Source organism: Paenarthrobacter sp. CAP02, assembly GCF_040137855.1.
Classification (GTDB): Bacteria; Actinomycetota; Actinomycetes; order Actinomycetales; family Micrococcaceae; genus Arthrobacter.
Map to the genome: position 1 here is coordinate 288,016 of NZ_JBEEII010000005.1, position 55,011 is coordinate 343,026.

The window sequence follows — 55,011 nt, forward strand, 5'->3', positions numbered from 1 at the left end:
AACTCCCCCACGTCCTGGGCACCACCGATGTGCTGATCTCCATTCTTCCCGCCACCCCCGACACCACCGATGCCCTGAACGACGACATCCTCAGGCACCTTCCCGCCCGCGCCGTTTTCGTCAATGTGGGCCGCGGCGCCACCGTTGACGAAGACGCACTGCTGGCCGCCCTGCAGGAGGGACGGCTCCGCGTGGCAGCCTTGGACGTCACCAAGCAGGAGCCGCTCCCGGCGTGGTCGGAGCTGTGGGCCGCGCCGAACCTGATCATCACCCCGCACGTGGCCGGCAACCGGCCCAAGGGCTCATCCCAATTGGTCGTTGGCAATGTCGCTGCACTCAAGGATGGCAACCCTTTGACCAACCAGGTCGCCGGCCAGGGGCACGAAGCGGCCACGTAAAAACGGGCCTGACCTCCGCTGAGGTCAGGCCCGCTTTTGCGGTAACGGTCAGGCGTGCTCGTAGGTCAAGCAGTCAGCCGCTTCACGGCCGGGCCCTACTCTTACGTCGTGTGCTTCGCACATGAGGTTGTTGTTGTGGACGCATTCGGACCGCTGGCACGCACCCACGTGGGCAAGGACCTTGGGAAGGCCGCCCATCGCATTGGTGTCGATGAACGTTGCGCAGGAGGCGTGATCCTGGGTGCCACCAATGGTGATTCCAAATGCGGTACAGCCGTCGTGGTTGAAGCCGCAGCTGCCCACGCTACAGGCGGATACTTCGGCAATGTGTTCGGTCATTGTTCCTCCTGGCTGGATCCTGAATGGTACGGGGGCGAACCCCGCGTGTACCTCCAAGCTACGCCGGAATTACATGGTTGAACCCGAATCATTAGCGCATTTGTGCGTGCGCTATTAGCCGGCTAATTGCGGGGTGTTCGCAATGCTTCGCTGATCTTTGCCCGCGTTTCCTGGTCCAGGGGTGGGGTGAGGTGCCGCTCCCGCGCAGCCCTGTCGGACAGGATCTTTTGGATGACCATCCGGCCAAGCCCGGCAAAAACGGCCGCAGCCACAACGCCCAGCACCATCGATTTCGGTTTCTCAGCCATGCGGCAATCCTAGTGACGCAGGCCACCTGCGGCCAGCGCCGCCGTCGAACCCTGGCAGCGGCGGCCGCTGGGCTTGGCAGCGGCGACCGTCGGGGCTTGGCGAGTGCCGCCGTCGGGCCCTCAAACAGGGCATTTTCCGCCGTGACGGCGGGGGGTCCTCGCGGAAACGGGCTGAATAGGGTATGTGCGCCGCTCCCGGTAGAATAGGTGTGCAAGCTCGCGGAGCGCCCCCCATGCCGTTCAAACATTGCAGTTCACAACCGTGTTTAACCCTGTGTTCTAGACGCTGTTTGGATGCGGCTGAACGGCGTGAGACGGCACCTCCGCGGCAGCCTTATTTAAGGTTCACCCAACTCACCGCACAGGAGTTACCGGATGCCCCGGATCGTCGTTGACGTCATGCCCAAGCCCGAGATTCTGGACCCCCAGGGGAAGGCCATTGTGGGTGCCCTGCCCCGCCTCGGCTTCAACAGCTTCAGCGCAGTCCGCCAAGGCAAGCGCTTCGAACTGACGGTCGATGGCGAGGTGACCGACGCTATCCTGGCCCAGGCCCGCGAAGCTGCCGAGACCCTCCTGTCCAACCCGGTGATCGAGGATGTCGTCAACGTCGAGGTCGTCGAGGCCTGATATGACGTCGATCCCCCTGATTGGCGAGGCTGTAGCCGTCGCCGCCGAGCCCAGGCTCGCAGGCGCCAAGGTTGGCGTCGTCACCTTCCCCGGCACCCTGGACGACCGCGACGCCGCTCGCGCAGTGCGGCTCGCCGGCGCCACGGCGGTTCCGCTCTGGCACGCCGACTCCGAACTGGGCGACGTTGACGCTGTCATCATCCCCGGCGGATTCTCCTACGGCGACTACCTCCGTGCAGGCGCCATCTCGCGTTTCGCGCCGCTGATGACCAAGATCATCGATGCTGCCAACTCCGAGGCGAAGCTTCCGGTTTTGGGTATCTGCAATGGTTTCCAGATCCTCACCGAGTCGCACCTGCTGCCCGGTTCGATGATCAAGAACGACCACCTGAAGTTCATCTGCCGCGACCAGACGCTGCGCGTGGAAAACGCCAACACTGCCTGGACCGTGGATTACACCGATGGCCAGGAAATCATCGTGCCGTTGAAGAACCAGGACGGCCAGTACATCGCGGACGAGAAGACCCTGGACGCCCTTGAGGCCGAGGGCCGCGTGGTGTTCCGCTACGTGGGCTTCAACCCGAACGGCTCCCGCCGGGACATCGCCGGCATCTCCAACGCTGCCGGCAACGTGGTGGGCCTCATGCCGCACCCCGAGCACGCTGTTGAGACCGGCTTCGGACCGGAGGCTGGTTTGTCCGGCTCCGCCGGCGAGCCCCGCGACACCGATGGCCTCGGTTTCTTCACCTCCGTACTGACCAAGATTGTGGGAGGCGACAAGTGACCACGGAAACCACCAAGAAGTTCAACATCGACACCGTTGAGCACGCTGCCAAGACCCCGGACACGGAACTTCCGTGGTCCGAACTGGGCTTGAAGAAGAACGAATTCGACGAGATCGTCAAGGTCCTTGGCCGTCGCCCCACCGGCGCCGAGCTGGCCATGTACTCCGTCATGTGGAGCGAGCACTGCTCCTACAAGTCCTCCAAGAACCACCTCCGCCAGTTCGGCGAGAAGGTCACCGAGGAAATGAAGAAGGACATGCTGGTGGGCATCGGCGAAAACGCCGGCGTCACCAACCTGGGGGACGGCTGGGCCGTGACCTTCAAGATCGAGTCCCACAACTCGCCGTCGTTCGTTGAGCCATACCAGGGTGCCGCAACCGGCATCGGCGGTATTGTCCGCGACATCATCTCCATGGGTGCCCGCCCGGTCGCCGTGATGGACCCGCTGCGTTTCGGCGCGATCGACCACCCGGACACCGCCCGCGTCATGCACGGTGCCGTTGCCGGCATCGGCGGCTACGGCAACTGCCTGGGCCTGCCGAACATCGGCGGCGAAATGGTGTTCGACTCCGTCTACCAGGGCAACCCGCTGGTGAACGCACTGGCCGTGGGCGTCATGCGCCACGAGGACATCCGCCTTGCCAACGCTTCCGGCAAGGGCAACAAGGTTGTCCTGTTCGGTGCCCGTACCGGTGGCGACGGCATCGGCGGCGCGTCGGTGCTGGCTTCGGAGTCCTTCGACGACACCAAGCCCTCCAAGCGTCCGGCCGTCCAGGTGGGCGACCCCTTCGCTGAGAAGGTCCTCATCGAATGCTGCCTCGAACTCTTCAAGGGCTCATTGGTTGAAGGCATCCAGGACCTGGGAGCCGCAGGCATTTCCTGCGCCACATCCGAGCTCGCCTCCAACGGCGACGGCGGCATGGAAGTTGAACTGACCTCCGTCCTGCTGCGCGACCCCACGCTGACTCCGGGCGAGATCCTGATGTCCGAGTCGCAGGAACGCATGATGGCCGTGGTCACCCCGGAAAACATCGAAGCGTTCGAAGCAGTCATGGACAAGTGGGCTGTGGAGTACTCCTGGTTGGGTGAAGTCACCGACACCGGTCGCCTCATCATCACCTGGGAAGGCGAAGTAATCGTCGACGTCGATCCCCGCACCGTTGCGCACGACGGCCCGGTCTACGACCGTCCGTTCGCCCGCCCGGAGTGGCAGGACTCGGTCCAGGCCAACACCTTCACCGGCTCCGTCGAGGACGCCGGCCGCCCGTCAGCTCCGTCCGAGCTGGCAGCAGCCGTCACCGAGCTCATCGCATCGCCGAACATGTGCAGCAAGTCCTGGATCACCAAGCAGTACGACCGCTACGTCGGCGGCAACACTGCCATGGCATTCCCGGACGACGCCGGCGTGGTCCGCGTTGACGAGGAAACCGGCTTGGGCGTTGCCCTGGCCACCGACGCCAACGGCCGCTACACCTACCTTGAGCCGTACCAGGGTGCACAGCTGGCATTGGCCGAGGCCTACCGCAACGTTGCTACCTCCGGCGCCGTTCCGATGGCCGTCAGCGACTGCCTGAACTTCGGCTCCCCCGAGGACCCGGACGTCATGTGGCAGCTCGCAGAAGCCATCCGTGGCCTCTCCGACGCCTGCATGGAGCTCGGCATCCCCGTCACCGGTGGCAACGTCTCGCTCTACAACCAGACGGGCACCACGCCCATCCACCCCTCCCCCGTGGTGGCAGTCCTGGGCAAGCTCGACGACGTCGCCCGCCGCACGCCGTCGGGCTGGCGCGAGGACGGCCAGGCCATCTACCTGCTGGGCACCACCGCAGCAGAGCTGGATGGTTCGGAATGGTCCAACCTGCGCGGACACCTCGGTGGCCTGCCGCCGAAGGTCGATCTTGCTGCCGAGCGTGAATTGGGCCAGATCCTGATCAACGCGTCCCGCGACGGCATGGTTGACGCTGCCCACGACCTCTCCGAGGGAGGCCTCGCGGCTGCCCTGGTTGAGGCCTCGCTGCGCTACGGTGTTGGCGCCCGCATTGCCCTTGAGGAACTGATGGAGCGTGACGGCGTGGACCTGTTCACGGCCCTCTTCTCCGAATCCCAGGCCCGCGCCATCGTTTCGGTGCCGCGTTCGGAGGAAGTCCGCTTCAAGGACATGTGCACGGCCCGCGGCTTCGCCCACATCCGGATCGGCGTCGTTGACGCTGCCGGTGGAAAGCTGGAGATCAACGGGGTAGACGAGCTCTCCCTGGACGCCCTCAGCGAAGCACACGAAGGTACGCTGCCGAAGTACTTCGGCTAAGACCTCCCCGCTTAAAGCAACGCGGGGTCACTTACGGCCCATAAATCCCCTCGGGATGGGCCGTAAGTGACCCCGCGTTGCTTCTTTAAGCCGGCCAGGCATCCTGTCGGGCCAGCTGGGCCGTGAACTCGGCCTCCGGCAACGGCTTGCCGAAGTAGTAGCCCTGGCCGCTGGTGCAGCCAATGCTTAGAAGGGCTTCAGCCTGCTCGGCCGTCTCAATGCCCTCCCAGATACCGTCGAGGCCGCAGGAGCGGATCACCTGCTGGATGGCAGCAAGGAAGCCGAGCTGAGTGGAGTCCTTGCCCAGTTCCTTCACGAACTGACGGTCCACTTTCACGCGGTCCACGGGAAGTTTCCGGAGGTAGCCCATGGACGAATAGCCCGCGCCGAAATCGTCGATTTCCAGTCCCACTCCCAGCCTCTGCAAGCTGGCCAAGGTGTAACGGTCCAGTTCGTTGTTGTGGATGATGGCGCTCTCCGTTAGCTCAAGCACCAAAGACTCCGGGGCCAGGGACTCCTCCGCCAGGGCCTCGCTGACGTCGTCCACGAACTCAAGGCTTTGCAGGTCTGCGGCGGAGACGTTGATCCGCATGGAAAAGTCATGGCCCGCGGTGGCCGGATCCTGCCGCCACTCGCGCAGTTGCCGCACGGCCGTCCTGAGGACCCAGCGGCCCAGCTCAGCAATGAGGCCCGTGGCTTCGGCTACCGGAATGAACTGGTCCGGCATGATGAGGCCATGCTCGGGGTGGTTCCAGCGGACCAATGCCTCGGTTCCCTCGATCCGTCCCGTGGCAAGCTCCACGATCGGCTGGTAATACAGGACCAGTTGCTCCGAACGGATGGCGTCGCGGAGTTCGCCCACGATCTGGCGTTGAAGCTGCCGGGCGTGCAGCGTTCCCGGGTCGAACGCCTTGAGCTTGTTCCGGCCCTCGTTTTTCGATTCCTCCATGGCCAGGTCGGCTTCCTGGAGGAGGTCCTCGGCGCTGTGGTGTGCTTCGGCGATCCGCAGGCCCATGCTCGCCCCGCAGCGGACGGAGTTGTTTCCCAGGTCGATGTTTGGTTCCAGGGCGGCAAGGATGCGGTTCCCGACGGCGGTGGCCCGGCTTTGCGGGGTGGCCGGCAACAGCACGGCGAACTCGTCGCCGCCCAGGCGGGTGACGACGTCGTTATCGCGGACGGCCGACTTGATGCGCATGGCCACCGTCACCAGGATCTGGTCCGCGGCGGCATGGCCGGCGGAGTTCTTCAGTGCCTTGAACCCGTCCAAGTTCAGCAGGAGCAGCGCTGGCGGTGCGGCACCTTGGGCCGTGGCAGCCTGCGCGTCGTTGTAGGCGTTGATCAACGCCAGGCGATTGCCCACCCCGGTCAGGGCGTCGGTCAGGGTGTCCCGACGCTGATCATAGCGAGCCTGGTGCAGTTCCTCCATCAGGGCCTGGATGTGCCGTTCCAGCCGGCCGATCCTGGGGTCCAGGCCTGCTGGAGAGCCGGACGAAATGCTGGTCACGACTCTTCCAGGCGGCGCAACGTGGTGTCGGCAACTGCCTGTGGTTTGGAAACGGGGTTCCTGCGCTCGTCCAGGAAAAGGCGGTAGGAGGCGATGTCCAGCCGGCCGTCCGGTTCTGCCTTGTACCCTGCCCGGTAAACGTGGGTGATCCAGGACCCACCCAGGATGGCTTCGATCCAGGCGTCGCATTCGGCCAGCGGCAGATGAACCCGGCTGCCTGTGTTGCGGCGGTGCCCTGCGATGGACACTGTGATGCAACTGCCCTTGAGGCCTTTGTCGGCCGTGAACCGGGCGAGTCCTTCGACGTCGGCCACTATGGTCAGGTTGGCGTTTCCGTCCTCGACCGACTGGACGGGACTCATCCGCACTGACCGGCGGCCGGCGTTCAGTGACGGGATTGCCGCCCCCTGGTACGGTGCGCTGGTGATGTCCTGCCTGAAAGCGGACAACTCGTGGTTGTGCTGGATCTGGATCCTGGTGGTGAGTTCATTCATGATCGTGCCTCATCCGCGATAATGGCCGCCTGCAGGCGGTCTGCTCCGACAATCCGGTTTCTTCCTTGTGCTTTGGCGCTGTACAGGGCCGCGTCCGCTACCTCGATCATGAAAGTGAGGTCCTCGGCAGCGTTGGGGCTGGACGTGACGCCATAACTGATCGTGGGGAACGTGACGCCTTCGGGAACGGCCGTGGCAGCCATGCGGCGACTGATCTCGCCGGCAATGTTCTCGGCCCGTTCCTGCGTGGCCCCCGGAAGGAAGAGGATGAATTCCTCGCCACCGTAACGGGCTATGAGGTCGGTGGACCTGGCAGAGGCAGTGCAGGCCGCTGCGAAGGCTTTAAGGGCGACGTCCCCGGTGCCGTGTCCATGCTCATCATTGACGGCTTTGAAGTGGTCCAGGTCCGCCAGGATAATCGCGACGTTGGAGTCAGTGGCACGCAAGCGTTTGAGTTCGCCAGTGGCCAGGTCCAGGAAGGTTCCACGGTTCAGCAGGCCCGTCAGGTGGTCCCGGGCGGCCCGTTCCTTAAGCCCCTTGATGAGCTGGTCGCTGGTCAGTGCCGTCATGCTGAAGGACACGGTGACCAGCAGGACCATGGACACCAGCCCGGATGGTGCGGGCCCAAAGTATGTGCGGAAAGTAGCGCTGGTAGGACCTTCCATGGCGTAGACGGCCCAGCGGCCCAGATAGTAGAGGGCCAGCAGGCCAGCGGCCAGCGAAAGTGCCTTATGCGCCTGGGAGTGGGAAGACTTGATGAGCCAGAGGTCGGTGGCCGCCAGTGCGATGCCCGCTGTCATCATGGCCAGGTATACAAAGCCCCCGGACCACACGTTGGTTCCAGGTTCCTCCAGCAGGGAGGCAACGGCCGTGATCCCCGGGCCCGCTGCCAGCTGCCACGGCGCTGTTTTTAGGTCCCGCAACGACCTCGCTCCGGCCCAGACGCTGAATGCGCCGGCAACCACCAGGACGTTGCCCGCCGGGTTGGCCCACTGCTGATGAGTGGTGCCGTTGAGGAGGAACGCCGCGTTGCCCACCATGAATTCCAGCAGGGCAACGCTCCACCAGCCTGCGTAGGGTGAGCGGGTGCGGTAGAAAGATGCGCAGAAAAGCGCGAAGAGCGTCAGCGTGACCACGCCCAAGGCAACCCGTACAGAGAATGCATCGAGAACCATGGCCCAACCCCCTCAGCTGGTAATGCTTCGGCCTTTGAGCCCAGTGTGATGTGGCTCGCTCAACCCCACTGCGGCATTACCTCAAGATTTGCTCAAGATCCCTGGCTTCAGGGCGGATTCTCACCCGGCCCAGTGGCCGTCGTCGTGGTACTCGGCTTCCAACCCGTGCGGTGTCTTCTCCCATTTGTGGGGACTCGTCAGCATCTGCCACGCGGCCCGCCAGGCCGCCACCGAGTGCAGCACCCAGTAGAAGGGGTTGAGCAACGCGAAGATGGCGATCCGCCAGCCATGGCGCCGCAGCGTGGCTACACCGGAGACGACGATCATCATGGCGTTGCCGAACAGCATGGACACCACGCCACCCACCAGTAGCCATTGGGGCAGTACCAATCCAACGATGTCGTAGCCGATGTACGTGACCACGGTGAACCCGACCACCAGCGGGTAGGCGAGGAATGCCAGCGGTGTTCCCAGGATCAGGCCGAGAAAGCCTATGGTGCCGGCGATCCCGGTGCTCCTGATGTAGCGCAGCGAGTTCCTTGTGTTGACGGCGGAAGTCACCATGTAGCCCTTGATCCACCGGGTGCGTTGCTTGATCCAGGCGGGGACCTGCGAGCAGGCTTCCTCCCACGTGGTGGAGTCAATGACGCCCACCCGGTACCCCTCCACAGCGGCACGGAGTCCCAGGTCGGCATCCTCCGTGACGTTCCAGGGGTCCCACGCACCGACTTCCTTGAGCAAGGAGGTGACGAAGTGGTTGGAGGTCCCTCCCAACGGCAGGGGAATCCCGGAGTTGTCCAGCCCGGGAAGCATGGAGTCGAACCAGTGGGTGTATTCGATGGTGAACATGCGGGTGAGGACGTTTTGGTCTGCGTTGAAATAGTTCAAGGCTGCCTGGACACAGATGAGGGGTTTGCGGTCCGGGTTGAGGTGTTGCCGCTCGAACTCGTCCTTCTTGAACGCTGCGATGGATGCCCGCAACTGGCCCGGATCCGGACGGTCCTCGGCGTCGTAGATCACCACGTACTCCCCGCGGGCAAAAGTCAGCCCGTAGTTGCAGGCACGGGGCTTGGTTTGCGGCTCGCCCTTGGGCACGATCAGGATGCGCACGTACTCCGGCGGCCTGGAAGCTTTCGCGGCGGCGATGGTCTCGGCGTCGTCCTCTTCCAGGAGCACAAGGACGTCAAGCTTGGAGCGAGGGTAGTCCAGTTGCCCAAGGTTGACCAGAAGTTTGTCAATGATGTTGGCCTCGCGGAACACCGGAACCAAGATGGTGTAGATGGGCAGGTCTGCGTCAGGAACCCGGTCTTCCGCCAGGGGTGGGAGTCCACGGCTGGCCCGTTCCCGGTTTCTGGCCTTGGCCACTGCGGCCTCATGCAGGCTGTCGAAGGGCCGGCGGAGGCTCGCCAGGGACTTGAAGGCGATGCTGACCAGGAACACGACGTTGGCCGCTGCCAGCAGCACGACGACGGCGGTCAGCGGGGACACCACGAACGCCGCCACGATGCCTGCCACCAGGACCACCGGCAGGAGTCGCTGCCACCGCGTCAGGGCCGTGCGCGCAGATTCCCCCGGACGCTCTTCGGCGAGGCGTTCGGCCGATTCATAGAGAAGGTGCCGACGGAACGATCGCTGGATGGATTGGTTGATGTCCCAGTCGGTGGTGGTGCGGAACTCGACGGCGGCGGCCCCGAACGTCAAGGCTGCTTCGTGCGCAATGGCGTCCGTGGGTGCCACCGCGGTGGCTATGGTGAGGACATCGCCTTCCATCCGCCAGGGCAACCAGAACGGTTCCCCGAGCTCGCTGTAACCGAGCATCTCCATAAGTGCGTCATCCGCCGGTTCAGCCACCAGGTCAACCAAGGGGGCCTGCCACTGCTGGGCCAGCACTTCATAAATCCGACGGCGGTCCAGCCCCGCTTCCAGGATCAGGTGCCGGCCGAGCAGCCCGCCTTCAGCTGCGGCCCGGTCAAGTGCCCGCTGGAGTTGCTCGGGGGTCACGAGCCCTGCTTCGAGCAGTGTCTGGCCGATCGACTTCCGGTTCAGCCGCTGCTCCGCAACGTGGGATGGAGGTGTCATCAGTGTGAGGACCTTTCATAGATCCGGTGTGTTGGCGTGGAGAAAGCGACTGAGTAACGCACGGTGAATCCGGGGTCCTTCACAATGGCCTGGTACACCAAGTCGGTGGGGCCGGAATCGCGGGCACCTGAGCCTGCCTCCACATTAACGAAGACCCACTTGGCGTACTTCGCCGGATCCTCCAGGGCGGGGGCAAAGTAGTCGCCGGACGCGCGGTTGTAGATTTCCTTGAGGGGAATTCCCATGACGGGAAGGATCGCATTGCCGCGGGCGCTTTCATCCATGAGGATTCCTCCGGACTCATAATGGGCGTTGAGCCAGCGCGCTGCAGCGGTTGAATTGGTGGTGGATTCCGCGGACATCCGGCCTTCTGCCAGAACGGCCAGGCGAGCAGTCGGGTCCTCATTCCACCACAGGTTCTGCCCCACCAGTCCTGCCAGCAAAGCACCGACCACCCAGGGCCTGAACCGCCGGGCCCGCGTGATGTCCTGGACGAACACAGCCACCAGGATCGCCACCAGCGGCAAGGCCGTCAGTGCGAATCTGTTGTTCCACCACGTGGACGGCAACGAATGGTCGTTGTTGATCGCGGTTTGGCCCAGGAACAGGCTCAACAACGCAAAGGCGTAAGCACTGCCGGTCACCGCCACCAGCAAGGTACTGTTCGCGAATCCCCGCCTGAAGACAAGCACGACGGCGCCGCACGCTGCCATCGCGAGGACCAGGACGCCGGCTGTCTCCAGCAGCGACCAATGGAAAGTAGTCAGCGTCAGTCCCAGGTTGCCCTTGGTAGGCAACAGGCCGCCGTCGGTGATGTTCTTCTGCTGGGCGTAGGCGGAGTACTGCCCGAACATGAACTCCAGCGGGTTGCCGTAGATGGCCCAGTTGTAGGACACCCACCACAGCACGGCGGCTGCGGGAATCATCACGTAACCACCGGCCATGATGAGTGCCTCGCGCCAGGCGCCAGTGCGGCGTTTGGCGACTATGAGCACGAACACGGTCCCCGTCATGACCAGCGCCCAGCCTTCGTACCTCGAGAGCACGGCGGCCGCGGACGGGATGCCGGCGAAGACAGCGAGTTCACCGGCGCTCATGCGGCGACGGCTGGTTGCCCAATGCGCCAGGCCTGCCATGCCGCCCACGATGCACATGATCAGCACGGGCTCGGTGAGGGCCGTGGTGTAGACGTACAGGACCGCGGGGTTGGCCAGGACAACCAGAGTGGTGGCCAGTCGGCCGGCCCGCCCCAACCCCAGCCGGGCTGCAATGAGGTACAGGCCCGTGGTGGTGGCTGACAAGGCCAGGATTCCCAGAAGCCCGGCCGCCCAGCCCGTGCTGAACAACCACATGTTCACCACGAATGGCGCAAGCAGCAGGTGGGGCATGGGCAACCAGACCGTTCCCAACTGCTCGAAGCCCGGAGCCTTGCTGTCGAAAATCCGGCGTGCGATGGTCAGATGGCTCTGGGCGTCCGAATAGTCCAGGTTGGTGCCGTGCCCGATCGTGTACAGGCAGGCGAGGTACCCGACCACGGCCGACAGGAGTGCGACGATCCTGGTCCCCGGAACCTTGCGGCCGGCAACCGGGGCGTCGAGCCGTTCCCATGCCCAGGCGAGCAAAGCCAGGGCCGCAGGCACTGCCTCCTTCCGGTGGCCGGCACGACGCGTGGCCAGGCTAGTTGCCATGGCCCGGTTCGGAAGATTTCAGCTCCGCATCCACGTAGGCCTGCGCTTCCTTGGCACGCCTCCTGGCCATCAGGGTGCGCAGCGCAAACGCGAGCCCAAGGACCAGTACGGCTCCGCCGATCCACCAGGCGTACGGACGGTAATCATCGGTGACAGCCTTTTGCGGAACAACGACGTTGCTCTCCAACAACACCGGTGTACCGGACGGTTGCGTCACCAGGAGGTTGCGGGACAGCGAACCCCAACCGCCTTCAACCCCGCCCACGTGCGTGGCAAGCGTTCCTTGGAGCGTGGCAGCTGCCGCGGCGTCGCCTTCGGGGGCCCATGCACCCAGCAACAGCAGGTTGCGCCCGCCCTGTTCAAAAGCTTCCAGCACGCCATAGGGGGCGGAGACGCCCACGCCATATTCGACGTCGTCAGGTGAGATCGTGCGGAACTCCGCCAAACGCAGGGGTGCTGAGAGCTTGTTGGCCACCTCTGCCGTGGCACCCACCACCAGCCCGGATTCACTCGATCCGGCCAGTGAATCGATGCCCACCACCCGGGTGTCCAGCAGCGAGGCACTGTCCCGCTGGAGGGCAGCGATCAGGGTGGCGGCGTTGAGGGTGTTCGCCTGGGCGTTCCCGTCGCCGAAAGCTACCGGAACGCTCTGGCCCAAAACCTGCGGGAAACGCGCGAAACCGGCCTTGGTGGAGTCACCGCGGACAGCCGTCACGGTGCTGCCCGCCGTATCCAGCGTGACTTCCATGGGCATGACGCCTGCCGGTCCGGAACAATCGCCGCCGGCGGGGAGGGCAGCCAGCCGGATCCGCAAGCCGTTCTTCGCCTGGAGCTGGCCGGCTGGAACCTCAGCGTCCACACTGAAGGTGTCGCCGCCGTCGAGGTTCCTGGAACTGAGCAGGTAGTCGTTCCAGAAAACTGAAAGCTGCGCCTGGGCGTTATTTGGCACGGCCGTGTGGGTTCCCTTGAGCTGGACCTTCACCGAGGAAACAGGTCCGCCGAACTGTGATTGCGAGATACCAACATAGGATTCCGGGGTGCCATAGCCCGAGAGCTTGAGCGAGGTGCTCCCGAGGTCCTTGATGGTCTGGGTCAGGCCCTGCGCGGCGGGCAGCGCCGAGGTCAGGCCGGTGACCGACGGTGTCACCGCGAGCGCGGTCTTGTCGCTGGCCAGGGCCCTGGCAGCGGTGCGGAGCTGTTCCTCGTGGCCGCTAAGGACCAGCTGCGGCAGTCCCGCGGTGGTGGTGAGCTTGGTTCCAACCTCGCCCTGGTCGGGGACGACGCTGAGGATTCGGCTGCCCGCGGGCAGGTTCGCCACGTGCGCCGCCAGCTCGCCTTCCGGAACCACAGTGACTACGGCATCCGGGTAACGGTGCGACATCGCTGCCGAGGCAGTCATGATGGCCGCCGACACATCGGAGCCCGGATCGGCCGGGACGGGAAGAACGACGGCGGGCACGGACGCCGGGAAGAACTCACCCACTGTGGTGGGTGCTTTGGCGGTCCCGCTGAAGTCCACCACCGTGTTGTTCAGGGTTGCCGTGGCGTTGGAGAGCACGCACATGGTCTGGGTTGCGGGAACGATTTGAAGGCCCACGGTCAACTGCTGGTCCAGCACGTCGGAATTGCTGACAGCGGCATCGAGGGCAATATTGGCAGCAGCGGCAGTCTCCAGCACAACACGGCCGTTAACCGTTGCCCGGACTGTGCCCTCCAGCTTCCCGGACACGACGATTGTTCCCTTGACCCGTGTGGGCTCCAGGCCCGAAGCCACCGGAACCACCAGGACCTGCTCCGACTGCCCTGCGAGGGCAGAAACGCTGGACGATGCCTTCAGGGTTGATCCCTGGGAGGGTGCAGCGACTGCCGCCGGAATGGTGGCCGCAGACAGGGCCAAAGCGGCAGCGAAGGCGAGCGTCACCGCCGCGGCACGGTAACGGGTATGGGGTCTGGTTCGGGCAGGGGCTAAGGGCACGATGTCAGTCCTGGTAACTAGCAGCGAATGAGTCCGTCAGCCTCTTGGGCCAACCTCATAGACACTGCCAAGCCCAACTCAAGGTGCGTGGCTGCATTTCCTCAAGATTCCATCAAGTCCTTGCGGTTCCATCCCACTGACCTGCGGTGATAATGAACCATGTGGATCGGTTGGATCGAGTTCGACGTCCTCTTGGGCGATGTCCATAGCTTGAAGGAAAAGCGCTCGCTGCTGCGGCCCCTGGTGGCGGAATTGAAACGGCGTTTCGAGGTTTCGGCCGCAGAGACCGGGTTCCAGGACCAGCATCGTCGCGCCCTGATCGGCGCGGCACTGGTGGCCCCGGACAACGTGCATCTTCAGCAAGTGCTCGACGCCGTTGAACGGTTCGTGGCTGCCCGGCCCGAGTTTGAGCTGCTGAGCGCCCGCCAGCGGGAGCTGCACAGCGAGGACTAGTAGCCGGGCACTAGTAGTCGGGGATTAGTACCCGATGACGGCCAGCCGCGTGGACTCCAGGTGGGAATCGATGGCCTGGTGCGCTGCGTCAAGGCTCCGGCTGCGCAGGGCGTCAACTATGAGCTGGTGCTCGCGGAGTACATCGCCGGCGCGGTCCGTCCCTCGGGAGACGGCCTTAACGCCGATCCTGAGCTGCTTTTGCCGCAGTGAGGCGTAGAACTCGGCGAGGACCGGATTGCCGCCTGCCCGGACCATGAACGTGTGAAACTCGGTATCCAACTCGATGAACCTTGAGGGATCCGTCTTCGCTTCGCGCTGCTGGTCGATGATGCTTTGGAGGGCGTCGATCTGGGCTTCGACCATGGTTTCAAGCGAGAGGACAGCCCACTTCTCCACCACGGACCTTGCCTGCAATATCGCGCGGACGTCCGGGTCGGAGATCGGCGGGACATAGGCGCCCTTGTGCGGGATGCGCTTGACGAAACCTTCGGCTTCGAGACGGAGCAGGGCTTCGCGAACCGGGGTGCGTGAGGTGCCCGTGGTCTTGGCCAGAATGCCCTCGTTGAGGAATGTTTCCTCGTCGCGGGGCAGGGCCGCGATATAGCTTTTCATCCACTGGTACGCCACCTCTGGCTGCGATTGTGCAGCCGGGGTCATCTGGATCATGCAGAGCCTTTCTCGCGAAGCCCAGTATACGAGTTGCGTTCAGGGCCGTCCCTGATACCTCCAAGAAACTTCTTCGTTAAATATAGACAGGTTGTATACAACCCGTCTACAGTGAAGTGCAGTGACGGCGTCCAGTGACTCCGCTCACGTACGGAACCCCTCAATTTCCTGGGACCGCCAGGGCTCCTTTCCCCAGAGCCCACCCGTCCCAACCGCAAAAGGATCCCCACTATGACCGATTTGAAGAAAGCAGAACTGAGGCAGCAAAAGCACTCCAGCCTGCCCGTCGTGGCTGCTTCGAGCCTGGCCGGTACCGCCGTCGAGTGGTACGACTTCTTCCTCTACGGAACTGCCGCTGCGCTGGTATTCAACAAGCTCTTTTTCCCCACGGATGATCCCTTGGTGGGCACCATGCTGGCCCTCGGCACATTTGCGGCGGGCTTCCTGGCCCGGCCTCTCGGCGCAATCGTCCTGGGACACCTCGGCGACAAGCATGGGCGCCGCGCCACCCTGGTGGCCAGCCTCATGCTCATGGGAGTCGCCACCACCCTCATCGCCTTCATCCCCTCCTACGCCGCCATCGGAGTGGCAGCGCCGCTGCTCCTGCTGCTCCTCCGCCTGATTCAAGGATTTGCCCTCGGTGGCGAGTGGGGCGGCGCGGTCCTCCTCGTCTCCGAACACAGCAACGAAAGTGCGCGTCGCGCCTTCTGGGCCTCCTGGCCCAACATGGGACCGCCCCTCGGCAACCTCATGGCAGCCGGTGTCCTGGCAATACTGGCCGCCACCATGCCGGAGAGCGAATTCCTGGCCTGGGGCTGGCGCATCGCCTTCGGGTTGTCTGCCTTGCTGGTGGTCATTGGCCTCATCCTGCGGCTCTACGTCCAGGAGACTCCGCTGTTCAAGGAAGCACAGCGCAGGCGCGAAGCCGAAGGCAACCAGGAACGCAAGATGCCGCTGGCCATCCTGTTCCGCCGTAACTGGCGGGAAATCCTCATCGCCACGGGCAGCCGCATGGGCGAGAATGCAGGCTTCTACATCTACTCGCTGTTCATCATCACCTACGTCACCCAGATCATGGGGTTGCAGAGGCAGACAGGGCTCACCGCCGTCATGATCGGCCAAGCCGTTGCCGTCGTCGCCATTCCCATCCTGGCTCTCTATGCGGACAAGGTGGGCCGCAAACCAATCCTGATCGGAGCCTCCATTGCCACCGTGGTCTGGGCCTTCGCTTTCTTCTTCCTGCTGAACACCGGGCAGCTGTGGGGCATCATCGCCGCCGCAGTGGGTGGACTCCTGATCTTCGCCGCGTACAGCTCGGTCATCGGAGCCTTCTTCTCCGAGCTCTTCCCCACGGACGTGCGTTACAGCGGTACCTCCGTGTCCTACAACCTTGCCTCGCTGATCGCCGGCTCGTTGTCCCCCATCATCGCCCTGGCCCTGTACAGCGCTTTCGGCACCGGTTACGCGATCGGAATCTACCTCGCCGCCATGGGCGTGATCTCCATGGTCTCGGTGATGTTCGCCAAGGAAACCAAAGGCCTGCGGCTCAGCGACCTGGATAAGGACAACGCATGAAAATCGCACTCGTCCAAGTAGCCAGCCCCGACTCCGAAACCCGCGAAGACCGGATCGACCGCGTCGAGACCATCCTGCGAAGCATCAAGGGCGCCGATCTGATAGTCCTTCCTGAACTCTGGAGCGCCGGCTACTTCCATTTCGATGACTACGAGGCCCTGGCCGAAACGCTCACAGGGCCCACCGTGACCATGTGCGCACGGGTGGCCGCGGACCTGGGCGTCCACCTCCACCTCGGCAGCATCATCGAAGCCCACGAGGACGGCCGGCTCAGCAACACCTCCATCCTGCTGGGACCGGACGGCAGCGTGGTGCACACGTACCGGAAGGTCCACGTGTTCGGCTACAAGTCCAAGGAGGCGAGCCTGCTCACGGCGGGGTCATCACTGCCCGTTGTGCAGCTGCCATTCGGTGCCGTTGCAGGCATCACCTGCTACGACCTCCGCTTCCCCGGATTGTGGATGGAACTGAGCACCCGAGGCGCGGAGATCGTCATCGTCCCCGCAGCATGGCCAGCAGCTCGGCGGGAACACTGGCGCCTGCTCACCACTGCACGGGCAGTGGAACACCAGATCTTCGTGATTGCCTGCAACGCCGCCGGCAGCCAGGAGGGTGCCGAGCTGGGCGGCCACAGCAGGGTTGTGGACCCGGCAGGCAAGGTCATTGCCGAAGCGGACTCCGGAGAAGCCGTGCTCATGGTGGACATCGACCCCCAGCAAGTGAACGCAGTCCGCACCGAATTCCCGGTCATCGGCGACCGCCTCGCCGCATACGACACTTTGACGCTCTAGAGGAAACACCAATGCAAACACAGCAAACAACACGTCAAGTCCCACTCACTTTCAGGGTGGTGGGAACGGAGAAGACCATTACCCTCACGGATTTCCACGGAGTGGTGGCCGGCTACACAGGACGGGATCCTGAAGCAGTCCAGCACCACATCGACGAGCTGGCGGCCATTGGAGTAGCGCCGCCGCCGGAGGTACCCATGTTCTACCGCATGGACTCGGACCTGTTCGAGACCTCGGGCGAGCACGACGCATCGGAAAACCTCACGTCCGGCGAGATCGAACCCCTCTACATCCGCCACGAGGGGAAGTTCTACCTGGGCATCGGATCCGACCACACTGACCGCGACATCGAAGCCACCGACATCGGCGATTCCAAGCGGGCGTGCCCCAAGCCGGTCGCCGGTGAGGTGATCGCCGTCGAATCCTTGGAGAACCTCGACCTTGACCAGTGCACTGCACGCTCCTGGGTGGATGGCGAGTTGTACCAGGAAGGCCCGTTGAGCGGCCTCCGCAAGCCGGCCGACGTCGTCGAACGCCTTTTGGCCCGCACCGACATTGGCGACGCCGACTTCATGTGCCTGGGCGGCACCCTGCCCCTGCTGGACGGGAAGTTCGTTGATGGAACTTCCTGGAAGTTGGAGCTCTCATTCCCGAATGGGACCACCATTGAACATAACTACAAAATCAAGAAAGGCTCACTCTGATGAGGACCGGAAAAGAGTACCTGAAGTCCCTGAATGACGGCCGGACGGTGATCCTCGACGGCGAGGTGGTCGGCAACGTCCTGGAGCACCCGGCGTTCGCGAAGGTTGCCCAGACCATGTCCGAACTGTTCGACATTGCGGCCGATCCCGCGAACGGCATGCAGTTCCACTCCGAGGAAATCGACGGACCCGCAAACCGCACCTTTGCCGCGCCCCGCAGCCAGGAAGAGCTGGTCCTGCGCCGCCAGGCCATCGAGAAGTGGGCCAAGCACACCCATGGGTGGGTGGGCCGCAGCCCCGACCACGTTGGCACCTTCTTTGCCGCCTTCGGATCGCACGCGCAGGTCTTCGCGGACGAAAACAGGGACTTCGCCGGCAACGTGGAGCGGTACTACAAGAAGGTCCTCGCCGAAAACCTGTACCTTTCCTACGCGATCATCCCGCCGCAGGTTTCCAGGGCCACCACTGCGTCAGGCTGGGAAGGCGAATACCTGCAGGTCGGCGTCGTGCGCGAAACCGAAGAGGGCATCATTGTCCGGGGCTCGCAGATGCTGGCCACCGGCGCCGCGATCGCCGACGAAGTGTTTGTCACCTGCATCAAGCCGCTGGGACCGGACGACGTCGATTTCGCCGTCAGCTTTGCCATCCCAGTGGCCACCGATGGCCTGAAGCTTTACTGCCGCCGCCCGTTCGCACCGGCCGCCACCAGCGACTTCGACTACCCCCTGACCAGCCACTACGACGAGCCCGACGCACTGGTGGTGTTCGATGACGTGCTGATCCCGTGGGACCGCGTCTTCATCAACCGGAACATCGATACCCTGCGCCGCCAGTTCTTCCACACCGGCGCCCACGCCTTGGGCAACTGGCAGGCCCAAATCCGGTTCTCCACCAAGCTGAAGTTCATTGCCTCCGTGGCCCGCAAGGTCACCCAGGTGAACGGTACGGACAAGATCCCCGGTGTCCAGGAGAAGCTCGGCGAACTCGCGGCCATTGTGCAGTCGGTTGAGTCGGCGGTCCTCGCCGCCGAATACACCGCAACAACGGACGACGCCGGCATGCGGGTGCCCGGAAAGGCGGCACTTTACGGGGCCATGGGCCTGCAGTCCGAAACGTACCCGCGGGTCATCTCGATCCTGCGCGATCTGGTGGGCGGCGGCGTGCTGCAGTTGCCTTCCAGCATCGCGGACATGACCAGCAACGTGACCCGCCCGGACATGGAACGCTACGTGCAGTCCCCGGGCGTCGCCAGCGAGGAACGGGTGAAGCTGTTCAAGCTTGCCTGGGACATCATCGGTTCCGAGTTTGCCGGCCGCCACCAGCAGTACGAAATGTTCTACGCAGGTGCTCCGTTCGTGGTCCGCGGCGCCTACACCTACCGGAACTACGGCTACGACGCACTGGTCGCTGAGCTGGACACGTTCCTGGGTTCCTACAGCATCGACAGCACTGTCAACGGCACGGACGGAGAGTAACCATGGCAAAGCCCGAGTTCGAGTTCACCCCCGTCTCATCGGTGGACTTCGCACCCTGCAACCCGCACATCGAGGGCCTGTCCGAGGCCATCCTGGCGCGGGATTCGGACAACGACAGTGTCACCCGCATTTTGAAGTTCGAGCCCGGAACGGACACCTCTCCCAACGGCGTCCTCACGCATGATTTCTGGGAAGAGGTCTTCATCTTCGAGGGCTCGTTCGTGGACCAGCGCCTCGGCAAGACGTTCAAGGCCGGCGACTGGGCAACCCGTCCCCCGGGAATGGAGCACGGGCCGTGGGTATCCGAGAACGGCGCCAAGATGTTTGAGGTCCGGTACTACACCGATCCGGCACACACCGAGCGGAGCAACTGACATGAGCCTGGCACCAGCCTTCACCATCCCCGATGCCATGGGGATGCGCCGCGCCATGGGCCGCTTCCTCACCGGCGTCGCCGTGGTCACCACCGAGCACGAGGGCGAGCAATACGGGATGACCATCAGTTCGCTGACCTCGATCAGCCTGGAACCACCCATCCTGATGATCTCCTTGAACTTCGGCACCCGGACCGGCGAGGCACTGATGAGCAGCGGCAAGTTCGCCGTTTCCATCCTCGGCGCAAAGCAGGAGTCGGTGGCCCGTCGTTTCGCCGTCCGGGGCGGCGACCGCTTCGGCGACGGCGACTTCGACATCACCGACAACGGCCTTCCGGTCATCAAGGGCGCCCTCGCCCAAGCGGACTGCAGCGTGGTACAGCAGTACGACGTCGGGGATCACCAGGTCTTCTTCGGACAGGTCACCACGTGCCGGGACCGGGACGGCGAGGTGCTCGCGTTCAAGGCCGGCCGCTTCGGCTCATTCTCGGACTTCGGCCACGCAGAAATCCCCTGGATGTTCTAGACCCTGTTAACAAAGAGGTGCCCGGCTCGATGAGCCGGGCACCTCTTTGTACGCCTAGTCGATGGTCAGCTCGCCCATTCGGTCCCAACCGCTGCCTTCGAACTGCCGGCTGATGATGTGGGGAGTCTCCACCAAGGCCTGGGGCATGTCCGCCATGGCCTTCTTGAAGTGCCCGCTGTTGACGTGTGCCTCAGCAGCGTCATCCTGGAATGCTTCCACCAGCACGAACTCATTCGGGTTCTCCACACTGCGGGACCAGTCGAACCACAGGTTGCCGGGCTCGGCGCGGGTCGCTTCGGTGAAGTCGGCCACCAGGTCCAGCCAACGCTCGGACCACTCAGGCTTGACGTTGAACTTAACCACAATGAAGATCACGGGCTGCTGCCTTTCGTTGGACTACTGATCCGTTCCAGTCTTTCAGAGTTAACGCCCGACGGCGGCCCCCACCCGTGGGGACCGCCGTCGAACGCTGTTTTTGGCTTGGTTGTACTACTTGGAGGTGCCCTGCGATACGGAACCCTGCAGCTGGCGCTGGAAGATCACGTAGACAATGAGCACCGGAATGACTGTGACGCTTACGGCCGCGAACAGCGCACCGTAGTCCACCGCGTAGCCCATCTGGCCGGCGAAGGCCGCGAGTTCCTGGGAGAGGACACGCGGACCGGCAGCGTTGATGGACACCGGGATGAGGAACTGGTTCCACAGGCCCAGGAAGTTGAAGATGGCAACCGAGGCGAGGCCCGGCTTGGCCATCGGCAACATGACCTGGAAGAACGTCCGCCACTCCCCTGCTCCATCAAGGGCTGCGGCCTCGGTGATTTCGTGGGGCAGCGACTTGAAGAAGGAGAACAGGAAGAACACGGTGAACGGAAGCGCGAAGCCCACGTAGACCAGGATCAGCCCGGGCAGGGTGTTCAGCAAGCCCATGTTCTTCAGGACGAAGAACAACGGGACCATGGCCAGGAAGATCGGGAAGGTCAGGCCGGCAAGCATCAGGTAGTAGATGGCCCTGCTGCCCGGGAAGGTGTAGCGGGCGAGGACGTAGGCACACATGGCGCCCAGAACCATCACGATCACCAAAGCCACGGCCACAACGATCACCGAGTTCAGGAACGCACTGCCGATCCCGGCTTCACTCCAGGCTTTGACGTAGTTGTCCAGCTTCCATTCGGCCGGCAAGGAGAACGGTGATGCGAAGATCTCGCTGGATGTCTTGAAGGAGGACATGAAGGTCCACAGGAGGGGCAGGATGACGATGAGCGTCCAAATGGTCAACGCCGTGTGCGAAACGGCTCCCACCACTTTGTCGCCCGTCGAGGTGGCCGGTGTCCGCGGCTGGAAGTGCAGCGACTTCATCTCCGGTGTCGAAACTTTGGTACTCATTACAGGCTCACATCCTTATCGCCGCCGGTGAGCTTGTTGACCGCGAAGACCAGGCCGGAGAAGATCAGGGTCGCGATGGCAAGCACAACGCCCATGGCGCTTGCGAGTCCGAACTGCCCCTTGCTGAATGCGGTGAAGAACAGTTGCTGTGCCATGACCAGCGTTGAGTTGTCCGGACCACCGCCGGAATTCAGCGCGGCCATGTAGACGAAGGCATCCAATGCAAGGATGCCCATGTAGATGTAGGCCGTCTGGATGTTGTCGCGGATCAGCGGGATGGTGATGGACACAGCGGTGCGGAAGCGACCGGCGCCATCGATCCTCGCGGCTTCGAAAAGCTCGGCGGGGATGCCCTTGATGCCGGCCACGAACAGCACCATGTAGAAGCCCACGAAGCCCCAGACGATCACGAACATGGTGGCAATCATCGCGGTGTTCTTGTCGCCCAGCCAGGCGAAGTCCTTGAACTGGTCCAGGCCCACTCCGGTGAGGATGCCGTTAAGGAGCCCTCCCGAGGGATCGTAGATCTGCCCCCACATGATGCCGATCGCGATGGCGGGGATGGTGTACGGGAAGAACGAGACCACACGGTAGAAGCTGGAGTTGCGCAGGCCCTTGATCTGGCCCTTGCTGCTGCCGCCAACCGTCACCAGGGACGCAAGTACCAGGCTCAGGATGATGGTGATGATCGGGAGGAAGATGACCAGGAGGATGTTGTTCCCCATGGCCTTCATGAAGATGTCGTCAGTGAAGATCTTGGCGTAGTTCTCAAGGCCGATGAAGTTCTGGTTGGGCGAGAAGCCCGACCAGTCAGTCAATGAATAGCCAAAAGCCTGGATAAAGGGCCAAATCACGAACAACAGGTAGATCGCCAGCGGCAGTCCGAGGAATACCGCAAAGAAACTGACCTTGTCCCACGTCAACGGCTTCCGCCGCCGCTTGATCACCTGCGGTGGGGCGGTCGCCGGAACGACGGCGGCCAGGCCGTCGCCGTTCCGGCTCTGCTGAGTTTTCACTGAAGTCACTTCACTTCGATCTTCTTGACCGAGCTGTCGTTACGGACCTTGTCGGTGATGTTCTGGAGTGCGGAAGTCAGCGTCGCGACGTCGGACTTGCCATCCAGGAAGGTGTTCCAGACAACCAGCTGGTCCTTGTTGGTGCCGTACAGGTCAATGAAGTTCCAGGTGTAGATGTGTTCACCGGCATCACTGAGCATCTTCGTTTGCGAAACCAGGGCGGTGGAACCGAAGCCATCGGCCGGAACAGTGTCCTTGACGATGGTCGGGGCCAACTTGGTCTTGGCGAAGTTGGTGGCTGCCTCCTTGGAGAGCATGATGCGGAGCAGTTCCTTGCCGCCGGCAGCGTTCTTGCCCTGCGAGGGGACAATGAACGGTTCGCCTGCAGCGCTGTGAAGTGCAGTCTGCGGCATCTTGGGGCTGGCAGTCACGGACGGAGCGGGAGTGCCCATCATGTTGAAGCCGGCCTTGGTCTGGTCCTTCATTTCGTTTTCGATCCACGAACCCGAGGGGTAGAACACGGCTTCCTGCGCGTTGCTCCATTGTGCCTGGGCGGCAGTGAACTGGGTGCCCGAACCGCCCGGTTTGAAGAAGCCGGCCTTGACGATCTTGTCCAGCGCAGTGAAGACGGACTGGATGGCCGGGTGCGACCAGCAATCGGCCTTGAGGTTCTCCAAGGCGAGGCGCACCTCGTCGCCGCCTTCCTTGATGGCGGACGCGATGGCCAGTTCCTGGTAGTACGTGGCGGCTTCCTTGCCCCAGACAAACAGGTACTTGCCCTTGGCCTTGGCTTGCTCGCCGAGGGCGTACATCTCATCCCAGGTCTTGGGAACGGTCCAACCGTTTTCCTTGAGGAGGGAATCCGAATACCACACTGCGTAGACGGTGAGCACGTAGTTCAAGGCGGCAAGCTTGCCGTCGAAGGTGCCTGGAGCCAGTACGCCGGTGTACAGGGTGTCCTTGATGACCTTGCCTTCGAGGTTCTTGGCCTCAACAAGGGGGGTGAGGTCCTCGAGCTGGCCGAGGATGGTGCTGAAGCCGATGGCCTTGGCGCCGGAGTTGTCGATCAGGTCCGGCGGGTTGCCACCAACGAAGCGCGGCTGCAGCTCCTGGGCGATGTCAGTGGACGGGGCAATCTTGGCCGTGGAACCCGAGTGGTTCTTTTCGAAGAGCTTGCCCGCGAACTCGACGTAGTCGATGCCGTAGCCGCCCTTGAAGATCACGGCGTCCAGGGTGGCCTTGTCAGCCATGCCGAACGGGTTGGTGTCGGAGACAGTTCCTGTGGGACCTGCGGTTGTTCCACCGCCGCCCGCAGCACATGAAGCAATGGTTCCCCCCATAGGAACGAGGACAGCTGCGGCGAGTGCTCCGCGCAGGAATCCACGGCGACCAACGGACTGGTGCTGAACGTTCATTTCTAAACCCTCCAGTGACTCGTAGTGTCGACTGTTGCGGCAGGAACCGTTCAGTCAGACAGTCTGGGTTGGCGCTCTGGCAGCACCAACCTTCTGTGACATAATTCACCACGAATGATCGAAAATCAATATTTCGCGGCAGTTTCGATCAACATTTGTCAAAGCGTGATCTTTCTACGGACCCTCCGCGAGCGCCTTTCCGCACTCCGTGATCGCCTCCCGGGCGAGCGCCCCCTGCCGCTCAGTTCCCAGTCTTTCCGCCCATTGTTCGGCCAATTGGAACTCCACCATGGCCTCCGTGAGACGGTTTTTACCGCGCAGAAACGACCCCAAGCCCGCGTGCAAAGCAATCATCCAGCGCTTGGTTCGCTCATCGCGGGCGGAGGACGCATATTCCAAGCCGCTCCGCATCCAGACCTCGGCGTTGCCGGAGTCGGCGATGGAGAGCATGTGGAGCGCGTCAGCTTCCTCGAAACGACCCTGCAACCCGATGGCCCGCCCAAGCTGGGTGGCAAGCTCAGCCCGCTCATCGGCGTCGTACATTTCCCCAACCATGGCGGCACGGAACCTGGCTTCGGAAGCCGCCGGATCGCCAAAGTTCCACAAGTGGTCAAGCGTCTTCTGATCCAGCATCAAACTGCTCCTGACCAGCCCATGGCTGTGGTCTCAAGGTATGCAGTATCAATCTATCCCCATGTCAGCAGCATGGGGAGGGCTGTTATGAGGGTGTTACTTCCCGCGCGGAGCGGCCAGCCTGGCCCACCCCAGCTGTTCCTGTTGCTTGCGGCTGAGGGTGGCTACCACCAGGTCGTAGGAGTCCTCCACCATGTCCCGGACCATGTCGTCCGGGAGGGCGCCGTCCAGCCGAACACCATTCCAATGGGTCTTGTTCATGTGCCAGGCACCAGTGATTTCCGGATGGGCCGCCCTGAGCTGTTCGGCCAGCGCCGGTTCACATTTGAGGCTGACCGACCAGTTGTCCGGGTCCATGTAGGACAGGGCAAACATCTTGGCCTCGTGCCGCGCCCCGCCGGCAACAGCTGACCTGACCTTGAAGACGGACGCCTCGGGGCCAAACGGAAAGTCTTCGAAAGCGCCAGGGAAGCCCAGGCAAATCTCGCGCAAACGGGAAACATCCATGGAGTGAGCCTACTGGCGGGACGGCTCCGGAGCGAGCCCTCTTGCGACGCTTATGCGACGCCCTACGGGCGCCCTACGCGACGCCCAGGAAATCCTCCAACAACACCACTTCCAGCCCTGCCGCCAGCTGGGCGGCCCGGAATGCCGCGAGGTCCGCTGCAAACTCGGCCCGGAAATGCATCAGGACAATGTCGCCGGGACGCAGCGAGTCCCCCACCTGGTAGTCCATCTTTCCGGCGTTTGCCTTTGCCTCCCACGTGACCACCGCTTTCAGGCCCGCAGCCGCCACGGCCTGCCGCAACGCGTTTGAATAGGCTCCACCGGGTGGCCGGAACAGCGTGGGCTTGCGGCCATACTGTTGGACCGCGTACTCCTGCATCCCCACGATATCGTCCAGCTGCTGCTGATAGCCCCACTGCCGCACCATGTTGATGTTGTGTGTCACCGTGTGGTTCTCCACCAGGCTGCCCTGGGCCTTGAAGGCATTGAAGAACGCCGGGTTGTCGGCAATGGTGTTTTTGGTGAGGAACAGTGAGGCCGGGTAGTCGTACTCCGCCATGAGCGTCACGGATTCCGGGGTCTTGATGTTCCCGTCATCGATGGTCAGGAACACGATCGGATGCTTGGTGGGGATCTTGGTGATCACCGGCGCGAGCCCGCCGACAATCGGGGGCAATTGGTAGTCCGGGATGAAACTCCGCCGGATTCGCTTCGTCGCGGTCGGTGTTGCTGTTGGTGCGCCTGGAGCAGCCGGAACCTCGGGCGACCCGACGGCGGCATCCGGCGTCAGCGCCGTCGTCGTGCTTTCCGCGCCCTCACCGGGAGTGCACGCGGTGAGGCCGGCCGCGACCGAAGCGCCCACGAGACCGAGGAGAACCCTCCTGCTGGGCATGGAAAAGGGCATTGCAGAGTGGTCGCCAGTCATGGCTGTCCCCCGGGGCTAAAGAGATGAGTCAGCAGCAATCTAGCAGAGGAACCCGTCCCGGGATCACAGACCGTAATGCCAACCTTCACGCGCCGGGCAGGAGTTCACCACGACGTCCAGTCCTGCGTCCCTGGCACGCTGCGTTGCTTGGTCGTCAAAGACGCCAAGTTGCAGCCAGACAGCCTTTGCACCGATCGCAATCGCCTGGTCAATCACGGCCCCCACGCGTTGGGAGTTGACGAAGCAATCCACGACGTCGATGGGGTGTTTGGCGGGCGGAATGTCAGCCAAGGTTTTGTACCCCTTTTCCCCGTGCACGTCCTCGCCCTTGAGGTTGATGGGGATGATCTCCATGCCCATCGTGTCCCGGACGTACAGCGAAACATCGTAGGCGGAGCGCCACTCATTGCTACTCAAGCCCACAATGGCCCACGTGCCTTTTGTTCGCATCAACCGCTCCACGACGGCGGGATCGTTGACGTGCATCATGACCTAAGCCTACTCCTGCGCACAATCGGGCAGCTGGCCGAATAATCTGCATTTTCTGTCCATCCCGGGTTGCCTCAGTCGAATATTACGCACCAATACCCCCGGGTTTTGAGCCAAATGGACCATCGGCTTAAGTGAAGAGTGACCATCCCCGCGGATGAGGGCGACCATCCTTTCTTCGCACCCTTAGCACTGCGCCTGCAATTCCGGGCAAGGAGCATCCATGACTTTTGACGTACCCACACACACCACTTCAGGCGCGACGGCCCCTGAAGCAGGGCTGCTTGACGCGCCCGGCTCACTTCACGGCTCTTCGGGATGGTCCTCGAGCGAGCCAACGGGCGGCGCAGTGCACGGCGCCGATACCGGCGAGCGGGCGCGTCACAGCAGTTTTGACGGCAGTTTTGACGGGAACGGGTCAGCCGTCGGATTCTGGGAAGAGCAGGCGCGCCGCCTGCACTGGGCAGCCCCGTGGCACACGGCCCACACCTGGACTCCGGTTGACGTTGAAGCCAGCCGCGGGCCGGAGATCAGATGGTTCGACGGCGGCAAGCTGAACGTTGCGTACAACTGCGTGGACCGGCACGTGCTCGCCGGAAAAGGTGACAGGGTTGCCCTTTACTTCGAGGGCGAACCCGGTGACCGCCGCGCCATCACCTACGCAGAGTTGCAACGCGAGGTGTCCAAGGCCGCGAACGCACTGATTTCGCTGGGAATCACCAAAGGCGATCGTGTAGTCATCTACCTCCCGGTGATCCCCGAAACCGTGATCATCACCCTGGCCGTGGCGCGCATCGGGGCAGTCCATTCACTGGTGTTTGGCGGGTTCTCTGCCGAGGCATTGCGGTTCCGGGTAGAGGACACCCAGGCGAAACTCCTGGTCACCACCGATGGCCAGTTCCGCCGCGGGGTTGCAGTGCCGGTCAAGGACAACGCCGACGCCGCAGTCTCCGGTGATAACGCCATTGAGCACGTGCTCGTCATCAACCGGACCACACCTGCTGAGGATCTGGGCACCGTAACCATGAAGGAGGGCCGGGACGTCTGGTGGCACGACGTCGTTGATACTGCCTCCGAGGTCCACGAGCCCAAGGCCTTCGACGCCGAGACTCCGCTCTTCATCATGTACACCTCCGGAACCACCGGAAAGCCGAAGGGACTGGTCCACACGTCCGGGGGCTACCTGACGCAGGCATCGTGGAGTTTCGAGTACCTGTTCAGCAACCCCGATCCTGCGCTGCGGGACCAGGACGTCCACTGGTGCACGGCGGACCTTGCCTGGGTCACCGCCCACACCTACGAGATCTACGGTCCGCTGTCCAACGGAGCCACCCAGGTGATCTTCGAGGGCACGCCCAACACCCCGCACCCCGGCCGGCACTTCGAGATCATCGAACGCTACAAGGTCACCCAGTACTACACGGCACCCACGCTGGTCCGCTCCCTCATGGGCTGGTTCCCGGACGGCGTGCCGGACAGCTACGATTTCTCCTCGATCCGGGTGCTGGGAACCGTGGGCGAGGCCGTCAATCCCGAGGCCTGGCGCTGGCTTCGCCACAACATCGGCGGTGGCACTGCGCCCATGGTGGATACCTGGTGGCAGTCCGAGACCGGCGCCACCATCATGTCCCCTTCGCCCACGGACACGTCCTTCAAACCGGGCTGCGCGGCCCGCGCCCTTCCCGGTGTGAGCACACGCGTGGTGGATGAGGCCGGTCGACGCACGGGGCCCGGCGAGCAAGGCTTTATCGTCGTGGACCGTCCCGGCCCCGCCATCGCCAGGACCGTGTGGGGAAACCCTCGGCGGTACTTCGACTCCTATTGGAGCCAGTACGCGGAACAGGGTTGGTTCCTTGCCGGGGACGGCGCCAAATACGATTCCGACGGCGACATCTGGATCCTTGGGCGCGTGGACGACACCCTCAACGTCTCCGGACACCTGCTGTCCACCATCGAGATCGAGTCCGCGTTGGTGTCGCATCCTGATGTGGTGGAAGCCGGGGTCTGTCCGGTGCCCGATCCCACCACCGGGCACGCGGTGGTCGCGTTCGTCGTACTTCGCAGCGGCTCCGGTGAGCGTGAAGCGGAAGTCGCCCACAACCTGCGCAACCACGTTGCCAAGGAGATCGGCCCGATCGCCAAGCCGCGCGACGTCGTCGTGGTGGCGGACGTACCCAAGACCCGCAGCGGCAAGATCATGCGCCGGCTGTTGACCCAACTCTTTGAGGGGACCGCCTTGGGCGATACCACCTCACTCCAAAACGAGCCGGCAATCGCCGGAATCCAGGACGTCCTGCGCGAGCGGGCACTAGTGAAGGAAAATTCATGACCGAGATCAGCAACGTCGCACGACTCTCCGAGCCGCTCAAGTTCGCCTACTGGGTGCCCAACGTTTCCGGCGGCCTGGTGGTCTCCACCATCGAGCAGCGCACCGGCTGGGACTTTGACTACAACAAGAAGCTCGCCCGGATCGCGGAGAACTCCGGCTTCGAATATGCGCTGACCCAGACCCGTTACGCCGCGTCTTACGGGGCCGACAAGCAGCACGAGGCAACATCCTTCAGCCTGGCCCTCCTTGCAGCCACCGAACGACTCAAGGTCATCGCCGCCGTCCACCCGGGGATGTGGCACCCCGGCGTCCTGGCGAAGTACATCATCACCGCCGACCACATCTCCAACGGACGTGCCGCCGTCAATATCGTCTCCGGCTGGCTCAAGAGCGAGTTCACCAACTTCGGCCTCGAATGGCTGGAGCACGACGAACGCTACGTTCGCACCGAGGAATTCATCAACGTCCTCCGCGGCCTGTGGACTGAGCAGGGCTATAGCCAAGACGGCAAGTACTACAACATCACCGACTTCACCCTGAACCCCGCCCCGGTTGCGGTTCCCGGCCGGGCGCACCCGGAAATCTTCTTCGGCGGAAATTCGACGGCGGCCCAGGCCACCGCCGGCCGGGTGGCCGATTGGTACTTCTCCAATGGCAAGGACCTTGAGGGCTTCAAGGAAAACATCGCCGGCGTCGTTGCGGCGGCAGGCGAAACGAAGCGCGGCACCGAAGGCGCCCTTGCTGCGCCGCGGTTCGGCCTCAACGGCTTCGTGATCGCCCGGGATTCAGAGAAGGAAGCCCGCGACACCCTCCGCGAAATCGTAGAGAAAGCACACAAGCCCGCAGTTCAGGGTTTCCGCGACGCCGTGCAGGAAGCGGGCGCCTCCACGAAGGACGGCAAGGGCATGTGGGCCGATTCCACCTTCGAGGACCTGGTCCAGTACAACGATGGCTTCAAAACGCAGCTGATCGGCACTCCGGAGCAGATCGCTGAGCGGATCGTGGAGTACAAGAAGATCGGCGTGAACCTGTTCCTCACCGGCTACCTGCACTTCCAGGAAGAAATCGCGGCCTTCGGCCAGGACATCCTGCCGATCGTCCGCGAACTCGAGGCCGACCTTGCCCGCAGGAACGGCACTGAGCTGGACCTTTCCTCCACACCCGTCGCCGAGTCGGTGGCAGTCTGATGGCTGACCGCACTTTCGGTTTCCGCACCCGCGCGCTTCACGCCGGCGGCACCCCCGACGCCGAGCACGGCGCCCGGGCGGTGCCGATCTTCCAGACCACGTCCTTCGTGTTCAAGGACACCGACGACGCCGCCAACCTGTTCGCGCTGCAGAAGTACGGCAACATCTACTCACGCATCGGCAACCCCACCGTGGCCGCTTTTGAAGAGCGCATCGCTTCCCTCGAGGGTGGCATCGGCGCTGTTGCGACGTCGTCGGGCATGGCTGCCGAGTTCATCACGTTCGCCGCGCTGACCCAGTCCGGCGACCACATCGTGGCCGCATCCCAGCTTTACGGCGGTACGGTCACCCAGCTGGACGTATCGTTGCGCCGCTTCGGTGTGGACACCACGTTCGTGCCGGGAACCGACCCTGCGGACTACGCCGCGGCCATCCAGGAAAACACCAAGGCGCTCTTCGTCGAGGTAGTGGCCAACCCGTCGTCGGAAGTCCAGGACCTTGCCGGGCTGGCCAAGGTAGCGCACGACGCCGGTATCCCCTTGGTGGTTGATGCCACCTTGAGCACGCCTTACCTCGTGCGTCCGATCGAGCACGGCGCCGACATCGTGATCCACTCCGCCACCAAGTTCATCGGCGGACACGGCACCACCCTTGGCGGCGTCATCGTGGAAAGTGGGCGCTTCAACTGGGGCAACGGCAAGTTCCCCATGATGACCGAGCCCGTGCCGTCCTACGGAAACGTCTCCTGGTGGGGCAACTTCGGCGAATACGGCTTCCTGACCAAGCTGCGTTGCGAGCACCTCCGCGACATTGGTCCGGCGCTCTCCCCGCTCTCCGCCTTCCAGCTCCTGCAGGGTGTGGAGACACTCCCCCAGCGCCTGGACGAGCACTTGAAGAACGCGCAGGCCGTCGCGGAATGGCTGGACGCCGATCCGCGGGTTGCCTACGTGAACTACTCCGGCCTGCCATCGCACCCGCACTTCGAACGAGCACAGAAATACTTGCCCAAGGGCCCAGGCTCCGTGTTCTCCTTCGGTGTTGCCGGTGGACGGGCAGCCGGCCAGAAATTCATCGAATCGCTTCAGCTGGCATCCCATCTGGCCAATGTGGGCGATTCACGGACGCTCGTCATACACCCGGGCTCCACCACGCACCAGCAGCTCAGCGCAGCACAACTGGAATCCGCGGGCGTACCGGAAGACCTGGTCCGGATTTCCGTGGGTTTGGAGGACCTGGATGACATCCTCTGGGACCTTGACCAGGCGCTCGCCGAGGCGCAAGCAGCTGTCGAAGTCCCATCAGTAGTAGGAGCGAAAGCATGAGCACCACGGAACGAACCTGGCAGGGCCCTTCCGCTCCCGAGCGCCTGTCGCTCCTGCGCCAGGCCAAATCCATCGCGATCGTCGGCGCCTCGGACAAGCCGTCCCGCGCCAGCTACTTCGTGGCCACCTACCTGCAGTCGTCCACGCGCTACAAGGTGTACTTCGTGAACCCCGTGGTCAAGGAGATCCTGGGCCAGCCGACGTACGCGTCGCTGGCCGATCTTCCCGAGTCCCCGGACATCGTCGACGTTTTCCGTAAACACGACGACCTCCCCGGGGTCCTGGACGAAGCTGTCGCGGCCGGCGCCAAAACCCTGTGGCTCCAGCTGGGTTCCTGGCACGAACAGGTGGCCCGCGATGCTGAGGCGGCGGGCCTCAACGTGGTCATGGACCGCTGCGTGAAGATCGAGCACGCCCGATTCCACGGTGGACTCCACCTGGCCGGCTTCGACACCGGCGTGATCTCCTCCAAGCGCCAGGTCCTCGCCTAAGCGGCACCCCGCCGCAGCAGGTCGTCCCCAAGGCACCCGGCACTAGCGGGTCCAGCTGCCGCCGTGCTTCTTCCACTGCTTCAATTTGTCCGTGATCTCGTTGACCTGCTCCCCGGACCACTGCCTGGGGTAGGACGGCAGTGCTTGGCCCTTGTTCCCGGGTTTGCCGGGCGTCTGCTTGCCCGGTTTGTCCGCCTCAGCCTTGGACATATCGGGCTTGGGCGCAGCGGGACGTTGCAGTTGGTCCTGGCCCGGGCTACCCGGGGCCGGCTTTTCCTGCTGGCCTTTCGCGAAGCCGGACTTGGCCTCATCCGCACCAGGGACATGGGGAGGCTGACCTTCGGGGCCGGGGGCCGGCGCTGGCGCGTTGGCCGCGTCCTGCGCTGGCGTGCTTGGCGCGGCTGGCTCAGCCGGCGCTGGTACGGGGATCGAGGGTGCAGGTGTCGCGGGCGGGAGCGCCGCAGGATCCACCGCGGGCGCTGGCTCGGTGCTGATCTTGGGCGCATCCGGGGCGGGCAGCACAGGCGTGGACGCTGACCAGCGCGGCGCAAAGTTGCCCAGGAGTCCGTCAAAGGACGGGCTGCGGGTGAAGCCCGAACTGGCGGCGGCTACGCCGCTGACGCCCAGTCCCATCGCCGCCACCACAGCAACACTGACGACGGCGGTGCGGTGCTTGTGGCGCCAACGGCGCTTGGAGAGTTCGTCGTGCGGACCGGCCAGCATCGCGGCGAGCTCGGTGCCAGGAGCAGGAGCGGGCACGTTGGCGAATGAACCCAATGAAAGGAGCGCCTGCCGGACATCCGGCGCGTCAGCAAGCTCCGCGTCGAGCATGAGCCCGTCCACGATGGCTTCGCGCTCTGTATCCCTGTATGTCATGGGGCCACGTATTCCTTTACTGCCGAGTGCTCACGGAGGGTAATCAGTGCCCGTCGTTGCAGCTGTTTCACTGCCCCGGCGGATTTCCCCATGATGTCGGCCACCTGTTCCACCGTCAGGCCTGCCACGATGCGCAAGGTCAGGACTTCCCGTTGGTCCTCGCCAAGATGGTCCAACAGCGCCATGACCTCATATGGTGCCAGCCGGTCCAAGGCTTCCGCCTCTGCGGAATTCGATTCGCGGGTATCCCGCTCGGGCTCGAACTCGTGATGATCGGGCGCCCGGAGTTTCTTCCGGTGCTCGTCCACCATGCGTGCGTGGGCGACCGAGAAGATGAAAGTCCGCAGGCCGTTGACGCCTCCGCTCACATCGTCCAGCCGAGGCAGGACCGCCAGGAACACATCCTGCGTGACTGCCTCAGGATCGGGCACGCCTTTGGCTGTCAGGTAACCGAGCACCTGGCCCGCATAGGCCTGGTAGATGGCGCTGAACAGTTCCGCGTTATTGTCCTTGAGTGCGTGAAGCGCTTCGTCGGTCAATGCGTCGGTCACAGGATTTGGGACTTTCGATCGGCGGCAGGTCCGTGGTTGTGGAGCCAGGTCTTCCGCCAAAGCTCGACGGACAACCCCACCAAGGGTAACTGCTCATCCGGACCATCCGTAGGGAAGACCCGCTCGCCTGAGGAAAACTCCCCCGGGCAAAGAAGAGCCGAGCTGGAACATGATGGGGGACAAATTCCAGCTCGGCCCTTTCAATGACGTAATCGTCAGGGGACGCCAAAGGGTTACGCGGGGTACGAATCTTTTTTAAGGAATTTTCTGAGGGGGTTTGCCAGGCCGGTATCCGGGCAGTGGTGGTGCTTGTGATTGGTAGCTGTGGCCTGTGGGTGTGGTGATTTTGAGCGTGTGCCGGTTTCCTGCTTCGGGTGTGGACGTCCAGCCGGGGATTTCTTTGGTGTGGTTGCAGGCTTCGCAGAGCCCGGCCCCGTTGTAAACGGTGGTGGGACCGTCTGAGTGCCACGGGACGATGTGGTCCAGGTGTCGGATGGGTGCGTCGCAGTAGGGGGTGCGGCAGGTGTTGTCGCGTGTTTCGATGAAGCGTCGTATTCCGGGTGGGAAGAAGCGTGCCCGTGAGTCGGTGGCGAGTAGTTCACCGGTTCGCGGGGCGGTGTAGAGCCTGCGGACCCAGACGTTGAAGTCCTGGTAGTAGGCCCCGGGCCCTTCGCCGTCTTGCCTGTTGCTGAGCAGTTCCCTGGCCCAGCCGGCGGGGACGATCCCGTAGCCGTTCAGCCGTGCCGGTTCCGGGTCGCCCGCCAGGAGGGTCCGGTCGGTCATGACAAGTTGCAGGTCGATGCCCGTGTACCCGGCCGCGGTGCCGGTGATCCGCTCCACCAGGGTGTCGGCCATGACCTGGCCCTTGGACCGGGTATCACCGGCGGACCGGGCTGTGCCGGCGGCGCGCGTGAGTGCCCCGAAGACTGCGACTCCTTGGGCGACGGGCAGCAAGGCGGTCAGGTAGGTCATGGTGTCCGGCGCCGGGCGGAGGCTGACATACCGTTCTGAGGCGGCGTGCGCTGCGCGTTCGGTGACCGTTCGGGGATCACGCCGGTACGCCGCGGCTTTGACGGCGGCGGTGATGGCTTTGTCTCCTGCACCGTCGAAGGTCCCGGTGTCGGGGGCGAGTTCGGCATCCACCGCGCCCCGGTCCTCCACGGACAAGCACGCCGTTTCCTTGACCAGCAGAGTTGCCCTCCACTCGTTCAACTGACCTGACTCCAGCGCGGCCATGGTGTGCGGCATCTCCGTGACCAGAGCCTTGGCCAGGCCCAGCAGCCGGGAGCCTTTGTTTGGTGACTCCCGCCGGGCCAACGCCACCTGCGCCCCAATACCCTTGCCCCGCTCCGAAGCCGGGATACCTTTCTCTGCCTGCTCCTGCCGCTGGGCCAGGTCAAACGCCACGGCGATCTTGGCCTGCAAACTCGAGATGGCCGACTTCATATCCTCCAGCACCCGCAACTGCTGGATCAGATCACCACTGACCGTGCCCTCTGGCCCACGGTCAAGGCCTGCCGCAAGCACTGCGGAAGCAGCAGGCACCGGCGCAGCTATAGCTACCCCACCTGCTTGCTGTTCCCGTACCTGCTCCATGACAACACTCTCCCAGCAGGCACCGACAAAATAGAGCCACCAGGCTGGGCACGACGTTGGTCAGGAAGTTCCCTGTTCGTGGATCATCCACTGCGCCGCGCGAATGATGGCTTGATCACCGGACTCCGTCCGAAGACCCGCGATGTCCGAGCGTGTGACCGCAGCACCCTCGAAAAGGCTGATGATGGCCGAGGCAACCCCCTCCACCTCTGCCTCCGGGAGGCTTGGCCTGCCTCGCCGCACCACACCCTGGACGTGCCCCGAATACTGCTCGTAGAAGGCCCTGAGGGCAGCGGCTGCCTGCTCGTCCGAAGCGGCGAGGGCCCAGATCTCGAGGTGCATCTTGACGTCTGCCAAACGCGAATGCTCGTGGATCAGGGCCGTTAAAAGACGGTCGGAATCGTCCCGGGTCAGTCCACCACCTGCCCCGGGATCGAGATCCAGCCCAGCGACTTCCGTCAGCCGGTGCAGCGACCGTTCAAGTGTTCTCTCAAGGACAGCCCGAATGAGGTCGGCCCGGGTGGGAAAGTAGTGCTGCAGGTGCCCGATCCGTACGCCGGCGGCAGCGGCAAAGTCCCGCATCGCAGCGTTGGCGTTGCCCTTGGTGACCAGGACTTCTTCAGCAGCGTCCAGCAGCGCCGCTTTCCTCAGGGCGCCCTTGCTTTCGGTCATGACCTCAATATTGTCACACTGTGTGCTTCCATTTCCGCGAGGCGAGAGAGCGGATCAGGCGCGGATTCGGGGAAGGAAACACCCGGTCGGGCGCCCTCTGCAAGCACCGTCTGCAACCCGAGCAAGCCGCCCAGCGCCGTGAGGTGCGCTAGTCCTTGGGGATCGGAAATGACAGCAGTCCTCGCTCCATTCGGGCCCTCCACATCCACCCGGATGTGCGCGGTTCCGCCTGCACCGGGCGAATACAGCAAGGATCGACGCAGCGGCGTCCACCGCTCACCGCTCCCCCAGCGGAACAGTCCCACCGCACGGGCGGCGAGCAACGCCGTCGTCGATGCGTTAGAACTGAACCCGATCCTGGTAGCCACCGAGCCCGCGCCGATGGTCAGCGGCAGGGTGAACTGCTCAGGGGTGTCCAGCCGCGCCACTTTGGTGCGGTGCCCGGCGATCTCCACCCAGCGCGCATCCGTCAACGGGCTGACGACGGCGGCCTGGCCGCGTTTGCGTACTTCGAAGTCCAGTCCCAGCCGGTCCATGAAGTCCACGGAGTCGACTCCGGCTTGGTCGTTGATGTCGTAGCGGATGGCGATATCAATCTGGTCCGCACCGCCGGCCTCTCGCGCCAAGGCTGCGGCGACGATGTTGGTGACTCCGCCCATCCATCCGGAGCTCAGCAATACGGGAGCCGTCGGATGGAGAAGGGTTGCCCGAGTGACTGCCCTGGTGACCCGGCTGGTCCAACGCGTGACATCCACGTAGGGAATTCCGGAAATGGCGGCGGCGCGAAGGACCCTGTCGTCGGGGTCATTTACGGTGCTGATCACAGCCCTGACCTTGGCCGCGAAGGGTTCGGGGTGGTTGAGGTCCCACTTCCTGACCGTCACATTCCCGCTGGCCAAGTGGCTGCCACGGGCCGGGTTTCTGCCGGTGAGGAGCAGGGGCCATTCTTTCGGGGCAAGCCGGGTCAGCGCTGTGCCGACGGTGCCGTATCCGCCCACGATCAGCACTGGACCGGCGGTATCAAGTTCAAGGAGATCATTCATGAAAATTATTATAGGTCATTTGACCTAGAAATCCCGTTGGGGTGGGCCTGTAGCCCATGGCCGGGCCGGAGTAGGCTGCACTTATCTGCCGGAGCAATACCCCTGAGTAGGCAAAGGAGAGTCATGACACTTCCTCCGATCCACGAGCCCGAACCGTTTCCCCCGGATCCCGGGCCCGTGCCGCCACCGCCGGATCCCACCACCCCGTTCCCCCCAAGCCCCATCCCGGATCCCAATCCCACACCGGGCCCGACGCCCACTCCCGATCCAGGCCCCGTGCCGCCGCACCCGAACCCGGACCCCACCTTCTGACGCTCCTGGATTAAATACGACGGCGGCCGGTTGCCTGGGTGGGCAACCAGCCGCCGTCGGAGTTTAAGTCGCTTAGGCGACGGCCCTCTTGATGAGTTCCACGATCTTCGCTTCAACCTCCGGCGTGATCTCCTTGAGGGCAAAAGACGTAGGCCACATGGGTCCGTCGTCGAGGGCGGCGTTCTCTTCGAAGCCGAGCGTCGCGTAGCGGCTCTTGAATTTGTCTGCGCTCTTGAAGAAGACAATGTTCTTCCCGTCCTTGGCGTAGGCCGGCATGCCGTACCAGGTTTTGGGGGTCAACTCCGGGGCATGCTCCTTGACGATTTCGTGGAGGCGCTTGGCCATGGCCTGGTCCGATTCGGGCATTTCGGCGATTTTCGCCTGGACGTCCGCCTCTCCATCTGCGTTGGACTGCTTTTTCCTGGCGGTCTTCTTCAGTTCCTGCGCGCGCTCCTTCATTGCCGAGCGTTCATCATCGCTGAATCCGTCGTAGGACTTGGTCTTGTCAGCTGTTCCTGTCCCAGCCATTTCGCGGCCCCCTGATCTGTTGGACGTTGTTTGGATACCTCAACGGTAGGTGCGGCTTGCGCCGGATGCTTCTCCGATCCCGCTCGCTTGCCGGTGCGGCAGTCTTGAGGTTTTCCTGAGGAACTGTTGCAGGTTTGCACGAGTGATTCTTGAGGGTGGCCCGGCAGAGTAGTTACCAAGCCCCGCCGGGTCTGATCGGATTCTTCAACCCCAGCCCGATCAGGCCCGGCGCGAAACACCAGAAGGAGGATGACCACCATGACCACGCAGAACAGTGTCCTGCGCAGCCTGGTGATCGCCGCCGTCGTTATTCTTGGCCTGGTGGGGGCGCCGGCAGCGGCGTTTGCCGCGTTCAGCGACACCGACCAAAGCGCCTCGCAGTTCTCCACCGCCAGCCTCGCCGCACCGGCAACGGCGAACGTGTCCATGAGCTGTTCGCTCGGTATCCGGGCCACTGTCACTGTCAATTCCTTCGGGGCAGTAGCCAACGCGAACTACCACGACATCAAACTCTTCAACCGCTCCGGGACACTCGAGTTCACCGGTGACCTCAGCAAAGCCAGCGGAAAGACCTACACCTCCGGCTACCAAGTGATCGGAACCTGGACGTACGAAATCCGCGGCTACTACAAGGTCCCGGGCACCACCAATGTCTGGACGGGCAAAGTCCTCAAGGGCACGCTGACCTGCTGACCCGGCGGGCACCCACACACTCCAACGGCCCCGACACGCTTATGCAGATGGCGTATCGGGGCCGTTGGCCTTTTGCGTTCCGGGCTAGGAGAACCGGCCCGGCCGGAACGTAGCGAACATGGGGTGCTTGTCCCCGGTCAGGATCTCACCGGAAAGCAATTCGCCTGCGATGAGGCCCAGAGTGGCACCTGAGTGGGTGAAAGCTACGAAGCAGCCCGGTACCTGGCCGAGTTCCCCGAAGACGGGTTCGCCGTCGCCCGGGATTGGCTTGTACCCGATCTTCCACGATGCAGGCTTAAGCTCGGGGTTTCCCGCGATCAGCCTGGACGACTCGTCTGCCAATTCCTGGACGACATCATCAGGGATGGTGAACGAACCGTCCGCATGCTCCGTGATGTGCTCTTCATACCAGTCGTGGTCCAAGGCAAAAGTGTTGCCCGGGTTAGGTCGCACGGCGGCGCGCGGCGTATTCATCACTGCGGCGACCTGGTGCTCAACGGGCTTGGTAACAACAAGCATGGAGACCGGCGAACCGTTCGGTATCTCGACGCCGAGCGGCCTCACGACGGCGGGCGTTGCAGCGCCGCAGGCTACGAGCACGGCGTCCGCCGGGTACGTTGCACCTCCGGCGGTTTCGACGCCGGTGGCCCGGCCGCCGTCGACCATCACCGAGGCTTTGCCTGCATTGAGGACCAGCCGGCCGCCAAGGGCGTGGAATTCTTCCATCAGGAAGTTCACCAAATCCGGCAGGCTGACCCAGCCCTCGCCGGGATTGAAGATTGCGTTCTCCGGGACGGCACTGGCGTCGATCCCGGGAGTAGCCGAGGCAATCTCTTCCGGCGCCAGGAGCCTGGAGTCGTAGCCGATTGACGTCTCGTAGGCGTGCCGGGCTTTGGTGACTTCGCTTTGACCGGCGGAGTTCCACATGAGGCCGCCGCCGAACTGAAGCCATTCACGGTTGGGATCGGCGGCGAAGAGCGTGCGGTACCGGTCAACGCCGGCCATGCGCAACTGGTGATAGGGAGTGGAGCGCTCTCCAGCAGAGTTGAGCCAGGACAGGGAACGGCCGGAAGCCTCGCTGGCCAGGCCCTGCTCGGTCAAAAGGGTAACGGTTGCACCTTGGCGGAGCAGGTGCACCGCGGTGGAGACGCCCAGGATGCCGCCGCCAATGACGGCGACATGCTTGGTAACGGTGGAAGACATGCGTGATCTCTCTTTCAGGTTCTGGCGGGTGGAGCATGGTTGGCGCTATGCGCCACCTAGGCGAAGGCGTGAATGTTTTCGATGATTTTGAGGGTTTCCAGTGCCTCTGCCGGATGCACGGGCAACGGTCCTTGGCCACGGATCGACGCTGCAAGTTCCGCGTAGAACCGGGGGTAGTCGCCTCCTTCCGCCGGCACTGGCGTGGCCAAACCGTCAACTCCCAAGAGGCCCCAGGATTCTTCGGGTTCATTGCCGTAGGCAGCGTCCGACGGCGTGACTCCGGCTGCCAGCGCGGGTTCCTGTCCGTCGAGCCCCCACTTGGTGTACCCGGCTTGGGAGCCCAGGACGTGGAACCGTGGGCCAACCTGGGCCGCCATGCCGTTCATCCACAGCCGTGATCGAACGCCCGATTCGTGACGCAAGGAGACGAAAGCCTCGGTGTCCGCAGCCTCCGGATGCGGCCCGTGGTTGGCGGTCTCGCCATAGCTCTCCTCCACAGGACCGAAAAGTTGGATGGCTTGGTCGATCAGATGGGCGCCGAGGTCGTGAAGTATGCCGCCGCCTTCGGCCAGTGTCGCTGAATCACGCCAGTTGCCAAAGCCTGCAGGCCGCCACCATTCAAACCGGGACTCAAAGGTCCGCACATCCCCGAGTGCGCCGTCCTGCAGCAGCCTTCGGAGTGTAAGGAAGTCGGCATCCCACCGGCGGTTCTGGAAAACCGTCAGTTGCACACCGGCGTCGGAAGCCCGGGCGGCCAACTCCTCACCGTGGGCGACCGTGATAACAAAAGGCTTGTCGACTACTACGTTCAGCCCGTGGGCGATGGCCATGGCCCCCAGCTCCAGGTGCGTCAGCGGCGGTGTTCCGAGCACCACCAGGTCAAGCTCCCCGGCAAAAGCGAACAGCTCCTCCGGCGTGGCCACGATTCTCGTCTGCGGGTACTGCCGGGCAGCCTCCGCCCTTCGGTGCGGATCGGCCGTGACGATGATGTCCAGCGAGTAGTTCGGGTCCGCCGCGATCAGCGGAGCGTGGAAAACCTTGCCGGAGACACCAAACCCGACGACGGCGGTTCGGATGGGTGCCACTGCTGGCCTGCCCATCACAGGACTTCCGAGAGAAAGCGTTGCAGGCGTTCACTGCGCGGGTTGTCGAAGAGCTCGTTAGGGGTGCCGATCTCCACCACTTCGCCCTCGTCCATGAACACCACTTGGTCGGCTACCTTGCGGGCGAAGCCCATCTCGTGGGTAACAACCAGCATGGTCATGCCGCGGCGGCCAAGGCCTGCCATGAGGTTCAAGACGCCTTTGACGAGTTCGGGGTCCAGTGCGCTCGTGGCTTCGTCGAACAGCATGACCTCTGGCTCCATGGCAAGCGCGCGGGCGATGGCAACACGCTGCTGTTGACCGCCGGAGAGGTCCCTTGGCCTATGGTCGGCCCGCTCAGCGAGACCGACTTCCGCCAGTCGGCGGCGGGCCCGTTCCCGTGCCTCCGCCTTGGACATTCCCTTGACGCTCCAGAGGGCGAGCGCCACGTTCTCGAGGGCGGTGTGGTCCGGGAAGAGGTTGAAGTGCTGGAACACCATGCCTATGCGTGCTCGGAGAACGTCAGGCTTGACGGTGAGGGCGCTCTCTCCTGCAAGGAGGACGTCACCGCTTTTGGGTTCGTGGAGTCGGTTGACTCCTCGCAGCAGCGTGGACTTGCCGGATCCGGATGGGCCAATGATGCATGAGGTGGTTCCCGGAGCCACGGAGAGGGTGACGTTGCGGAGCACTTCAACGTCGCCGTAGGCCATGGTCAGGTTCTGCAATTCCAGGCTGGACCCGTGGAACTTTTCGATGTCCTGGTTTGGCTTGTTGGTGCTGGTCGCACTGCTGCTTGTGAGGTTCACGTGTTGCTCCCGGTGATGAGCGGCGAAGCCGCGTCGAGTTCCTTGACTTCCTTCAGCCCACTGGTTGGTGCGGTGGGACGGCGTCGGCCGGTTCGGAACTTGTTGTCGAAGTAGTTGACCAAGTGGGTCAGGGGGACGGTGATGATCAGGTAGAAGATACCGGCCATGACCAGGGGCGAAAGGTTGCCGGAGAGCACTGCTGCGTCCTGCCCTACCCGGAACAGTTCGCGCTCGCTGACCAAGAGCCCCAGGAAGTACACCAGCGAGGAATCCTTGACGATGGCAATGAACTGGTTCACCAAGGCAGGCAGCACGCGGCGCACTCCTTGCGGGACCACCACGAGTGCCATGGACTTGGTGTAGCTCATGCCCAGGGCGCGGCAGGCTTCGCCCTGGCCCTTGTCCACGCTAAGGATGCCGGCGCGGAAGATCTCTCCGATGTAGGCACTGGCGATGAGGCTCAGCGCGATGATTCCCAGCGGGTAGGGGGAGGGACCGAACACGGACTGGCTCAGCCGGGCAAAACCCTGGCCGATCAGCAGGATCGTAAGGATCGCAGGGAGCCCGCGGAAGAGGTCGGTGTAGATCCTTGCAGGGATTCGCAACCACTTCGACCGCGAGATTCCCATCACCGCTACCACCATGCCCATGACTACGCCAAGGATGGTTGCTGCGAAGGAGATGATCAGGGTGTTGAGGAGGCCAACTCCGAGGAGTTGGGGCAGCACTTCGACCATGGCATCAAAGTCGAGGAACGTGCGGCTGATGGTGTTGAGCCAATCCATTGGGTGCTCTCAGACGTTGGTTGGTGGGCCGACTTACTTGGTGGCGGAAGCGGACGGGTTGGAGGTCTGCTCTGCCTTGGGGAGGTATTGTTCCGGCATCGGTGAACCCGGGAACCACTTCTGGTAGAGCTTCTTCCAGGTGCCGTCTTCCATCGCTGCCGCGAGGCCCTTGTTCAGCGCGTCCTTGAAGGCGGGCTTGTCTTTGGCGATAGCGAACCCGGCCGGAGCGTCAAAGGATGGAATGTCGGCAGCACTGACCAGGCCAAACTGCTCCTGGTAGGCCTTTGCAGCCTCGTAATCGAGGAAATGGGCATCCACGGAACCGCTGTTCACGGCCGCGATGGCAGTGTTGTTGTCAGGGAAGCGGACCAGTTGCGCCGAGGTGAAGTTCTTCACTGCGTAGGCTTCCTGCAACGTGCCTTGGACTACGCCCAGGCGCTTGCCGTTGAGGCCGTCAACGTCGCTGATGCCCGAGGTCTTTGTGGTGATGACCGTCAGGTAGCCGTCGGAGAAGTCCACTGTTTCTTTGCGCTTGTCGGTGATGCCGATAGCTGCCACACCAACGTCGAACTGGCCGTTGGCTACGGCTGCGAGCAGTCCCGAGAAGTCCTGCCCGGTGAAGACAACCTTGTCTACGCCGGCGCGGTGGGCAACATCCTTGAACAGCTCCACGTCAAAGCCCGTGAAGTTACCCGAGCTGTCGGTGAAGGTATACGGCTTGGAGTCGCCCAGGCTGGCAACCCGGATGGTGCCCGACTCGATCAGGCCGTAGGGATTGTCGGCGGAGGGCGAGGAGCTGGCGGAGGATCCACCGCAGCCGGAAAGGGCGAGGATTGCCGCCAAGGCCGCTGCTGCCAGCGCTGCCGGGCGGAAGTTCAATTTGATCACAGCGTTGTCCAATCGTGGGAGGGAAAAGCGGTGCTGTCAGGAGCCGCTGGAGATATTGCTCGATGCGGGAGTCTTGCTGAGTCCGGTCTCAGTCTCTAGGATTGAGACCGGACTCACATCGATTGATTAGAATGTAGCGGAACTCACAAAGCCGCGTCAACACCCCTTTGGAAAGGTGAACATGAGCACTGAGGGATCCCGACGGCGGGACGTAACGGTTGCCGACGTCGCCAAGGCCGCGCAGGTGTCCAAGGCCCAGGCTGCACGGGCCCTGGGCAATTACGGGGCTGTCAGCGACGACGTCCGCGAGCGTGTCCTCGCCGCCGCCGAGGAGTTGGAGTACCGGCCCAACGAATTGGCCCGCAGTATGAATACCGGGAAATCGAACACCATCGGGGTGGTGGTGGGCGATATCGAAAACCCACATTTCGGCCTTGCCATGAGAGGCATCACAGACACCGCCAAGAAGAGCGGGTACCACGTCATCCTCATCAACACCGACGAGGAAAGAGCCGCCGAAGTAGACGCCGTGCGGGTGCTCCTGGATAAAAGGGTGGATGGGCTGATTGTGGCCCCGGCATCGTCCGTGCATACCGCGCACCTCCAACAGGTCCGCGAGTCGGGGCGCCCCCTTGTACTTCTGGACCGTGCTGCTGAGGGGCTGGATGCCGAGGCGTTCGCCGTGGACATGACCGGCATCTCCTACGAATCCACCAAACACCTCCTCGCGGCCGGGCACCGTCGGATCGCCTTCGTGTCCACGCTGACCTCGGACAAGCCCTACCAGGAAGGAATGGCCTTGGAGTCCTCGCAAATCGCCGACCGCCTGGATGGAATCCGCCGCGCCTTCGAGGAAGAAGGGCTGACCCGACCCGCCGACCTTGTCCGGCTCAACGCCGGCGACGCCGAATCGGTGAAGAAAATCACCCTGGAACTCCTGGACGGACCCAACGCCGCCACCGCCATCATTGCCTCCGACGGCCTGATCGCACTGGGCGTAGTGGAAGCCATCCAGGAATCAGGCCGATCAATTCCCGACGACGTCTCTTTCCTCATGTACGACGACTTCGCTTGGACGCGGCTCACCACTCCCCCGCTCACGGTCATTGCACAACCCGTTTACGAGATGGGTCAGGCCGCAGCCTCGGCACTCATCAGGCAGATCGAAGGCAGGAGGACCTCCGCACCCAGCCCGGAGTTGGCGGCCCGCCTGATCGTGCGTGGCTCAATCGGTGCGGCCTAGGCCTTTCCTCCAGCTACGTCGCCTTCCTCGGGATCGTCCGCGGACCTGACTTCGCCCCGGATGATGCCCAACTCCTCGAGTTGCGCGGACATGCCTGCGCCGTCAGGGGCGTAGATCCACGGGACACCAGGGGTGGGCTGGCCGCCGGACTTTGACCGACCACCGGCGAGGACAGCTTCTCCGGGGGAAAGTTGGCGGATGGCGATTGCTTTGACGTTTTCGGGGTGCCGCTGGGCGAAATCGGAGTAGATGGCTTCATCGTGTTGTCCGTCGTCGCCCACCAGCAACCATTTGATGGTGGGAAATTCCTCCGCGAGGCGTTCCAGCGAGTTCTTTTTGTGTTCCTGTCCGCTGCGGAACCACCGATCCGGGGTGGGACCCCAGTCGGTCAGGAGTTTGGGGCCGGCGGGGTACAGGTTCCGGCTAAGGAACCGGGACAGCGTGGGGGCCACGTTCCAGGCACCGGTGGACAGGTAGAGCACCGGGGCGGAAGGGGCGGTTCGCGCGATCCGTTCATAGAGCACAGCCATGCCCGGGGTGGGAGTCCTTGCATGCTCGTTGAGGACGAACGTGTTCCAAGCCGCCAGGAAGGGGCGCGGCAGGGCGGTCACCATGACGGTGTCGTCGATGTCGGACACCACACCGAAGTCCGCGTCGTCTGCCACCACCTCTACAGGAGCTTCCACCGTTCGGGACTCCCCCGACTTCAGGGTGATCGTGTGCCAACCGGCATCCAGAACTACCGGAATACGTGCGTCCACAACGCCGCCGCGGTCGGCAACAACATGGTGCACCTCGCCGGCGACAGTCACTTGCACGGCCGCGTTAGCCACCGGCGCGCTGGTGAAGTTGCGCCATCCGCGCATGCTTTCCTGCAAGGGGTTGGCATGTCCGGCCGCATCTCGTGGGTCGCTGCGGACCACGCGCGCGAGGACCCTGATCCAGGAGGTGCTGCCGTAGCCGGTGTAAGGGATGACGGTTTCCACCCGGCCCCTTCGGATGGCCAGCTTCGTCTGGAACCTCAGCCACGCGTCGTCGAGCCGCATTGCGATATGGCGCGCCTGCTCCTTTGACTGCTTCAGGCTTTTGGCGGCGTCGGACTCCGGGCGTGGTCTCACGGTACGGAAAGGCATGCGTCCAGTCTTCCACGGCCCGTACCCACCCAAAGGCCTTTGACGTATTCCACGTCACATTGTATGCTTTATGAATCGATTCAATACGGGCTCAATGCCATCTGATCTTTGCCAACGACGCCAGAGGAGTTCAGCGACGTGACAGTCATGCACCGGAGGGAAACCACCCCCATCACCGACGGCGACGCCGCGCGTAAAGACCCGAAGAAGGCCGCGATGAGCGGGTGGATCGGAAGTGCACTGGAGTACTACGACTTCGCCCTGTATTCGCTGGCGGCAACGCTCCTGTTTCCCACGATTTTCTTCCCTACCGAGAACCCCACCGTCGGCATCATCGCCTCCTTGGCTACGTACGCCGTCGGCTATGTCTCCCGACCACTCGGCGCCGTGGTGCTGGGCGCCTACGGCGACAGGCATGGGCGCAAAAAGGTCCTCGTTTTCGCGATGCTGCTCATGGGTTTCGCCACCTTCGCAGTGGGACTCCTGCCCACCTATGGACAGGTTGGCCTGCTGGCCCCTGTCCTCCTGGTCGTCCTCCGGCTGATTCAGGGCTTTGCCGTGGCCGGTGAACTGGGTGGGGCAAGTGCGATGATCGTGGAACACTCCCCCGACGCCCGGCGCGGCTTCTTTGCCAGCTTCAGCCTCCAGGGCACGCAGGTGGGTTCGATCCTGGCCACCGCCGTCCTGATTCCACTCGCCGCCCTGTTGCCTGATGAGGAATTCCATTCCTGGGGCTGGCGGCTTCCATTCCTGCTCAGCGCCGTGGTGATCGTGGCGGGATACGTCATTCGACGCCGGGTGCAGGAGCCTCCCGCCTACCTGGCCCAATCCGAAGGAGCCGGGACCAAGCGACGGTTCCCGCTGATGGACCTCCTGCGCACCCACCCCTGGGTACTGGTCCGCTGCATCGCGATGACCTTTACCAACGTCATCGGCATGGCCACCCTGATCTTCGGCGTCTCGTACGCCACCCAGAAGGGCTACGGAATCGGCTTCTCCAGTAGCGAGTTCCTGTGGGTGACCATGGCGGCCAACGTGACGGCCGTGCTGACCATCCCTGTCTTCGGCGCACTGTCCGACCGGATCGGCCGGCGGTCACTGATGGTCGCCGGTGGAATCTCCGGTGGATTGCTGACCATGGCCTACCTTTGGGCCATCCAGCAGGGCAGCCTGCCACTGGTGTTCGTCTGTGTCGTGATTGTGCAGGGCGTCCTGTTCCAAATGTGGAATGCCACCTTCGCCACTTTCTTCCAGGAACAGTTCCCCATGCGCATGCGCGTGACAGGCTTCGCTGTCTCCCAGAACATCGGACTCATGATCGCCTCGTTCTTCCCCAGCCTTTTCACCGCCATCGCTCCCCCGGGATCGGCCAACATCCCACTGGTCATCGGCATGACTACCTTGGGTATCTGCCTCGTATCAGTTGTCGCCACCCTGATGTCCGCGGACACGAAGGGCAAGTCGCTCGACGACCTCGAGGCCAGCTAGCAGGGAAGGCTCGACGGCGGTCGGTCAGGTCGCGGCCTGGCCCAACGCGGCGGCGATCAGGACTTCGGCCGCCTGCCGCGCCTGGCCCGCGGCGTCGGGGGTGCCAGCGATGGCCGCCGTCGTTTGCGCCCCCTCGGCAAGGATGGAAAGCTGCGGGGCCAAGTACGGTGGAGCGCCGGCGTCAGCCGCCAGCGCCGCGACATATTCCTGGAATGACTCCTTGTGCTTCCGCGCATACTCGGCCACTTCGGGGCTGACGGCCCCCAGTTCGGCGAAGCTGTTGATGAAGCCGCAGCCCCGGAACGAGTCCTGACAGAACCATCCGGCAAGATAATCGAAGATGGCCAGGAGCTTGGCTCGCGGATCCGCGGCCTGGCGAACAGTGGCATCCAGCCCTTCAGTCCAGGACTGGTGTCGGCGTTCCAGCACGGCCATCACGATGCTGCCTTTGGACGGGAATTCCTGATACAGCTTCTTGAGGGATACCCCGGCGGCCGTGCGCAGCTCATCCATGCCAACGGACTGGATGCCCTTGGCGTTGTAGAGCCCATCAGCTGTGGCGACTATGCGGCTACGGACTTCGGAAATATCCATGTACCCATAGTACTTGTATTGAGAACGAGCGTTCTATAGTATTTGAACCAGAGAGAGAACGGTCGTTCTCTACTTCGAGGAAAGGGAACAGAATCATGGGCTTCATCAAAGTCGGAACTGAAAACACCACGGACATCGAGCTCTACTACGAGGACCACGGCTCGGGCCAGCCGGTTGTCCTGATCCACGGCTATCCCCTCGATGGCGCCTCCTGGGAGAAGCAGACCGCCGCCCTCCTGAACGCCGGCTACCGCGTCATCACCTACGATCGCCGCGGCTTCGGCAAATCCAGCAAGGTCACCACCGGCTACGACTACGACACCTTTGCAGCCGACCTGAACACGGTCCTGGAAACCCTGGACCTGCAGGACGCCGTGCTGGTCGGATTCTCCATGGGCACCGGCGAAGTCGGCCGCTACATCGGGACCTACGGTGAAGCCCGTGTCGCCAAAGCGGTGTTCCTGGCGTCGCTGGAGCCCTTCCTTCTCCAGACCGACGACAACCCCTCCGGTGTACCGTCCTCCGTGTTCGACGGCATCCGCAACGCCGCCATCGAGGACCGCTACTCCTGGTTCACCAACTTCTACAACGACTTCTACAACACGGACAACTTCCTCGGAAACCGGCTCAGCGAAGAAGCGCTGCGCAACTCCTGGAACGTGGCCGCAGGCTCGTCCTGGTACGCGTCGTTCGCCGTGGTTGACACCTGGCTGACCGATTTCCGCGCCGACATCGAAAAGGTCACCGTCCCGTCCCTGATCGTCCACGGCACCGGCGACCGCATCCTGCCCATCGACTCGACGGGCCGCGAGTTCACCAAGCGCCTCCCCTCCGCCGAGTACGTCGAAATCGAGGACGCTCCCCACGGCTTCCTCTGGACGCACGGCGCTGAAATCAACGAGATCCTGCTGCGCTTCCTGGCTAAGTAGTACAAGCACTAACCCTCGACGGCGGCAACCCACCAACGGTTCCACACGAACCGAAGGCGGGTTGCCGCCGTCGTTGTTGTTATTTTCCTGGCGGCCGATCCAGCGCCGTCAGCTGACGGTCACCACAACTTTGCCGCGCGTGTGGCCCTCCATGTTGAGGCGGAATGCCTCAGCGGACTGGGCCAGCGGGAAGGTTTGTGCCACCTCCACCTTCAGCTTGTGCTGGTCCACCAGCTCGGACAGCTCCTGAAGCTCTGCCCCGACAGGTGTGACCCACATCCAGGTTCCGCCGTGCTGTTCCACCTCTCCATCCGCGATGGATGCGTGCCTGCCGCCTTCCTTGAGCACGGCCAAGGTGGCTTTCAGGTTTCCGCCGACAAAATCGGCAACGACGTCCACGCCGTCGGGCTCCATGGCCTTGACGCGTTCGGCCAGCCCCTCGCCGTAGGCGATGGGTTCGGCACCCAGGGAACGCAGGAACCCGTGGTTCTTCTCCGAGGCGGTGGCAATGACCTTGATGCCGCGCGATGCCGCGATCTGGATCGCCAGGGAACCCACCCCACCGGAGCCGCCGTGGATCAACAGCGTCTCACCGCTCCTGACGTCCAACCGGTTGAGGACCTGGAAGGCCGTGAGTCCGGTCAGCGGAAGTCCCGCGGACTCGTTCCAATCCAACGTGGTTGGCTTGCGGGCCAGGAGACGCTCCGGAAGGGCGATGTACTCGGCAAAGCTGCCGCCGTGGACGTAGTCCTTGCGGGCATAGGAGATCACTTCATCGCCCGGCTGGAACTGGTGGGCGTCAATTCCCACGGATTCCACTATGCCGGCCACGTCCCAGCCCGGGATGGCAGGGAATTGGATGTCCATAAGGGGGTCCAGGTGCCCGCCCATGATCTTCCAGTCCACCGGGTTAACTGAGGTGGCCTTGATCTTCACCAGCACCATGCCGGGGCCGACCTTGGGCATGGGCTGATCGGTGAGTTCCAGGACGTCGGGGTTGCCGTATTCGCTGTAAGTGATTGCCTTCATTGTGGGCACAACCCAAGGAATGGAAGGGCTATTCCGTACCTAGTCGAAGAACCCCACGATGTAGCCGATGAAGTAGAGCATCGACATCAGCACCACCAGGCCGATCATGGACATCCATAAAATCTGGGTGCCTTTCCGCGGTCCGCCTTCATCGTGGCCCTGCGGCCCCGCTGTGGAAGCCTCGCCTGGTGGCGTCTCACCGGGCGGAACTCCGCCGCCGGGTTCCAGGCCTGTGATCTTGTCCTCGTAGGGATCTGGATTTGGTCCTGACACGCTCACTCCCCTGTTTGCAGTGGTGATGCTTTGGTCCAGCGTATCGAACCCCCACTCCAACCAACAGCAACCTTATGAAGTTGCCCCTATCAGCCCCGCCAGGCGGCGTCCTGCACCGAGGTCCGGAGCCGGTACAGGGACGTGGTGGCCGTCAGATACAGGTCCCGGCCATCCGGCCCACCGAAACACAGGTTGGACACGCGTTCGGGGACGTCGACGGCGGCCAGCAACCCGCCGTCGGGAGCGTAAACGCGCACGGAAGCTCCGGCGGATGTCCACACCCGACCCTCGGTGTCTACCCGGAAGCCATCGGAAACGCTGTCTTCATCGAGCTCAACGAACGTCTCCCCCGCTCCGCATTTTCGGTCGTGAACCGGGAACACGGCGATCCGGAACGGGACGCCGCGGGAGGGTCCCGCAGTATCCGAGACGTACAACAGGGATTCGTCCGGCGAGAACGCCAGGCCGTTCGGGTGGACAAGATCCGTGATCACCGGCGCCAGTTCCTGCGTGGCCGGATCGAAGCGGAACACGTAGCAGCCGCCGTACTCCTGGTCCCCTTCGTGGCCCTCAACGGTGCCCGGCAAGATGCCGTAGGGCGGGTCCGTGAACCACACGGTGCCATCGGCCGCGACCACGATATCGTTGGGCGAGTTGAGCCGGTGCTCCCCGAACGCGTCGACGATTAGCGTCACCTCGCCGTCGTGATCCCGCTCAACGCGCCTGCGGCCGTGGCTGCACTGGACCACGCTGCCGTCGCGGTCCAAGGTCCGGCCGTTGGTGTACTCGACGGCGGTGGCGTACTCGCGTGTGGCGCCAGTGGCGGGGTAGAACTCGAGGATGCGGTTGTTGGGGATATCGCTCCAACGCACGGTCTGTGAGTCGGGAACCCAGACGGGGCCCTCGGCCCAGACGGTGCCTTCGAACAGCTTTTCCAGGCTGCCTTCAATGAGCGTGGTGGCGGGGGCTGCTTTGTCCATGGTTTCGAGACTAGTCCTCCACAGCTGCGGCACCTGTCTTTTCCTGGGCCGGGGATTCGCCTGGCTTCTTGTCCGTGGCCGGCATGGCGACCACCGCAATCACCGTCAGCACCGCACCGACCAGGACAGCGAGGAACACGGCGGAAGACGCGGCCACAGTGGTCTGCGGATCCGAGGCACCCGCACCGTTGGCGTAGATGGCGTTGGCCACTGCACCGAAGACGGCCACACCGATTGCGCTGCCGATGGAACGGGCAAAGAGATTGGTTCCGGTCACAACACCGCGCTCATTCCATTCCACGCTGGACTGCGCAGCGATGAGAGTCGGAGTCGCCACAAGTCCCAGCCCCAGGCCGACGGTGAAGCAGGACACGGCAACCAACAACACATTGGGTGCGGAGGCAGTGAGGGCGAGGATCGACGCGCCCACCAAAGTGATGGAGATGCCGATCAGGGCCGTCCTTCGGAAACCGATCCGAAGGTAGAACCGGCCCGCCTGGGAGGCGCTGATGGGCCAACCGATGGTCAGGGCTGCAAGCGCGAGTCCAGCCAGGATCGGAGAGGTCTTGATGGATCCTTCCAGGAAGGTGGGGACGTAGGAAGTCAGGCCCAGCAGGACCGCACCCACTCCGAACGAGACGAGGGCCGTCGTCGCGAGCAGCCTCCGGGATACTACCCACGGCGGAAGGACGGGCTCTGCAGCCTTCCGCTCCACCAGGATGAACGCTCCAAACAGGGCCGCGCCTGCAACGAAGACGCCGATGCCGATGGCGGAGTTCCATTCCCAGGCCTGTCCACCCTCCAACGCACCCAGGATCAGCAGGCTCAGGGACACAGTCAGCAGGGCAGCACCCGCGTAGTCCACGCGGTGCTTGGTTCGTTCAACGTCCTCGTGGAAAGCGCGGACAAGCATCCACCCGGCCAAGAGGCAGAGCGGGATGTTGATGAAGAAAATCCAGCGCCAAATTCCCAGGGAGGAGAAAACGCCGCCCAAAGTTGGCCCTACCACCGAGGAGATCGCCCACACACTGGCCAGGTAACCCTGGACTTTGGCGCGTTCCGCGAGGGTGTAAATATCACCGGCGATGGTGATGGATACAGGTTGCACTGCCCCTGCTCCCAAACCCTGCAGGACGCGGAACGCGATCAGCGCGGGCATGCTCCACGCCAGGCCACACAGTATGGAGCCCAGCAGGAACAACCCGATGCCCCAAAGGATGAGCGGCTTGCGGCCCACCATGTCGGACAGTTTGGCGTAGATGGGTACAGAGACGGCTTGCGCCAGCAGATAAGCCGAGAACAGCCAGGGGAAGGACGAGAACCCTCCGATGTCTTCCACAATGGACGGCACTGCCGTGGCAACAATCGTGGAATCGATCGCCACCAACCCCGTGGACAGCATCAACGCGATGAGGATGGGTCCGCGTTTGGAGCGGAATCCGACGCCGTCACTGGTCTCTGTTGTCATCTGGTCCCGTTCCGTCGTCAGCTGTTCGTGTCCCCGCATGGCGTAACCGCGCCAGGTCCCAGATTAGTCCCGAAGCTCTCTTAGCCCTTGACTGTGGCGCATCTCACCCTTAGAGTTCTGATATATGAGTGATATTTCACAGGGCCAGGCCGGTGCTGACTATCGGTCGCCAGAGCTGCAGCTGCCCGCGCGTTGATAAACCGGCGCTCCGTCGCCGCCAGCTTTTTGCGCAGAAGCCAGAAGGGAACACACCTCAATGACCCATCCGCCCAGGACGACGACGTCGCCCGACACGTCCTTATCAAAAGACACGAGCTCCACATTCAAACGCCGCTTCATGGTGCGGCTAGTCGCAGTCTTCATCGGCGGGATGTTCCTGGACGGTTACATCCTTGGAATCATCGGCCCAGTCACCGGGCTCATGCGGTCAGATCTCCAGCTTGACGCACTCTCCCTGGGCCTGATTGCTGCCGGCCCCCTGGTTGGTATCTTCGTAGGCTCCCCCTTGGCGGGCTGGGCCACGGACAAGTTCGGACGCAAGCCGATGTTCCTCGTGGACATGGGCCTGTTCCTGGTCGCCTCAGGAGCCCAGTTCTTCGTAACCTCCGGAGATGGGGCCGTTCTCCAGCTGGCCGCAATCCGGTTCCTCATGGGCGTCGCTATCGGCGGCGAGTACTCAATCGGCGGCCCCTTGCTGTCAGAGTTCTCCCCTCCAAAGCTCCGCGGGCGATTGCTCGGGCTGACCCTGATCGCCTGGTACGTGGGTTTCATGATGGCGTTCATCATCGGCACTCTGCTCCACGACGCCGGCACTCCCTGGCGCATTGTCCTCGGTACCAGCACCATACTTGCCTTGATCCTCTTCTTCGCCCGGTGGGGCCTTCCCGAATCGCCGAGCTGGCTCATCACCAAGGGACGCAATGACGAAGCACTGGCAATTGCACGTAAGTACATCGAGTCTCCCCAGATGCGCGACAGCATCACCGAAGAGATCGACCTGAGGATCATCCAGGAGTCCCAGGCCGCAAAGAACAAGACCAAGATCAAGAACGCCTCCTTCGGAATGCTGTTCTCCAGGCAGTACTGGCGCGCTACCCTCTTCACTTCAGGGTTCTGGTTCTGTGCAGTCACCCCGTACTTCGCGATCGCCACGTTCGCTGACGAGGTACTCGACCAATTCGGCCTCGCCGGCGGCTGGGCCGGTGGAGTCGGTCTCTCCGCGCTGGCGGCCGCAGGCGTGGTCACCACAGTTCTCCTCATCGACAAGCTCGGCCGCCGAATCCTCACCGTTCCCGGCCAGTGGCTTTGCGCCGGCATCCTTCTCGTCATTGGAGTCTGGACCAACGCACCAGGAATCATCGTGTTGGTGCTGTTCCTCGCCTTCTCCTTCTTCAATGCCGGCTACACCACCATGACCCAGGTCTATCCGGCCGAGGTATTCCCCGGCCACCTGCGCGGCATCGGCACGGGCTTCGCCGCCGCCTTCAGCCGCATCGGCGCTGCACTGGGCACCTTCGCCCTCCCTTGGGCGATCAGCAACATCGGCATGGGCCCGAGCATGGTTGTAGCCGCCGCCGTCGCCCTTCTTGGCGCGGCCCTCTCACAGTGGCTCGCACCCGAGACAAAGGGACGCACTCTCGCGGAAATCTCGCAGGACTTCTCGCACTGACGTTCGGCAGCGAACGGCGGGCCGCCCCCAACCGTCCCACGGAACAAAGGTTCCAGGGACCGCAGGGGGCGACCCGCCGTCGTCGTACCGTCCAACTGGCCGCTTCCGCGGCCACGGCAGTACCTAGTCGTTGATCAGATCGTGAACCACGATCGTCTGGTCGCGGTCCGGGCCGACGCCGATGGCGGAGAAGCGCGTACCGGAAAGCTTCTCCAGTGCCAGCACGTAGTTGCGGGCGTTCTCGGGGAGGTCCTCCAGGGTGCGGGCGCCGGTGATGTCCTCGGTCCAGCCATCGAAGTACTCGAAGATCGGCACTGCGTGGTGGAACTCGGTCTGGGTCATGGGCATCTCGTCGTGGCGCACGCCGTCGACGTCGTAGGCAACGCAGACGGGGATCTGCTCGATGCCCGTGAGCACGTCCAGCTTGGTGACGAAGTAGTCCGTGAAACCGTTGACGCGGGAAGCGTGGCGGGCCAGGACGGCGTCGTACCAACCGCAGCGACGGGGACGGCCGGTGTTCACACCGAATTCGCCGCCGGTCTTCTGCAGGTAGACACCCATCTCATCGAACAGTTCCGTGGGGAACGGCCCAGCGCCAACACGGGTGGTGTAGGCCTTGATGATGCCGATGGACCGCGAAATGCGGGTGGGGCCGATGCCCGAGCCAACGGACGCACCGCCAGCCGTGGGGTTGGACGAGGTGACGAACGGGTAGGTGCCGTGATCGACGTCCAGGAACGTTGCCTGGCCGCCTTCCATGAGCACAACCTTGCCCTCATCCAGTGCGTTGTTGAGGACCAGTGTGCTGTCAATAACCAGCGGGCGGAGACGCTCAGCGAACGACAGGAAGTACTCCACGATCTCGTCCACCACGATGTCGCGGCGGTTGTAGACCTTGACCAGGAGTTCGTTCTTCTGGCGAAGCGAACCTTCCACCTTCTGGCGGAGGATGGACTCGTCAAAGACGTCCTGGACGCGGATGCCCAGGCGGGCCACCTTGTCCATGTACGCCGGGCCGATTCCGCGGCCGGTGGTGCCGATGGCGCGGCTGCCAAGGAAGCGTTCGGTCACCTTGTCCAGCACCTGGTGGTACGGGGCAACCAAGTGGGCGTTGGCCGAAACGCGAAGACGGGAGGTGTCCGCGCCACGGGCTTCAAGGCCATCGATTTCCTGGAAGAGGGCCTCCAGGTTCACCACGCAGCCGTTGCCAATAATGGGGACTGCATTGGGGC

General features: G+C 63.4%; 56 protein-coding genes (2 of these 56 cut by a window edge). 21 read left to right on the forward strand and 35 right to left on the reverse strand.

Annotation, left to right across the window (positions count from 1 at the left end; all coding sequences use genetic code 11):
* Positions 1-398 carry the 3' portion of an NAD(P)-dependent oxidoreductase gene (locus tag ABHM97_RS11190; protein WP_349470708.1) on the forward strand. 571 nt of this gene lie to the left of the window's left edge, so only the last 398 of its 969 coding nucleotides appear in the window; its start codon lies beyond the left edge, outside the window; the stop codon is at positions 396-398.
* A gap of 48 nt (positions 399-446) precedes the next feature.
* Here ABHM97_RS11190 and ABHM97_RS11195 read toward each other — a convergent pair whose 3' ends face one another.
* Together ABHM97_RS11195 and ABHM97_RS11200 are read right to left on the reverse strand one after the other, a co-directional pair.
* Complete coding sequence (locus ABHM97_RS11195) at positions 447-737, reverse strand: DUF1540 domain-containing protein (protein ID WP_211713976.1); 291 nt, start codon at positions 735-737, stop codon at positions 447-449.
* Positions 738-859: 122 nt separating this feature from the next.
* Positions 860-1,045, reverse strand: a complete 186-nt coding sequence (locus tag ABHM97_RS11200) for a hypothetical protein (protein ID WP_349470709.1) — start codon at positions 1,043-1,045, stop codon at positions 860-862.
* A gap of 375 nt (positions 1,046-1,420) precedes the next feature.
* Between ABHM97_RS11200 and purS the strand changes: the two genes are divergently transcribed.
* From purS to purL, 3 genes are read left to right on the forward strand one after another with little or no spacing between them, the layout of a single operon-like run.
* Complete coding sequence (gene purS / locus ABHM97_RS11205) at positions 1,421-1,672, forward strand: phosphoribosylformylglycinamidine synthase subunit PurS (protein ID WP_011773385.1); 252 nt, start codon at positions 1,421-1,423, stop codon at positions 1,670-1,672.
* 1 nt (position 1,673) lies between these two features.
* A complete protein-coding gene (gene purQ / locus ABHM97_RS11210) occupies positions 1,674-2,456 on the forward strand; it encodes a phosphoribosylformylglycinamidine synthase subunit PurQ (RefSeq protein WP_349470710.1) in 783 nt (260 codons plus the stop codon).
* Positions 2,453-4,762 carry a phosphoribosylformylglycinamidine synthase subunit PurL gene (purL, locus tag ABHM97_RS11215; protein WP_349470711.1) on the forward strand — a complete coding sequence of 770 codons (2,310 nt, stop codon included), beginning with the start codon at positions 2,453-2,455 and terminating at the stop codon, positions 4,760-4,762. The genes purQ and purL overlap by 4 nt, the downstream gene beginning before the upstream one ends.
* A gap of 85 nt (positions 4,763-4,847) precedes the next feature.
* Here the strand turns inward: purL and ABHM97_RS11220 are convergent, their stop codons facing one another.
* From ABHM97_RS11220 to ABHM97_RS11245, 6 genes are all read right to left on the reverse strand, one after another.
* Positions 4,848-6,266: a putative bifunctional diguanylate cyclase/phosphodiesterase gene (locus tag ABHM97_RS11220; RefSeq protein WP_349470712.1), complete on the reverse strand. Its 1,419-nt coding sequence runs from the start codon at positions 6,264-6,266 to the stop codon at positions 4,848-4,850.
* Positions 6,263-6,760 carry a hypothetical protein gene (locus ABHM97_RS11225; protein WP_349470713.1) on the reverse strand — a complete coding sequence of 166 codons (498 nt, stop codon included), beginning with the start codon at positions 6,758-6,760 and terminating at the stop codon, positions 6,263-6,265. Before ABHM97_RS11225 ends, ABHM97_RS11220 begins: the two co-directional genes overlap by 4 nt.
* The gene (locus ABHM97_RS11230) at positions 6,757-7,935 is read right to left on the reverse strand and encodes a GGDEF domain-containing protein (RefSeq protein WP_349470714.1); all 1,179 of its coding nucleotides are present in this window, start codon (positions 7,933-7,935) and stop codon (positions 6,757-6,759) included. Before ABHM97_RS11230 ends, ABHM97_RS11225 begins: the two co-directional genes overlap by 4 nt.
* Before the next feature lie 120 nt (positions 7,936-8,055).
* Complete coding sequence (locus ABHM97_RS11235; RefSeq protein WP_349470715.1) at positions 8,056-10,014, reverse strand: glycosyltransferase; 1,959 nt, start codon at positions 10,012-10,014, stop codon at positions 8,056-8,058.
* Positions 10,014-11,702, reverse strand: coding sequence for an ArnT family glycosyltransferase (locus ABHM97_RS11240; protein ID WP_349470716.1), 1,689 nt, complete (start codon positions 11,700-11,702; stop codon positions 10,014-10,016). The genes ABHM97_RS11235 and ABHM97_RS11240 overlap by 1 nt, the downstream gene beginning before the upstream one ends.
* On the reverse strand, positions 11,692-13,677 hold the full coding sequence (locus ABHM97_RS11245) for a cellulose biosynthesis cyclic di-GMP-binding regulatory protein BcsB (protein WP_349470717.1): 1,986 nt from the start codon (positions 13,675-13,677) through the stop codon (positions 11,692-11,694). Before ABHM97_RS11245 ends, ABHM97_RS11240 begins: the two co-directional genes overlap by 11 nt.
* 159 nt (positions 13,678-13,836) lie before the next feature.
* Between ABHM97_RS11245 and ABHM97_RS11250 the strand changes: the two genes are divergently transcribed.
* A complete protein-coding gene (locus tag ABHM97_RS11250; protein ID WP_349470718.1) occupies positions 13,837-14,130 on the forward strand; it encodes a DUF503 domain-containing protein in 294 nt (97 codons plus the stop codon).
* Positions 14,131-14,154: 24 nt separating this feature from the next.
* Here ABHM97_RS11250 and ABHM97_RS11255 read toward each other — a convergent pair whose 3' ends face one another.
* Entirely contained in the window at positions 14,155-14,796 is a 642-nt protein-coding gene (locus ABHM97_RS11255; RefSeq protein ID WP_349470719.1) for a GntR family transcriptional regulator, read from the reverse strand.
* 231 nt (positions 14,797-15,027) lie between these two features.
* Between ABHM97_RS11255 and ABHM97_RS11260 the strand changes: the two genes are divergently transcribed.
* From ABHM97_RS11260 to ABHM97_RS11285, 6 genes are read left to right on the forward strand one after another with little or no spacing between them, the layout of a single operon-like run.
* The gene (locus ABHM97_RS11260; protein ID WP_349470721.1) at positions 15,028-16,371 is read left to right on the forward strand and encodes an MFS transporter; all 1,344 of its coding nucleotides are present in this window, start codon (positions 15,028-15,030) and stop codon (positions 16,369-16,371) included.
* Positions 16,368-17,162: a carbon-nitrogen family hydrolase gene (locus ABHM97_RS11265; RefSeq protein WP_349470722.1), complete on the forward strand. Its 795-nt coding sequence runs from the start codon at positions 16,368-16,370 to the stop codon at positions 17,160-17,162. The genes ABHM97_RS11260 and ABHM97_RS11265 overlap by 4 nt, the downstream gene beginning before the upstream one ends.
* Before the next feature lie 11 nt (positions 17,163-17,173).
* Positions 17,174-17,866: a DUF2848 family protein gene (locus ABHM97_RS11270; protein ID WP_349470723.1), complete on the forward strand. Its 693-nt coding sequence runs from the start codon at positions 17,174-17,176 to the stop codon at positions 17,864-17,866.
* Positions 17,866-19,341 carry a 4-hydroxyphenylacetate 3-hydroxylase family protein gene (locus ABHM97_RS11275; RefSeq protein WP_349470724.1) on the forward strand — a complete coding sequence of 492 codons (1,476 nt, stop codon included), beginning with the start codon at positions 17,866-17,868 and terminating at the stop codon, positions 19,339-19,341. The genes ABHM97_RS11270 and ABHM97_RS11275 overlap by 1 nt, the downstream gene beginning before the upstream one ends.
* Positions 19,342-19,343: 2 nt before the next feature.
* On the forward strand, positions 19,344-19,715 hold the full coding sequence (locus tag ABHM97_RS11280; protein ID WP_349470725.1) for a cupin domain-containing protein: 372 nt from the start codon (positions 19,344-19,346) through the stop codon (positions 19,713-19,715).
* Between the two features lies 1 nt (position 19,716).
* Positions 19,717-20,241 carry a flavin reductase family protein gene (locus tag ABHM97_RS11285; RefSeq protein ID WP_349470726.1) on the forward strand — a complete coding sequence of 175 codons (525 nt, stop codon included), beginning with the start codon at positions 19,717-19,719 and terminating at the stop codon, positions 20,239-20,241.
* Between the two features lie 54 nt (positions 20,242-20,295).
* Here ABHM97_RS11285 and ABHM97_RS11290 read toward each other — a convergent pair whose 3' ends face one another.
* The 8 genes from ABHM97_RS11290 to ABHM97_RS11325 form a co-directional block, all read right to left on the reverse strand.
* On the reverse strand, positions 20,296-20,616 hold the full coding sequence (locus ABHM97_RS11290; protein WP_349470727.1) for a putative quinol monooxygenase: 321 nt from the start codon (positions 20,614-20,616) through the stop codon (positions 20,296-20,298).
* Between the two features lie 114 nt (positions 20,617-20,730).
* On the reverse strand, positions 20,731-21,624 hold the full coding sequence (locus tag ABHM97_RS11295; protein WP_235521274.1) for a carbohydrate ABC transporter permease: 894 nt from the start codon (positions 21,622-21,624) through the stop codon (positions 20,731-20,733).
* A complete protein-coding gene (locus ABHM97_RS11300) occupies positions 21,624-22,640 on the reverse strand; it encodes a carbohydrate ABC transporter permease (RefSeq protein ID WP_235521276.1) in 1,017 nt (338 codons plus the stop codon). The genes ABHM97_RS11295 and ABHM97_RS11300 overlap by 1 nt, the downstream gene beginning before the upstream one ends.
* A gap of 5 nt (positions 22,641-22,645) precedes the next feature.
* Positions 22,646-24,055: an N-acetylglucosamine/diacetylchitobiose ABC transporter substrate-binding protein gene (gene ngcE, locus ABHM97_RS11305; protein WP_235521278.1), complete on the reverse strand. Its 1,410-nt coding sequence runs from the start codon at positions 24,053-24,055 to the stop codon at positions 22,646-22,648.
* Between the two features lie 174 nt (positions 24,056-24,229).
* The gene (locus ABHM97_RS11310; protein WP_349470728.1) at positions 24,230-24,688 is read right to left on the reverse strand and encodes a hypothetical protein; all 459 of its coding nucleotides are present in this window, start codon (positions 24,686-24,688) and stop codon (positions 24,230-24,232) included.
* A 96-nt stretch (positions 24,689-24,784) separates the two neighbouring features.
* Positions 24,785-25,195 (reverse strand): MmcQ/YjbR family DNA-binding protein, encoded by a 411-nt coding sequence (locus ABHM97_RS11315; RefSeq protein WP_235521282.1) that lies wholly within the window; start codon positions 25,193-25,195, stop codon positions 24,785-24,787.
* A 73-nt stretch (positions 25,196-25,268) separates the two neighbouring features.
* The gene (locus ABHM97_RS11320; RefSeq protein WP_349470729.1) at positions 25,269-26,087 is read right to left on the reverse strand and encodes a polysaccharide deacetylase family protein; all 819 of its coding nucleotides are present in this window, start codon (positions 26,085-26,087) and stop codon (positions 25,269-25,271) included.
* A 96-nt stretch (positions 26,088-26,183) separates the two neighbouring features.
* A complete protein-coding gene (locus ABHM97_RS11325; RefSeq protein ID WP_235521288.1) occupies positions 26,184-26,609 on the reverse strand; it encodes a CoA-binding protein in 426 nt (141 codons plus the stop codon).
* A gap of 223 nt (positions 26,610-26,832) precedes the next feature.
* Here ABHM97_RS11325 and acs point away from each other — a divergent pair, with 223 nt between their 5' ends.
* The 4 genes from acs to ABHM97_RS11345 are packed head-to-tail and all read left to right on the forward strand — an operon-like array spanning position 26,833 to position 31,938.
* Positions 26,833-28,938, forward strand: a complete 2,106-nt coding sequence (acs, locus tag ABHM97_RS11330; RefSeq protein WP_349470730.1) for an acetate--CoA ligase — start codon at positions 26,833-26,835, stop codon at positions 28,936-28,938.
* The gene (gene sfnG, locus ABHM97_RS11335) at positions 28,935-30,125 is read left to right on the forward strand and encodes a dimethylsulfone monooxygenase SfnG (protein ID WP_235521292.1); all 1,191 of its coding nucleotides are present in this window, start codon (positions 28,935-28,937) and stop codon (positions 30,123-30,125) included. The genes acs and sfnG overlap by 4 nt, the downstream gene beginning before the upstream one ends.
* On the forward strand, positions 30,125-31,447 hold the full coding sequence (locus ABHM97_RS11340; protein ID WP_349470731.1) for an O-acetylhomoserine aminocarboxypropyltransferase/cysteine synthase family protein: 1,323 nt from the start codon (positions 30,125-30,127) through the stop codon (positions 31,445-31,447). Before sfnG ends, ABHM97_RS11340 begins: the two co-directional genes overlap by 1 nt.
* Positions 31,444-31,938, forward strand: coding sequence for a CoA-binding protein (locus ABHM97_RS11345; protein ID WP_235521295.1), 495 nt, complete (start codon positions 31,444-31,446; stop codon positions 31,936-31,938). Before ABHM97_RS11340 ends, ABHM97_RS11345 begins: the two co-directional genes overlap by 4 nt.
* A gap of 42 nt (positions 31,939-31,980) precedes the next feature.
* Here ABHM97_RS11345 and ABHM97_RS11350 read toward each other — a convergent pair whose 3' ends face one another.
* The 5 genes from ABHM97_RS11350 to ABHM97_RS11370 all read right to left on the reverse strand — a co-directional run bounded on the left by ABHM97_RS11350 (position 31,981) and on the right by ABHM97_RS11370 (position 36,676).
* Positions 31,981-32,814 carry a hypothetical protein gene (locus ABHM97_RS11350; protein WP_235521419.1) on the reverse strand — a complete coding sequence of 278 codons (834 nt, stop codon included), beginning with the start codon at positions 32,812-32,814 and terminating at the stop codon, positions 31,981-31,983.
* A complete protein-coding gene (locus ABHM97_RS11355) occupies positions 32,811-33,365 on the reverse strand; it encodes an RNA polymerase sigma factor (RefSeq protein WP_235521296.1) in 555 nt (184 codons plus the stop codon). The genes ABHM97_RS11350 and ABHM97_RS11355 overlap by 4 nt, the downstream gene beginning before the upstream one ends.
* 255 nt (positions 33,366-33,620) lie before the next feature.
* Entirely contained in the window at positions 33,621-34,961 is a 1,341-nt protein-coding gene (locus ABHM97_RS11360; protein ID WP_349470732.1) for an HNH endonuclease, read from the reverse strand.
* Between the two features lie 60 nt (positions 34,962-35,021).
* Positions 35,022-35,633: a TetR/AcrR family transcriptional regulator gene (locus ABHM97_RS11365; RefSeq protein WP_349470733.1), complete on the reverse strand. Its 612-nt coding sequence runs from the start codon at positions 35,631-35,633 to the stop codon at positions 35,022-35,024.
* Positions 35,630-36,676, reverse strand: coding sequence for a saccharopine dehydrogenase family protein (locus ABHM97_RS11370; RefSeq protein WP_349470734.1), 1,047 nt, complete (start codon positions 36,674-36,676; stop codon positions 35,630-35,632). Before ABHM97_RS11370 ends, ABHM97_RS11365 begins: the two co-directional genes overlap by 4 nt.
* 123 nt (positions 36,677-36,799) lie before the next feature.
* Here ABHM97_RS11370 and ABHM97_RS11375 point away from each other — a divergent pair, with 123 nt between their 5' ends.
* Positions 36,800-36,988, forward strand: coding sequence for a hypothetical protein (locus ABHM97_RS11375; protein WP_235521300.1), 189 nt, complete (start codon positions 36,800-36,802; stop codon positions 36,986-36,988).
* A gap of 72 nt (positions 36,989-37,060) precedes the next feature.
* Here ABHM97_RS11375 and ABHM97_RS11380 read toward each other — a convergent pair whose 3' ends face one another.
* Positions 37,061-37,516, reverse strand: coding sequence for an iron chaperone (locus ABHM97_RS11380; protein WP_349470735.1), 456 nt, complete (start codon positions 37,514-37,516; stop codon positions 37,061-37,063).
* 258 nt (positions 37,517-37,774) lie between these two features.
* Between ABHM97_RS11380 and ABHM97_RS11385 the strand changes: the two genes are divergently transcribed.
* Positions 37,775-38,209 carry a hypothetical protein gene (locus ABHM97_RS11385; protein WP_349470736.1) on the forward strand — a complete coding sequence of 145 codons (435 nt, stop codon included), beginning with the start codon at positions 37,775-37,777 and terminating at the stop codon, positions 38,207-38,209.
* An 84-nt stretch (positions 38,210-38,293) separates the two neighbouring features.
* Here ABHM97_RS11385 and ABHM97_RS11390 read toward each other — a convergent pair whose 3' ends face one another.
* Genes ABHM97_RS11390 through ABHM97_RS11410 form a run of 5 tightly spaced genes read right to left on the reverse strand, consistent with a single transcriptional unit; the run spans position 38,294 to position 42,973 of the window.
* Positions 38,294-39,412 (reverse strand): NAD(P)/FAD-dependent oxidoreductase, encoded by a 1,119-nt coding sequence (locus ABHM97_RS11390; RefSeq protein WP_235521303.1) that lies wholly within the window; start codon positions 39,410-39,412, stop codon positions 38,294-38,296.
* Positions 39,413-39,468: 56 nt separating this feature from the next.
* A complete protein-coding gene (locus ABHM97_RS11395; RefSeq protein ID WP_235521306.1) occupies positions 39,469-40,512 on the reverse strand; it encodes a Gfo/Idh/MocA family protein in 1,044 nt (347 codons plus the stop codon).
* Entirely contained in the window at positions 40,512-41,300 is a 789-nt protein-coding gene (locus ABHM97_RS11400) for an amino acid ABC transporter ATP-binding protein (protein WP_349470737.1), read from the reverse strand. The genes ABHM97_RS11395 and ABHM97_RS11400 overlap by 1 nt, the downstream gene beginning before the upstream one ends.
* Entirely contained in the window at positions 41,297-42,085 is a 789-nt protein-coding gene (locus ABHM97_RS11405; RefSeq protein ID WP_349470738.1) for an amino acid ABC transporter permease, read from the reverse strand. Before ABHM97_RS11405 ends, ABHM97_RS11400 begins: the two co-directional genes overlap by 4 nt.
* 33 nt (positions 42,086-42,118) lie before the next feature.
* Positions 42,119-42,973 carry an ABC transporter substrate-binding protein gene (locus ABHM97_RS11410; protein WP_349470739.1) on the reverse strand — a complete coding sequence of 285 codons (855 nt, stop codon included), beginning with the start codon at positions 42,971-42,973 and terminating at the stop codon, positions 42,119-42,121.
* 181 nt (positions 42,974-43,154) lie between these two features.
* Here ABHM97_RS11410 and ABHM97_RS11415 point away from each other — a divergent pair, with 181 nt between their 5' ends.
* A complete protein-coding gene (locus tag ABHM97_RS11415) occupies positions 43,155-44,216 on the forward strand; it encodes a LacI family DNA-binding transcriptional regulator (RefSeq protein WP_349470740.1) in 1,062 nt (353 codons plus the stop codon).
* On the opposite strand, the gene ABHM97_RS11420 is transcribed toward ABHM97_RS11415, so the two are convergent.
* Complete coding sequence (locus ABHM97_RS11420) at positions 44,213-45,349, reverse strand: App1 family protein phosphatidate phosphatase (protein ID WP_349470741.1); 1,137 nt, start codon at positions 45,347-45,349, stop codon at positions 44,213-44,215. The two genes, ABHM97_RS11415 and ABHM97_RS11420, sit on opposite strands and share 4 nt — an antisense overlap.
* Positions 45,350-45,487: 138 nt before the next feature.
* Between ABHM97_RS11420 and ABHM97_RS11425 the strand changes: the two genes are divergently transcribed.
* On the forward strand, positions 45,488-46,837 hold the full coding sequence (locus ABHM97_RS11425; protein WP_349470742.1) for an MFS transporter: 1,350 nt from the start codon (positions 45,488-45,490) through the stop codon (positions 46,835-46,837).
* 24 nt (positions 46,838-46,861) lie between these two features.
* On the opposite strand, the gene ABHM97_RS11430 is transcribed toward ABHM97_RS11425, so the two are convergent.
* Positions 46,862-47,431 (reverse strand): TetR/AcrR family transcriptional regulator, encoded by a 570-nt coding sequence (locus ABHM97_RS11430; protein ID WP_349470743.1) that lies wholly within the window; start codon positions 47,429-47,431, stop codon positions 46,862-46,864.
* A gap of 95 nt (positions 47,432-47,526) precedes the next feature.
* Here ABHM97_RS11430 and ABHM97_RS11435 point away from each other — a divergent pair, with 95 nt between their 5' ends.
* On the forward strand, positions 47,527-48,360 hold the full coding sequence (locus ABHM97_RS11435; RefSeq protein ID WP_349470744.1) for an alpha/beta fold hydrolase: 834 nt from the start codon (positions 47,527-47,529) through the stop codon (positions 48,358-48,360).
* 108 nt (positions 48,361-48,468) lie between these two features.
* Here ABHM97_RS11435 and ABHM97_RS11440 read toward each other — a convergent pair whose 3' ends face one another.
* The 4 genes from ABHM97_RS11440 to ABHM97_RS11455 form a co-directional block, all read right to left on the reverse strand.
* Complete coding sequence (locus ABHM97_RS11440; RefSeq protein WP_349470745.1) at positions 48,469-49,389, reverse strand: NADP-dependent oxidoreductase; 921 nt, start codon at positions 49,387-49,389, stop codon at positions 48,469-48,471.
* Between the two features lie 39 nt (positions 49,390-49,428).
* Entirely contained in the window at positions 49,429-49,662 is a 234-nt protein-coding gene (locus ABHM97_RS11445) for a DUF6480 family protein (protein WP_284985239.1), read from the reverse strand.
* An 89-nt stretch (positions 49,663-49,751) separates the two neighbouring features.
* Positions 49,752-50,642 carry an SMP-30/gluconolactonase/LRE family protein gene (locus ABHM97_RS11450; protein WP_349470746.1) on the reverse strand — a complete coding sequence of 297 codons (891 nt, stop codon included), beginning with the start codon at positions 50,640-50,642 and terminating at the stop codon, positions 49,752-49,754.
* A gap of 10 nt (positions 50,643-50,652) precedes the next feature.
* Positions 50,653-52,110 carry an MFS transporter gene (locus tag ABHM97_RS11455; protein ID WP_349470747.1) on the reverse strand — a complete coding sequence of 486 codons (1,458 nt, stop codon included), beginning with the start codon at positions 52,108-52,110 and terminating at the stop codon, positions 50,653-50,655.
* Positions 52,111-52,447: 337 nt separating this feature from the next.
* Here ABHM97_RS11455 and ABHM97_RS11460 point away from each other — a divergent pair, with 337 nt between their 5' ends.
* A complete protein-coding gene (locus tag ABHM97_RS11460; RefSeq protein WP_349470748.1) occupies positions 52,448-53,779 on the forward strand; it encodes an MFS transporter in 1,332 nt (443 codons plus the stop codon).
* Between the two features lie 123 nt (positions 53,780-53,902).
* Here the strand turns inward: ABHM97_RS11460 and ABHM97_RS11465 are convergent, their stop codons facing one another.
* Positions 53,903-55,011, reverse strand: partial view of an adenylosuccinate synthase gene (locus ABHM97_RS11465; RefSeq protein WP_349470749.1) — the 3' portion only. It continues 181 nt past the right edge of the window; the window shows 1,109 of its 1,290 coding nt (coding positions 182-1,290); its start codon lies beyond the right edge, outside the window; it ends in the stop codon at positions 53,903-53,905.

What these genes read in the sequence shown, in the direction of transcription:
- ABHM97_RS11435 (WP_349470744.1), top strand. Translation starts at nt 47,527, where the DNA reads ATGGGCTTCATCAAAGTCGGAACTGAAAACACCACGGACATCGAGCTC.
- ABHM97_RS11325 (WP_235521288.1), bottom strand. Translation starts at nt 26,609, where the DNA reads ATGATGCACGTCAACGATCCCGCCGTCGTGGAGCGGTTGATGCGAACA.
- ABHM97_RS11380 (WP_349470735.1), bottom strand. Translation starts at nt 37,516, where the DNA reads ATGGCTGGGACAGGAACAGCTGACAAGACCAAGTCCTACGACGGATTC.
- ABHM97_RS11200 (WP_349470709.1), bottom strand. Translation starts at nt 1,045, where the DNA reads ATGGCTGAGAAACCGAAATCGATGGTGCTGGGCGTTGTGGCTGCGGCC.
- ABHM97_RS11240 (WP_349470716.1), bottom strand. Translation starts at nt 11,702, where the DNA reads ATGGCAACTAGCCTGGCCACGCGTCGTGCCGGCCACCGGAAGGAGGCA.
- ABHM97_RS11375 (WP_235521300.1), top strand. Translation starts at nt 36,800, where the DNA reads ATGACACTTCCTCCGATCCACGAGCCCGAACCGTTTCCCCCGGATCCC.
- ABHM97_RS11345 (WP_235521295.1), top strand. Translation starts at nt 31,444, where the DNA reads ATGAGCACCACGGAACGAACCTGGCAGGGCCCTTCCGCTCCCGAGCGC.
- ABHM97_RS11415 (WP_349470740.1), top strand. Translation starts at nt 43,155, where the DNA reads ATGAGCACTGAGGGATCCCGACGGCGGGACGTAACGGTTGCCGACGTC.
- ABHM97_RS11235 (WP_349470715.1), bottom strand. Translation starts at nt 10,014, where the DNA reads ATGACACCTCCATCCCACGTTGCGGAGCAGCGGCTGAACCGGAAGTCG.
- ABHM97_RS11285 (WP_349470726.1), top strand. Translation starts at nt 19,717, where the DNA reads ATGAGCCTGGCACCAGCCTTCACCATCCCCGATGCCATGGGGATGCGC.
- ABHM97_RS11260 (WP_349470721.1), top strand. Translation starts at nt 15,028, where the DNA reads ATGACCGATTTGAAGAAAGCAGAACTGAGGCAGCAAAAGCACTCCAGC.
- ABHM97_RS11280 (WP_349470725.1), top strand. Translation starts at nt 19,344, where the DNA reads ATGGCAAAGCCCGAGTTCGAGTTCACCCCCGTCTCATCGGTGGACTTC.
- ABHM97_RS11460 (WP_349470748.1), top strand. Translation starts at nt 52,448, where the DNA reads ATGGTGCGGCTAGTCGCAGTCTTCATCGGCGGGATGTTCCTGGACGGT.
- ABHM97_RS11275 (WP_349470724.1), top strand. Translation starts at nt 17,866, where the DNA reads ATGAGGACCGGAAAAGAGTACCTGAAGTCCCTGAATGACGGCCGGACG.
- ABHM97_RS11390 (WP_235521303.1), bottom strand. Translation starts at nt 39,412, where the DNA reads ATGTCTTCCACCGTTACCAAGCATGTCGCCGTCATTGGCGGCGGCATC.
- ABHM97_RS11430 (WP_349470743.1), bottom strand. Translation starts at nt 47,431, where the DNA reads ATGGATATTTCCGAAGTCCGTAGCCGCATAGTCGCCACAGCTGATGGG.
- purS (WP_011773385.1), top strand. Translation starts at nt 1,421, where the DNA reads ATGCCCCGGATCGTCGTTGACGTCATGCCCAAGCCCGAGATTCTGGAC.
- ABHM97_RS11265 (WP_349470722.1), top strand. Translation starts at nt 16,368, where the DNA reads ATGAAAATCGCACTCGTCCAAGTAGCCAGCCCCGACTCCGAAACCCGC.
- acs (WP_349470730.1), top strand. Translation starts at nt 26,833, where the DNA reads ATGACTTTTGACGTACCCACACACACCACTTCAGGCGCGACGGCCCCT.
- ABHM97_RS11295 (WP_235521274.1), bottom strand. Translation starts at nt 21,624, where the DNA reads ATGAGTACCAAAGTTTCGACACCGGAGATGAAGTCGCTGCACTTCCAG.
- ABHM97_RS11440 (WP_349470745.1), bottom strand. Translation starts at nt 49,389, where the DNA reads ATGAAGGCAATCACTTACAGCGAATACGGCAACCCCGACGTCCTGGAA.
- ABHM97_RS11370 (WP_349470734.1), bottom strand. Translation starts at nt 36,676, where the DNA reads ATGAATGATCTCCTTGAACTTGATACCGCCGGTCCAGTGCTGATCGTG.
- ABHM97_RS11350 (WP_235521419.1), bottom strand. Translation starts at nt 32,814, where the DNA reads ATGACATACAGGGATACAGAGCGCGAAGCCATCGTGGACGGGCTCATG.
- ABHM97_RS11420 (WP_349470741.1), bottom strand. Translation starts at nt 45,349, where the DNA reads ATGCCTTTCCGTACCGTGAGACCACGCCCGGAGTCCGACGCCGCCAAA.
- ABHM97_RS11450 (WP_349470746.1), bottom strand. Translation starts at nt 50,642, where the DNA reads ATGGACAAAGCAGCCCCCGCCACCACGCTCATTGAAGGCAGCCTGGAA.
- ABHM97_RS11405 (WP_349470738.1), bottom strand. Translation starts at nt 42,085, where the DNA reads ATGGATTGGCTCAACACCATCAGCCGCACGTTCCTCGACTTTGATGCC.
- ABHM97_RS11320 (WP_349470729.1), bottom strand. Translation starts at nt 26,087, where the DNA reads ATGCCCAGCAGGAGGGTTCTCCTCGGTCTCGTGGGCGCTTCGGTCGCG.
- purQ (WP_349470710.1), top strand. Translation starts at nt 1,674, where the DNA reads ATGACGTCGATCCCCCTGATTGGCGAGGCTGTAGCCGTCGCCGCCGAG.
- ABHM97_RS11385 (WP_349470736.1), top strand. Translation starts at nt 37,775, where the DNA reads ATGACCACGCAGAACAGTGTCCTGCGCAGCCTGGTGATCGCCGCCGTC.
- ABHM97_RS11395 (WP_235521306.1), bottom strand. Translation starts at nt 40,512, where the DNA reads ATGGGCAGGCCAGCAGTGGCACCCATCCGAACCGCCGTCGTCGGGTTT.
- ABHM97_RS11255 (WP_349470719.1), bottom strand. Translation starts at nt 14,796, where the DNA reads ATGATCCAGATGACCCCGGCTGCACAATCGCAGCCAGAGGTGGCGTAC.
- ABHM97_RS11225 (WP_349470713.1), bottom strand. Translation starts at nt 6,760, where the DNA reads ATGAATGAACTCACCACCAGGATCCAGATCCAGCACAACCACGAGTTG.
- ABHM97_RS11270 (WP_349470723.1), top strand. Translation starts at nt 17,174, where the DNA reads ATGCAAACACAGCAAACAACACGTCAAGTCCCACTCACTTTCAGGGTG.
- ABHM97_RS11195 (WP_211713976.1), bottom strand. Translation starts at nt 737, where the DNA reads ATGACCGAACACATTGCCGAAGTATCCGCCTGTAGCGTGGGCAGCTGC.
- ABHM97_RS11455 (WP_349470747.1), bottom strand. Translation starts at nt 52,110, where the DNA reads ATGACAACAGAGACCAGTGACGGCGTCGGATTCCGCTCCAAACGCGGA.
- ABHM97_RS11340 (WP_349470731.1), top strand. Translation starts at nt 30,125, where the DNA reads ATGGCTGACCGCACTTTCGGTTTCCGCACCCGCGCGCTTCACGCCGGC.
- ABHM97_RS11360 (WP_349470732.1), bottom strand. Translation starts at nt 34,961, where the DNA reads ATGGAGCAGGTACGGGAACAGCAAGCAGGTGGGGTAGCTATAGCTGCG.
- sfnG (WP_235521292.1), top strand. Translation starts at nt 28,935, where the DNA reads ATGACCGAGATCAGCAACGTCGCACGACTCTCCGAGCCGCTCAAGTTC.
- ABHM97_RS11250 (WP_349470718.1), top strand. Translation starts at nt 13,837, where the DNA reads ATGTGGATCGGTTGGATCGAGTTCGACGTCCTCTTGGGCGATGTCCAT.
- ABHM97_RS11310 (WP_349470728.1), bottom strand. Translation starts at nt 24,688, where the DNA reads ATGCTGGATCAGAAGACGCTTGACCACTTGTGGAACTTTGGCGATCCG.
- ngcE (WP_235521278.1), bottom strand. Translation starts at nt 24,055, where the DNA reads ATGAACGTTCAGCACCAGTCCGTTGGTCGCCGTGGATTCCTGCGCGGA.
- ABHM97_RS11365 (WP_349470733.1), bottom strand. Translation starts at nt 35,633, where the DNA reads ATGACCGAAAGCAAGGGCGCCCTGAGGAAAGCGGCGCTGCTGGACGCT.
- ABHM97_RS11230 (WP_349470714.1), bottom strand. Translation starts at nt 7,935, where the DNA reads ATGGTTCTCGATGCATTCTCTGTACGGGTTGCCTTGGGCGTGGTCACG.
- ABHM97_RS11315 (WP_235521282.1), bottom strand. Translation starts at nt 25,195, where the DNA reads ATGGATGTTTCCCGTTTGCGCGAGATTTGCCTGGGCTTCCCTGGCGCT.